Origin of the sequence: Micrococcus sp., assembly GCF_030523875.1 — a bacterium.
Taxonomy (GTDB): Bacteria; Actinomycetota; Actinomycetes; order Actinomycetales; family Micrococcaceae; genus Micrococcus.
Genome location: NZ_JAUNHR010000008.1, coordinates 1 through 44959 on the forward strand (window position 1 = coordinate 1; position 44959 = coordinate 44959).

55 protein-coding genes are annotated in these 44959 nt (G+C 74.6%); 23 read left to right on the plus strand and 32 right to left on the minus strand.

The window, feature by feature from the left end:
* Window positions 1-4: 4 nt before the first annotated feature.
* Window positions 5-451 (minus strand): type II 3-dehydroquinate dehydratase, encoded by a 447-nt coding sequence (aroQ, locus tag Q4D18_RS02050; RefSeq protein ID WP_303125279.1) that lies wholly within the window; start codon window positions 449-451, stop codon window positions 5-7.
* A gap of 140 nt (window positions 452-591) precedes the next feature.
* On the opposite strand from aroQ, the gene trxA reads away from it, so the two are divergent.
* Window positions 592-1005, plus strand: coding sequence for a thioredoxin (trxA, locus tag Q4D18_RS02055; RefSeq protein ID WP_303125281.1), 414 nt, complete (start codon window positions 592-594; stop codon window positions 1003-1005).
* An 87-nt stretch (window positions 1006-1092) separates the two neighbouring features.
* On the opposite strand, the gene idi is transcribed toward trxA, so the two are convergent.
* Complete coding sequence (gene idi, locus Q4D18_RS02060) at window positions 1093-1668, minus strand: isopentenyl-diphosphate Delta-isomerase (protein WP_303125282.1); 576 nt, start codon at window positions 1666-1668, stop codon at window positions 1093-1095.
* A 116-nt stretch (window positions 1669-1784) separates the two neighbouring features.
* On the opposite strand from idi, the gene Q4D18_RS02065 reads away from it, so the two are divergent.
* Genes Q4D18_RS02065 through Q4D18_RS02115 form a run of 11 tightly spaced genes read left to right on the plus strand, consistent with a single transcriptional unit; the run spans window position 1785 to window position 9679 of the window.
* Window positions 1785-2273: a MarR family winged helix-turn-helix transcriptional regulator gene (locus tag Q4D18_RS02065; RefSeq protein ID WP_303125285.1), complete on the plus strand. Its 489-nt coding sequence runs from the start codon at window positions 1785-1787 to the stop codon at window positions 2271-2273.
* The gene (locus Q4D18_RS02070) at window positions 2270-3361 is read left to right on the plus strand and encodes a polyprenyl synthetase family protein (RefSeq protein ID WP_303125287.1); all 1092 of its coding nucleotides are present in this window, start codon (window positions 2270-2272) and stop codon (window positions 3359-3361) included. The genes Q4D18_RS02065 and Q4D18_RS02070 overlap by 4 nt, the downstream gene beginning before the upstream one ends.
* A gap of 2 nt (window positions 3362-3363) precedes the next feature.
* Window positions 3364-4380: a squalene/phytoene synthase family protein gene (locus Q4D18_RS02075; protein WP_303125289.1), complete on the plus strand. Its 1017-nt coding sequence runs from the start codon at window positions 3364-3366 to the stop codon at window positions 4378-4380.
* Window positions 4377-6101 carry a phytoene desaturase family protein gene (gene crtI / locus Q4D18_RS02080; RefSeq protein WP_303125290.1) on the plus strand — a complete coding sequence of 575 codons (1725 nt, stop codon included), beginning with the start codon at window positions 4377-4379 and terminating at the stop codon, window positions 6099-6101. Before Q4D18_RS02075 ends, crtI begins: the two co-directional genes overlap by 4 nt.
* Window positions 6101-6436, plus strand: coding sequence for a lycopene cyclase domain-containing protein (locus tag Q4D18_RS02085; RefSeq protein ID WP_303125293.1), 336 nt, complete (start codon window positions 6101-6103; stop codon window positions 6434-6436). The genes crtI and Q4D18_RS02085 overlap by 1 nt, the downstream gene beginning before the upstream one ends.
* Window positions 6433-6789, plus strand: a complete 357-nt coding sequence (locus Q4D18_RS02090; protein ID WP_303125297.1) for a lycopene cyclase domain-containing protein — start codon at window positions 6433-6435, stop codon at window positions 6787-6789. The genes Q4D18_RS02085 and Q4D18_RS02090 overlap by 4 nt, the downstream gene beginning before the upstream one ends.
* Window positions 6786-7670 (plus strand): prenyltransferase, encoded by an 885-nt coding sequence (locus Q4D18_RS02095; protein ID WP_303125299.1) that lies wholly within the window; start codon window positions 6786-6788, stop codon window positions 7668-7670. The genes Q4D18_RS02090 and Q4D18_RS02095 overlap by 4 nt, the downstream gene beginning before the upstream one ends.
* Window positions 7667-7993, plus strand: coding sequence for a lycopene cyclase domain-containing protein (locus Q4D18_RS02100; protein ID WP_303125301.1), 327 nt, complete (start codon window positions 7667-7669; stop codon window positions 7991-7993). The genes Q4D18_RS02095 and Q4D18_RS02100 overlap by 4 nt, the downstream gene beginning before the upstream one ends.
* Complete coding sequence (locus Q4D18_RS02105; protein WP_303125303.1) at window positions 7990-8316, plus strand: lycopene cyclase domain-containing protein; 327 nt, start codon at window positions 7990-7992, stop codon at window positions 8314-8316. Before Q4D18_RS02100 ends, Q4D18_RS02105 begins: the two co-directional genes overlap by 4 nt.
* On the plus strand, window positions 8316-8888 hold the full coding sequence (locus Q4D18_RS02110) for a hypothetical protein (RefSeq protein ID WP_303125305.1): 573 nt from the start codon (window positions 8316-8318) through the stop codon (window positions 8886-8888). The genes Q4D18_RS02105 and Q4D18_RS02110 overlap by 1 nt, the downstream gene beginning before the upstream one ends.
* On the plus strand, window positions 8885-9679 hold the full coding sequence (locus Q4D18_RS02115) for a glycosyltransferase family 2 protein (protein ID WP_303125307.1): 795 nt from the start codon (window positions 8885-8887) through the stop codon (window positions 9677-9679). Before Q4D18_RS02110 ends, Q4D18_RS02115 begins: the two co-directional genes overlap by 4 nt.
* Before the next feature lie 66 nt (window positions 9680-9745).
* Here Q4D18_RS02115 and Q4D18_RS02120 read toward each other — a convergent pair whose 3' ends face one another.
* On the minus strand, window positions 9746-11491 hold the full coding sequence (locus Q4D18_RS02120) for an SDR family oxidoreductase (protein ID WP_303125309.1): 1746 nt from the start codon (window positions 11489-11491) through the stop codon (window positions 9746-9748).
* An 80-nt stretch (window positions 11492-11571) separates the two neighbouring features.
* On the opposite strand from Q4D18_RS02120, the gene Q4D18_RS02125 reads away from it, so the two are divergent.
* Together Q4D18_RS02125 and Q4D18_RS02130 are read left to right on the plus strand one after the other, a co-directional pair.
* Window positions 11572-15036, plus strand: coding sequence for a DEAD/DEAH box helicase (locus Q4D18_RS02125; RefSeq protein ID WP_303125312.1), 3465 nt, complete (start codon window positions 11572-11574; stop codon window positions 15034-15036).
* A 129-nt stretch (window positions 15037-15165) separates the two neighbouring features.
* Complete coding sequence (locus tag Q4D18_RS02130; protein ID WP_303125314.1) at window positions 15166-15789, plus strand: hypothetical protein; 624 nt, start codon at window positions 15166-15168, stop codon at window positions 15787-15789.
* Window positions 15790-15880: 91 nt separating this feature from the next.
* Here the strand turns inward: Q4D18_RS02130 and Q4D18_RS02135 are convergent, their stop codons facing one another.
* Window positions 15881-16495 (minus strand): DUF421 domain-containing protein, encoded by a 615-nt coding sequence (locus tag Q4D18_RS02135; protein ID WP_303125316.1) that lies wholly within the window; start codon window positions 16493-16495, stop codon window positions 15881-15883.
* Window positions 16496-16780: 285 nt separating this feature from the next.
* On the opposite strand from Q4D18_RS02135, the gene Q4D18_RS02140 reads away from it, so the two are divergent.
* Complete coding sequence (locus Q4D18_RS02140) at window positions 16781-18355, plus strand: hypothetical protein (protein WP_303125318.1); 1575 nt, start codon at window positions 16781-16783, stop codon at window positions 18353-18355.
* Window positions 18356-18622: 267 nt separating this feature from the next.
* On the opposite strand, the gene Q4D18_RS02145 is transcribed toward Q4D18_RS02140, so the two are convergent.
* From Q4D18_RS02145 to Q4D18_RS02155, 3 genes are read right to left on the minus strand one after another with little or no spacing between them, the layout of a single operon-like run.
* A complete protein-coding gene (locus Q4D18_RS02145; protein ID WP_303125319.1) occupies window positions 18623-19291 on the minus strand; it encodes an SGNH/GDSL hydrolase family protein in 669 nt (222 codons plus the stop codon).
* A 10-nt stretch (window positions 19292-19301) separates the two neighbouring features.
* Window positions 19302-20186 carry a DMT family transporter gene (locus Q4D18_RS02150; protein ID WP_303125320.1) on the minus strand — a complete coding sequence of 295 codons (885 nt, stop codon included), beginning with the start codon at window positions 20184-20186 and terminating at the stop codon, window positions 19302-19304.
* Complete coding sequence (locus tag Q4D18_RS02155) at window positions 20138-20698, minus strand: hypothetical protein (protein WP_303125321.1); 561 nt, start codon at window positions 20696-20698, stop codon at window positions 20138-20140. The genes Q4D18_RS02150 and Q4D18_RS02155 overlap by 49 nt, the downstream gene beginning before the upstream one ends.
* 76 nt (window positions 20699-20774) lie before the next feature.
* Here Q4D18_RS02155 and Q4D18_RS02160 point away from each other — a divergent pair, with 76 nt between their 5' ends.
* Window positions 20775-21251: a luciferase family protein gene (locus tag Q4D18_RS02160; protein WP_303125322.1), complete on the plus strand. Its 477-nt coding sequence runs from the start codon at window positions 20775-20777 to the stop codon at window positions 21249-21251.
* Window positions 21252-21257: 6 nt separating this feature from the next.
* Here the strand turns inward: Q4D18_RS02160 and Q4D18_RS02165 are convergent, their stop codons facing one another.
* From Q4D18_RS02165 to Q4D18_RS02190, 6 genes are all read right to left on the minus strand, one after another.
* Window positions 21258-22304 carry a hypothetical protein gene (locus Q4D18_RS02165; protein ID WP_303125323.1) on the minus strand — a complete coding sequence of 349 codons (1047 nt, stop codon included), beginning with the start codon at window positions 22302-22304 and terminating at the stop codon, window positions 21258-21260.
* Between the two features lie 128 nt (window positions 22305-22432).
* Window positions 22433-22846, minus strand: coding sequence for a VOC family protein (locus Q4D18_RS02170; protein WP_303125325.1), 414 nt, complete (start codon window positions 22844-22846; stop codon window positions 22433-22435).
* 53 nt (window positions 22847-22899) lie between these two features.
* Window positions 22900-23739, minus strand: a complete 840-nt coding sequence (locus tag Q4D18_RS02175; protein WP_303125327.1) for a cytochrome c oxidase assembly protein — start codon at window positions 23737-23739, stop codon at window positions 22900-22902.
* Window positions 23732-24268: a DUF2243 domain-containing protein gene (locus tag Q4D18_RS02180; protein ID WP_303125328.1), complete on the minus strand. Its 537-nt coding sequence runs from the start codon at window positions 24266-24268 to the stop codon at window positions 23732-23734. The genes Q4D18_RS02175 and Q4D18_RS02180 overlap by 8 nt, the downstream gene beginning before the upstream one ends.
* Before the next feature lie 38 nt (window positions 24269-24306).
* Window positions 24307-24888 (minus strand): NADPH-dependent FMN reductase, encoded by a 582-nt coding sequence (locus Q4D18_RS02185; protein ID WP_303125329.1) that lies wholly within the window; start codon window positions 24886-24888, stop codon window positions 24307-24309.
* Between the two features lie 100 nt (window positions 24889-24988).
* A complete protein-coding gene (locus Q4D18_RS02190; RefSeq protein WP_303125331.1) occupies window positions 24989-25900 on the minus strand; it encodes a dihydrodipicolinate synthase family protein in 912 nt (303 codons plus the stop codon).
* A 60-nt stretch (window positions 25901-25960) separates the two neighbouring features.
* On the opposite strand from Q4D18_RS02190, the gene Q4D18_RS02195 reads away from it, so the two are divergent.
* From Q4D18_RS02195 to Q4D18_RS02205, 3 genes are read left to right on the plus strand one after another with little or no spacing between them, the layout of a single operon-like run.
* Window positions 25961-26422, plus strand: coding sequence for a nuclear transport factor 2 family protein (locus Q4D18_RS02195; RefSeq protein WP_303125334.1), 462 nt, complete (start codon window positions 25961-25963; stop codon window positions 26420-26422).
* Window positions 26419-27807 carry a cytosine permease gene (locus Q4D18_RS02200; protein ID WP_303125336.1) on the plus strand — a complete coding sequence of 463 codons (1389 nt, stop codon included), beginning with the start codon at window positions 26419-26421 and terminating at the stop codon, window positions 27805-27807. Before Q4D18_RS02195 ends, Q4D18_RS02200 begins: the two co-directional genes overlap by 4 nt.
* Window positions 27800-28489 (plus strand): cyclase family protein, encoded by a 690-nt coding sequence (locus Q4D18_RS02205; protein WP_303125338.1) that lies wholly within the window; start codon window positions 27800-27802, stop codon window positions 28487-28489. Before Q4D18_RS02200 ends, Q4D18_RS02205 begins: the two co-directional genes overlap by 8 nt.
* A 12-nt stretch (window positions 28490-28501) precedes the next feature.
* Here Q4D18_RS02205 and Q4D18_RS02210 read toward each other — a convergent pair whose 3' ends face one another.
* From Q4D18_RS02210 to Q4D18_RS02220, 3 genes are all read right to left on the minus strand, one after another.
* Window positions 28502-29455 (minus strand): hypothetical protein, encoded by a 954-nt coding sequence (locus Q4D18_RS02210; protein WP_303125340.1) that lies wholly within the window; start codon window positions 29453-29455, stop codon window positions 28502-28504.
* A 3-nt stretch (window positions 29456-29458) separates the two neighbouring features.
* On the minus strand, window positions 29459-29851 hold the full coding sequence (locus Q4D18_RS02215) for a hypothetical protein (RefSeq protein WP_303125342.1): 393 nt from the start codon (window positions 29849-29851) through the stop codon (window positions 29459-29461).
* Between the two features lie 116 nt (window positions 29852-29967).
* On the minus strand, window positions 29968-30567 hold the full coding sequence (locus Q4D18_RS02220; protein WP_303125344.1) for a hypothetical protein: 600 nt from the start codon (window positions 30565-30567) through the stop codon (window positions 29968-29970).
* A 59-nt stretch (window positions 30568-30626) separates the two neighbouring features.
* Between Q4D18_RS02220 and Q4D18_RS02225 the strand changes: the two genes are divergently transcribed.
* The 3 genes from Q4D18_RS02225 to Q4D18_RS02235 all read left to right on the plus strand — a co-directional run bounded on the left by Q4D18_RS02225 (window position 30627) and on the right by Q4D18_RS02235 (window position 32417).
* Complete coding sequence (locus Q4D18_RS02225) at window positions 30627-31196, plus strand: adenylate kinase (RefSeq protein ID WP_303125346.1); 570 nt, start codon at window positions 30627-30629, stop codon at window positions 31194-31196.
* 124 nt (window positions 31197-31320) lie between these two features.
* Window positions 31321-31761: a hypothetical protein gene (locus tag Q4D18_RS02230; RefSeq protein ID WP_303125349.1), complete on the plus strand. Its 441-nt coding sequence runs from the start codon at window positions 31321-31323 to the stop codon at window positions 31759-31761.
* A 140-nt stretch (window positions 31762-31901) separates the two neighbouring features.
* Entirely contained in the window at window positions 31902-32417 is a 516-nt protein-coding gene (locus Q4D18_RS02235; RefSeq protein WP_303125350.1) for a GNAT family N-acetyltransferase, read from the plus strand.
* Between the two features lie 52 nt (window positions 32418-32469).
* Here the strand turns inward: Q4D18_RS02235 and Q4D18_RS02240 are convergent, their stop codons facing one another.
* The 16 genes from Q4D18_RS02240 to Q4D18_RS02315 all read right to left on the minus strand — a co-directional run bounded on the left by Q4D18_RS02240 (window position 32470) and on the right by Q4D18_RS02315 (window position 44133).
* Entirely contained in the window at window positions 32470-33021 is a 552-nt protein-coding gene (locus tag Q4D18_RS02240; protein WP_303125353.1) for a hypothetical protein, read from the minus strand.
* Complete coding sequence (locus Q4D18_RS02245; protein ID WP_303125354.1) at window positions 33018-33215, minus strand: hypothetical protein; 198 nt, start codon at window positions 33213-33215, stop codon at window positions 33018-33020. Before Q4D18_RS02245 ends, Q4D18_RS02240 begins: the two co-directional genes overlap by 4 nt.
* Window positions 33216-33285: 70 nt before the next feature.
* The gene (locus tag Q4D18_RS02250; protein ID WP_303125356.1) at window positions 33286-33816 is read right to left on the minus strand and encodes a DUF2812 domain-containing protein; all 531 of its coding nucleotides are present in this window, start codon (window positions 33814-33816) and stop codon (window positions 33286-33288) included.
* 360 nt (window positions 33817-34176) lie between these two features.
* Window positions 34177-34338 (minus strand): hypothetical protein, encoded by a 162-nt coding sequence (locus Q4D18_RS02255; protein WP_153239435.1) that lies wholly within the window; start codon window positions 34336-34338, stop codon window positions 34177-34179.
* A gap of 150 nt (window positions 34339-34488) precedes the next feature.
* On the minus strand, window positions 34489-35598 hold the full coding sequence (locus tag Q4D18_RS02260) for an NAD(P)H-binding protein (RefSeq protein WP_303125362.1): 1110 nt from the start codon (window positions 35596-35598) through the stop codon (window positions 34489-34491).
* 281 nt (window positions 35599-35879) lie between these two features.
* Window positions 35880-36962: a GNAT family N-acetyltransferase gene (locus Q4D18_RS02265; RefSeq protein WP_303125364.1), complete on the minus strand. Its 1083-nt coding sequence runs from the start codon at window positions 36960-36962 to the stop codon at window positions 35880-35882.
* A 346-nt stretch (window positions 36963-37308) separates the two neighbouring features.
* Window positions 37309-37773, minus strand: a complete 465-nt coding sequence (locus Q4D18_RS02270; RefSeq protein WP_303125366.1) for a bifunctional 2-polyprenyl-6-hydroxyphenol methylase/3-demethylubiquinol 3-O-methyltransferase UbiG — start codon at window positions 37771-37773, stop codon at window positions 37309-37311.
* Complete coding sequence (locus Q4D18_RS02275) at window positions 37770-38303, minus strand: GNAT family N-acetyltransferase (protein ID WP_303125367.1); 534 nt, start codon at window positions 38301-38303, stop codon at window positions 37770-37772. Before Q4D18_RS02275 ends, Q4D18_RS02270 begins: the two co-directional genes overlap by 4 nt.
* Window positions 38300-38674 carry a GNAT family N-acetyltransferase gene (locus tag Q4D18_RS02280; protein ID WP_303125369.1) on the minus strand — a complete coding sequence of 125 codons (375 nt, stop codon included), beginning with the start codon at window positions 38672-38674 and terminating at the stop codon, window positions 38300-38302. The genes Q4D18_RS02275 and Q4D18_RS02280 overlap by 4 nt, the downstream gene beginning before the upstream one ends.
* Before the next feature lie 118 nt (window positions 38675-38792).
* Window positions 38793-39503: a GNAT family N-acetyltransferase gene (locus Q4D18_RS02285; RefSeq protein WP_303125372.1), complete on the minus strand. Its 711-nt coding sequence runs from the start codon at window positions 39501-39503 to the stop codon at window positions 38793-38795.
* Window positions 39504-39508: 5 nt separating this feature from the next.
* Complete coding sequence (locus Q4D18_RS02290; RefSeq protein ID WP_303125374.1) at window positions 39509-40606, minus strand: GNAT family N-acetyltransferase; 1098 nt, start codon at window positions 40604-40606, stop codon at window positions 39509-39511.
* 346 nt (window positions 40607-40952) lie between these two features.
* Entirely contained in the window at window positions 40953-41417 is a 465-nt protein-coding gene (locus Q4D18_RS02295) for a bifunctional 2-polyprenyl-6-hydroxyphenol methylase/3-demethylubiquinol 3-O-methyltransferase UbiG (protein ID WP_303125366.1), read from the minus strand.
* Entirely contained in the window at window positions 41414-41947 is a 534-nt protein-coding gene (locus Q4D18_RS02300; RefSeq protein ID WP_303125367.1) for a GNAT family N-acetyltransferase, read from the minus strand. The genes Q4D18_RS02295 and Q4D18_RS02300 overlap by 4 nt, the downstream gene beginning before the upstream one ends.
* The gene (locus Q4D18_RS02305) at window positions 41944-42318 is read right to left on the minus strand and encodes a GNAT family N-acetyltransferase (protein WP_303125369.1); all 375 of its coding nucleotides are present in this window, start codon (window positions 42316-42318) and stop codon (window positions 41944-41946) included. Before Q4D18_RS02305 ends, Q4D18_RS02300 begins: the two co-directional genes overlap by 4 nt.
* A 118-nt stretch (window positions 42319-42436) precedes the next feature.
* Window positions 42437-43147, minus strand: a complete 711-nt coding sequence (locus Q4D18_RS02310) for a GNAT family N-acetyltransferase (protein ID WP_303125372.1) — start codon at window positions 43145-43147, stop codon at window positions 42437-42439.
* A gap of 5 nt (window positions 43148-43152) precedes the next feature.
* Window positions 43153-44133 carry a GNAT family N-acetyltransferase gene (locus Q4D18_RS02315; protein ID WP_303125376.1) on the minus strand — a complete coding sequence of 327 codons (981 nt, stop codon included), beginning with the start codon at window positions 44131-44133 and terminating at the stop codon, window positions 43153-43155.
* Between the two features lie 436 nt (window positions 44134-44569).
* Between Q4D18_RS02315 and Q4D18_RS02320 the strand changes: the two genes are divergently transcribed.
* Window positions 44570-44926, plus strand: a complete 357-nt coding sequence (locus tag Q4D18_RS02320) for a hypothetical protein (protein ID WP_303125379.1) — start codon at window positions 44570-44572, stop codon at window positions 44924-44926.
* Window positions 44927-44959 lie beyond the last annotated feature (33 nt).

Here is a 44959-nt window from a genome sequence, read left to right on the forward strand (position 1 = left end):
CGGCTCAGCCCCGCAGGCGGCGGGCCAGCCACTCCACGCCGAGGGCGTAGCCGTCCACGCCCGCCCCGGCGATCACCGCGTCCGCCACGGCGGAGACGTGCGAGTGGTGGCGGAAGGCCTCCCGGCGGTGGACGTTGCTGATGTGCACCTCCACGATCGGCACGTCCACCGCGGCGAGCGCGTCGCGGATCGCCACGGAGGTGTGGCTGTAGGCGGCCGGGTTGATGAGGATCCCGGCGTGCGCCGTGCGGGCCTCCTGGATCCAGTCCACGAGCTCGCCCTCGTGGTTGGACTGGCGGAAGTCCACCGTCATCCCGTGCTCGGCGGCGCGCTCCTCGGTGAGCGCGCGGACGTCGTCGAGGGTCTGCGTGCCGTACGTCTCCGGCTCGCGCGTGCCCAGGAGGTTGAGGTTGGGGCCGTTGAGGACCAGCAGGGGCAGGGGGGTGCTCATGCGCGCCAGCCTACGCACGCCCCGGAACGGGCGCTCCGGCGGCACGGAATAGGTCCCCGGTCGGCGTCGTTGGCCCGGGGGAACGACGCCGCCCCGCGTCCGCGGGGCACGGCGCACCCGATCCCGAAGGAGCCGCCCCCATGGCCACCACCGATCTCACGCTCGAGCAGTTCGGCACCACCGTCGCCGAGAACGACACCGTCCTCGTGGACTTCTGGGCCGGCTGGTGCGGCCCCTGCAAGCAGTTCGCCCCCGTGTTCGAGGCCGCCTCGGACAAGCACGAGGACGTGGTCTTCGCGAAGGTGGACACCGAGGACCAGCAGCAGCTGGCCGCGATGGCCGGCATCACCTCCATCCCCACGCTGATGGCGTTCCGCGGCGGCGTGCTGGTGTTCTCCCAGGCCGGCGCCCTGCCGGGCCAGGCGCTCGACCAGCTCCTGGACCAGGTCAAGGGCCTGGACATCGCCGAGGTCCGCCGCATGGCCGAGGAGCAGGCCGCCGGCGAGCAGCAGCCGGGCGACGCCGCTCCGCAGGACGACGCTGACGCCCGCTGAGCCGGACCCCCGCACCTCGGGCCCGACGCCCCGACGGGGGCCGCCGCATCGCGCGGCGGCCCCCGTCGTCGTCTCCGGGCGGGGGCGTCAGGGCCGGTCGAACGCGCCCTGCTCCCACTGCTGCACCAGCCACGGGCTGAACGCGCGGGGCACGGCCGCCAGGGCGGCGGTCAGCTCGGCGGGCGCCACCCAGCACCACTCGGCCACCTCGTCGGCCACCGGGTCCGGGGCCGTGTCCGCCACGGCACGGAACACGGGGCACACCTCGTGCTCCTCCACGCCGCCGGCGTCCGCGGCCCGGTAGCGGAAGTCCGGCAGCAGCGGGGCCACGTCCCGCACGGTGATCCCCAGCTCCTGGGGGGCGCGGCGCACGACGGCGGCGGCCGGGTCCTCGTCCGGCCCGGGGTGACCGCAGAACCCGTTGGTCCACACCCCGGCGAACGCCTTCTTGCCCAGGGCGCGGCGGGTGAGCAGGAACCGGCCGTCCGGGGCGTAGACGTGGCAGGAGAACGCGAGGTGCAGGGGGGTGCCGCCGTCGTCCGTGCGCCGGTGCACCGTGGCCTTCGGCGCGGTGCCGGCCGGTCGGCCGTCCGGGTCCAGCAGGACCACGAGCTCGGCGGGCGGGACGGCCTCGGCGGCGTCGGCGGGGGTCGGTCGGTCCACGGGGGCCTCCGGATCTGCGTCCCCGCGCGGGCATTCGGGGGACGGATGGCGGTGTACGGTTCGACCGCCATACTATTAGAAAGCCGAGAGACACAGCAGGGGCGGAGGAGAGGCGCATGGCGGAGGAGCCATCAGCGGTCATCGGGGTGACCGACCACGCCCGCGCGCTGCGACGGATCGTCCGCCTCAACGGCGAGGTTCGCACGCAGATGCGCCGCCTCATGGATCTGAACGACACGGCCTACGCCGCGCTCGCGCTGCTGATGCGCGGACCGATGGGGCCCACCGAGCTGGCCCGCGCCCTGCACCTGAGCACCGCCTCCGCCACCGCGGTGGTGGACCGCCTGGTGGCCACCGGCCACGCCGTCCGCGAGCCGCACCCGGAGGACCGCCGCCGCACCGTGGTGCGCGCCGTGGAGTCCTCGCGGGAGCAGGCCATGACGGAGGTCCAGCGCATGGTGGACCTCGTGGGGGAGGTCCTCGCGGGCATCCCCGAGGAGGAGGCCGCCGCGGTGCTGCGGTTCCTCGAGCGCACCGCCGCGCACATGGAGTCCTGGCGGGACGACCTCGCCGCCCGCGCCGACCTCCGGGAGACCGCCGCATGAGCCCCCGCCACGACGCCGTGGACGCCGTCCGCGCCGAGCTCGCCGAGGTCTTCGAGCGCCGCCCGCTGGGGGAGGACGCGCCCGCCTCCTTCCACGTGCTGTGGGAGCGGCTGCGCGAGCAGACCGACGGCGGCAAGCTGGTCCGCCCGCGCCTGGTGGACCTCGGCTACCGCACCGCCGCCGCGGTCCCGGACGCCCCCCGCCCGCGGCCGGTGGCCCGCCTCGGCGCGGCCTTCGAGCTGCTGCACGCCGCGCTGATCGTCCACGACGACGTGATCGACCGGGACATGGTGCGCCGTGGCCGCCCCACCGTGGCCGAGCTCTACCGCCGGGAGGCGGCCGAGGCGGGGGCGCCCGCGGGGGAGGACGCCCACCTGGGCCGCTCCGCCGGGGTGATCGCCGGGGACGTCCTGCTGACCGAGGCGTTCCGCCTGGCCGTCACGTGCGCGGAGGACCCGGACCGCGGGGCGGCGGCGGCCGCCTCGGTGTTCCGTGCCGCCACGGCCGCGGCCGCCGGCGAGCTCGAGGACGTCCTGTTCGCGCTCCAGCGCCACGCCGGGGAGCACCCGCCCACCGAGCGCATCCTCACGATGGAGCGGCTCAAGACCGCCGGCTACACCTTCGAGGAGCCGCTGCGCGCCGGGGCCCTGCTGGCCGGCGCCGCGCCCGCCCACGCGGACGCCCTCGCGGAGGCCGGCGCGCTGCTGGGCATCGCCTACCAGGTGATCGACGACGTCCTCGGCACCACGGGCGACCCCGAGCGCACCGGCAAGGCGGACGACGCCGACCTGCGCGAGGGCAAGGCCACGCTCATCACCGCCCACGGCCGGCGCGACCCCCGCGTGCGGGCGGCGCTCGAGCGCGTCACCCGCGCCGAGCGCGAGGGCGCGGACCTACGGGAGCTGGCCGAGGCGGTGCACGCGGCGCGTGAGGCGCTCGTGGCCGCCGGCTCCGTGGCCCACGCCACCGACGTCGCCGCGGACCTCGTGGACCGCGCCCGCGTCCTGCTGGACGGGCTCCCGCTGGGGCCCGCCGAGCGGGCCGAGTTCGTGGCCACGTGCCACCACATCCTGCACCGGAAGGCCTGAGCATGTTCCGCACGCCCCGACCGGGCACCCCCGTGCGTCCCGGCGAGCCCGCCGAGGCCGAGGCCCTCCCGCCCGGCCGGGACGCCTCCCGGGAGACGGACCTGGGCCTGTACACGGCCGTGGCCCTGGACGCCGCGTCCCGGGTGATCGGGCGCTACTCCACGTCCTTCTCCTGGGCCTGCCGCACGCTGCCCGCCCCCCAGCGCCGGGACATCGCGGCGATCTACGCGATGGTCCGGGTGGCGGACGAGATCGTGGACGGCACCGCGGCCGAGGCCGGGGTCCCCGGGCCCCGCGTGGCCGCCGCGCTGGACGCCTACGAGGCCGCGTGTGAGGACGCGATGGCCACTGGGTTCGCCACGGACCTGGTGCTGCACGCGTTCGCGGACGTGGCCCGCCGCCACGGCATCACCCCCGAGCTCACCCGGCCGTTCTTCGCCTCGATGCGCGCGGACCTCACGGTGGTCGAGCACGGCGCCCGCTCCCTCGAGGAGTACATCCACGGCTCCGCCGAGGTGGTGGGGCTGATGTGCCTGCAGGTGTTCCTCTCCCTGCCCGGCACCCGCGCCCGCACCGACGCCGAGCGGGACCGGCTGCGCGCGTGCGCCTCCCGCCTCGGGGCGGCCTTCCAGAAGGTCAACTTCCTGCGCGACCTCGCCGCGGACCACGACTCGCTGGGCCGCACCTACTTCGAGGGCGCCACCCCCGAGGCCCTCACCGAGGAGCGCAAGGCCGCCCTGCTGGCGGACCTGGACGCGGACCTCGACGCCGCCCTGCCGGGCATCCTCGCGCTCGACCCCCGCGTGGGCCGGGCCGTCCTGCTGGCCCACGGGCTGTTCGCCGAGCTGGCCCGCCGGATCGAGGCCACCCCCGCCGCCGAGCTCGCCCGCCGCCGCGTGCGCGTGCCCGACCCCGTCAAGGCCGCGATCGCCGCCCGCGTGCTCGCCGCCTCCCCCGTGGGGGTGGGCCGCCGCGGCCGTCCCCTGCCGCCCGAGACCGTCAGGAGCACCCCCGCATGAGCACCTCCCCCCGCCCGGACGCCCCCGGCCGCCCCGCGCAGGCGCGCCGCGTCGTCGTGGTCGGCGGCGGCTTCGCCGGCCTGGCCACCGCCGGGCTGCTGGCCCGCGACGGCCACCGCGTCACCCTGCTGGAGCGCAACGCGCAGCTCGGCGGCCGCTCCGGCCGCTGGTCCGCCGAGGGCTTCACGTTCGACACGGGCCCGTCCTGGTACCTCATGCCCGAGGTGATCGACCGCTGGTTCCGCCTCATGGGCTCCTCCGCCGCCGAGGCCCTGGACCTGCGCCGCCTCGAGCCGGGCTACCGCGTGTACTTCGAGGGCCACCTGGACGAGGACCCCGTGGACGTGGTCTCGGACCGCGAGTCCGCCGCGGCCCTGGCCGAGCGCCTCGAGCCCGGCGCCGGCGCCCGCCTGCGCGCCTACCTCGACTCCGCCCAGGACGTGTACGCCCTGGCCAAGCGACGCTTCCTCTACACGGACTTCCGCGACCTCACCGAGCTGGTCCGCCCGGACGTGCTGCGCGCGCTCCCGGCCCTGGTCCCCGGCCTGCTGGGGAACCTGCGGGACCACGTGGCCGCCCGCTTCGAGGACGTGCGCCTGCGCCAGGTGCTCGGCTACCCCGCCGTGTTCCTGGGCACCTCCCCGGGCCGGGCGCCCTCGATGTACCACCTCATGTCCCACCTGGACCTCGAGGACGGCGTGCAGTACCCGATGGGCGGGTTCGCCGCCCTCGTGGACGCCATGGCGGACCTGTGCCGGGACGCCGGCGTGGAGATCGTCACCGAGGCCGAGGTCACCGCCGTCGAGGTGCAGGACGCCCCCGCCCCGCGCGGCCGGGTGGCCCGCGCCCTCGAGCGCCTGCCGCGCCCGTGGGAGCCGCGCACCCCGCGCGGCGCCCGCCGCCGGGCCGGTGCCGTGCGCGCCGTCGCATGGACGGACGGGACCGGGGCGCGCCGGCGGAGCGAGGCGGACGTCGTCGTCGCCGCTGCGGACCTGCACCACGTGCAGACCGCGCTGCTGCCGCACCACCAGCGCGTCACCGAGGCCGCGTGGGAGTCCCGCGACCCGGGTCCCTCCGCCGTGCTCGTGTGCGTGGGCGTGCGCGGGCGGCTGCCGCGGCTGCTGCACCACACGCTGCTGTTCACGCAGGACTGGGAGGACAACTTCCGCCGGATCGAGGAGGGGGAGGACCTCACCGAGGAGACCTCGATCTACGTGTCCATGACCTCCGCCACGGATCCGTCCACCGCCCCCGAGGGGGACGAGGCCCTGTTCCTGCTGGTGCCCGCCCCCGCCCAGACCGGCTGGGGCCGCGGCGGCGTCCGCGCCCCCGGCGTGGACGAGCCCGGCGACCCGAAGGTCGAGGCCGTCGCCGACCGCGCGCTCGCCCAGCTGGCCCGCTGGACGGGCGTGGAGGACCTGGCCGAGCGGATCGTGGTGCGCCGCACGTGGGGCCCGGCGGACTTCGCCGCGGACGTCCACGCGTGGCGCGGCTCCCTGCTGGGCCCGGGGCACACCCTGCGGCAGTCCGCGATGTTCCGGCCGCCGGTGCGCGACCCTCGCGTCGAGGGGCTGGTCTACGCCGGCTCCTCGGTGCGCCCGGGCATCGGGGTGCCGATGTGCCTGATCTCCGCGGAGATCGCCCGCGAGCAGGTCTCCGGGGTGCCCGCCGGCTCCGAGGTGGCGCTGCACGCGGGGACCCGGCCCGCCGCCGGGGCCTGATGTACCTCGCCGCCCTGCTGCTGGTCAGCGGCTGCTTCCTGCTGATCGACGCCCGCTGGCGCCTGGTCCTGTTCTCCGGGACCCCGCGCCGGGCCGTGGCGGTCCTGGCCGCGGGGGTGGCGTTCTTCCTGGCGTGGGACCTGGTGGGGATCGCCGCGGACGTGTTCCGCCACGGCGCCAACGAGGTCTCCGTGGGCCTCTTCCTGGCCCCGGAGCTGCCGGTGGAGGAGGTCCTCTTCCTGTGGCTGCTGTGCCACCAGACGCTCGTCTACGTGGAGGCCGCCCCCCGGGTGCTGGCGTGGGCGAGGCGCACGCGGGACGGAGTAGGGTCGTGACATACCTGCTGATCAGCCTGCCGTTCCTGGCCGTGGCCGGCCTCGTGCTGGCCGCCGCGGGGCTCCGGGGCCGCCTGACCCGGCGGGTGCGCCTCGGCGTCGCGACGGCCCTGGCCCTCCTGGTGCCGCTGACGGGCGTCTTCGACTCCGTCATCATCGGGCTGGGGATCGTGGACTACACCGGGGCGAACATCGCCGGCGCCCGCATCGGGCTCGCCCCGGTGGAGGACTTCCTCTACCCGATCGCCGGCACGGCCCTGCTGGCCGGGCTCTGGACCCTCGTCCGGGACCCGCGGGCACATGACGACGAGACCGGTCGGGGGACGCCGGAGGAGCTGGAGGACATCGCGTGATCCGCACCCTGTTCTGGGCGTCCCGGCCGCTGAGCTGGGTCAACACCGCCTACCCGTTCGCCGCGGCCGCGCTGCTGACCGGCGGTCTGCCGTGGTGGCTCGTGGCCCTGGGGACGGTGTTCTTCCTGGTGCCCTACAACCTGGCGATGTACGGCATCAACGACGTCTTCGACTTCGAGTCCGACCTGCGCAACCCGCGCAAGGGCGGCGTGGAGGGCTCCGTGCTGGCCGACCCCGCGGTGCGCCGCCGGGTGCTGGTCTGGTCCTGTCTGGTGTCCGCCCCGTTCGCGGCCGTGCTGGCCGGCTGGTCGATCCTGCGGGGGGAGTGGGCCGCCGTCGGCGTGCTGGCGGTGTCCCTGTTCGCGGTGGCCGCGTACTCGTGGGCGGGGCTGCGGTTCAAGGAGCGTCCGTTCCTCGACGCCGTCACCTCCGCCACGCACTTCGTCTCGCCCGCCGTGTACGCCCTGGTGCTCGCCGGAGCGGAGTTCACCGGCGCCCTGTGGGCGCTGCTGGGCGGCTTCTTCCTGTGGGGCATGGCCTCCCAGATGTTCGGCGCGGTGCAGGACGTGGTCCCGGACCGCGAGGGAGGCCTGTCCTCGGTGGCCACCGTGCTCGGCGCCCGGCCCACCGTGTGGGCCGCCGCCGCGCTCTACGCCGGGGCGGGCCTGCTGCTGCTGGGCACGCAGTGGCCCGGCCCGCTGGCCGCCCTGCTCGCGCTGCCGTACCTGGCCAGCACCCTGCGCTTCGCCAGGATCACGGACGCCACCTCCGGGCAGGCGAACCGCGGCTGGCGCACCTTCCTGTGGCTCAACTACCTGACGGGGTTCCTCGTGACCATGCTGCTGATCTGGTGGGCGTTCGAGCGGGGGATCCTCGGATGACGTACCTGCTCGTGCTCGTGGCCCTGATCGGCTGCATGGCCCTGACGGACGCCCGCTGGCGGCTGTTCCTGTGGCGCCGCCCCGTGGCCGGGGCCGTGGTCCTGGCCGTGGGCCTGGCCTACTTCCTCTGGTGGGACGTGTGGGCGATCGCCGAGGGCATCTTCCTGCACCGCGACTCCCCGCTGATGACCGGGATCATGCTGGCCCACCAGCTGCCGCTCGAGGAGGCGTTCTTCCTCCTGTTCCTCAGCTACCTGACCATGGTGCTGTTCACCGGCGCCCTGCGAGTGCTGGAGCACCGCGCCGAGAGGAGGGCCCCGTGACCTTCTGGGAGCTCAACGCCGTGTTCCTCGGCCTGGCGCTGGGGGTGCTGCTCGCGGCGGCGCTGGCCGGCCGGGTCCGCGCCCGCCACGTCGGGGCGATCCTGCTGGCCACCGCCGCCCTCTGGGTGCTCACCGCCGTGTTCGACAACGTGATGATCGCCTCCGGGCTGTTCGACTACGGCGGCCACGCCCTGGCCGGCGTGCACGTGGGCCTCGCGCCCATCGAGGACTTCGCCTACCCGCTCGGGTCCGCCCTGCTGCTGCCCGGGCTGTGGTTGCTGCTGACGGGGACCCGGCGCCGTCGTCGCCGGGACGCGCCCTGATGCCCGCCCCGATCCCCGCGGACGTGCTGCGCCTGGTCGGCCTGGCCCTCGTCCCCGCGGCCGGGGCGGTGGCCGGCTGGCCCAGCGCCGCCGCCATGTTCCTGGTGTTCGGCGGCCAGTGGCTCCTGCGCTGGCTCGCCGGCGGGCGCCTGCTGGACTGGGCCGGGCAGGTCGTCCTGCTCGCCGCCGGCTGGGCCAGCGTGATCGGCCTCTACCACCGCGCCGAGGGCCTGGACCTGGTCATGCACGCCGCCGCCACCGCCGTGGTCACGGGGCTGGTCGCCGTCGTGGTGCGCTCCGCCCTGCGCCGGCGCGGACGGGACGGCGGCCCGGTGACGCCGGCCGAGGCGGTGCGCGTGCTCGGCCCCGTGCTCTCCGTGCTCGCGCTGGCCTCGGCGGGCGTGGCGCTCGGCGTGGTGTGGGAGATCGCCGAGTGGTGGGGCCACCACCAGGTCACGGAGGAGATCGGCGTGGGCTACGACGACACCCTCGGCGACCTCACCGCCGACCTCGTCGGCGCGGTGGTCGCGGCCGTGGTCGCGGTGCGCGCGGCGCGGCGGGACGGCCGGTGAACGGTCCCGCGGCGGACGCCGCTCACCCCGGGCCCGTCCCGACGGCGGCGCCCACGGTCTCCGTGGTGGTGCCCGTCCTCGACGACGCCGCGCACCTGCGCGCCTGCCTCGCCCTGCTGGCGCGGCAGACCCGCCGGCCGGACGAGGTGGTGGTGGTGGACAACGGCAGCACGGACGACTCCGCGGCCGTGGCGCGCGCCGCCGGGGCCCGCGTGGTGCACGAGCCGCGCCGCGGCATCCCCTCCGCCGCGGCCGCCGGGTACGACGCCGCCCGCGGGGACCTGATCCTGCGCTGCGATGCGGACACCCGCGTGCCCCCGGACTGGACCGAGCGGATCGCCGCGCGCTTCGCCGCCGAGCCGGCCCTGCTCGGGCTCACCGGCCCGGGGCGGTTCTACGACCAGCCCCGCCTGCTGGGGCGGGTGCGCTCCGCCGCCTACACCGCCGCCTACCGGTGGGCCGGCGGCGCCGCGCTGGCGGGCACCCCGCTGTGGGGCTCGAACTGCGCCCTGCGGGCCGAGGCGTGGCGCGCCGTCCGGCACCGGGTGCACCGCCACCGCGCGGACGTGCACGACGACCTCGACCTCAGCTTCCACCTGCTCCGCCACGCCCCCGCGTCCACCCGCTTCGACCCCGGACTGCGGGTGGGCGCGGCCGGGCGCCTGTTCGGCTCCCTCGACGCGCGGGTGCGCCAGGGACGGATGGCCGTCACCACCCTGCGCCTGAACTGGGCGGAGCTGTCCCCGGGCATGCGCTGGGTGCGCCGGGTGCAGGCCGCCGCCCGCCCCTGAGGAGCAGGGGCGGGCGGCGGCGTCGGAGGCTGGACCGTGCGGCGGGGCCGCGCGACGGCGTCGGGCTCAGGCGTCCTTCGGCTCGCCCTGCTCCTCGTCCCGGTTGCGGCGCAGCGGGTTCCTGCGCAGCGGCAGGCGGTCGAGCAGCCCGGCCACGCCGGGGCGGCGTGAGGGCTTGTCCGCACCGGTGTGCCGACGCTCGGCCTCGGCGAGGATGTTCGCGGCCATCTCCGGGAACACGAGCGCGTGGAACGGGAGGATCGCCGTCCAGTACGCGCGGCCCAGGGCGCCGTCGGGCATGAAGATCGCCCGCTGGCGGTAGCGCGAGCCGGTGTCCGTGGCCTCGGTGCTCAGCTGCAGCCACGCCCGGCCGCCCGCGCGCATCTCCGCGCGCAGCGTCAGGCGCCGCCCCGGCTCCACCTCCTCCACGCGCCACCAGTCCACGTAGTCGCCCGCGCGCACGTGCTCGGCGTCGCGTCGGCCGCGCGCCAGGCCCGGCCCGCCCACGATCTTGTCCATCAGCCCGCGCACCTTCCACAGCAGCGGGGTGGAGTAGTAGCCGTTGCGCCCGCCGATCGACTCGATCACCGGCCACACCGCCTCCGGCGGCAGGTCGGACTCGCGCTCGCGGTCGTCCGTGTAGACGGTCTTCCCGGCCCAGTCCGGGTCCGAGGGCAGCGGCGCGGCAGGGTCCTTGGAGGCGTAGAGGTCCGCGTCGAAGGTGACCTCCAGCGGGCCCTGCTCCTCGTGCTTGAGGGCGCGGCGCACGGCCTCCTGGTAGGAGGTGAGCCCGCCCGGCGGGTCGGGGATGATCCGCTCGACGTCGTGGTCCTCCGTCACCGCGTCCTCCGCGAGGGAGGCGGCCAGGGGCATGGCCACGCCCATGGGGATGGGGGTGACCAGGCCGATCCAGAAGCCGGAGAGCCGCTGCGCCGGGATGGGCAGGGTGAACACGCGGCGCCGGGACAGCCCCGCGGCCTCCGCGTAGTCCGTGAGCATCTCCTTGAACGGCTGGGCGCGGCCGCAGCCGATCTGCGCGCGGGCCTGCACCGGCTCCGTCAGCGCGCACGCGTGCACGAGGTAGTAGAGGACGTCGCGGATGGCGATCGGCTCCACCCGGTTGTCCAGCCAGCTGGGGCCGGGCATCACGGGCAGGCGGTCGGAGAGGTGGCGGATCATCTCGAAGGAGGTGGACCCCGAGCCGATCACGACGCCGGCCTCGAAGGTCAGCACGGGCGTCTCGGCGTCCTCGAGGCGCTGGGCCACGAGGGCGCGGGAGCGCATGTGGTCCGAGAGCTCCTCCACGGGCTTGCCGTCCGGGTGGAGGCCGGAGAGGTACACCAGCTGGGTGACCCCGGCCCGGTCCGCGGCGGTGGCCACGATGTCCGCGATCTGCTGCTCGCGCTCCACGAAGTCGCCCCTGCCGCCCATCGAGTGCACCAGGTAGAGGGCGGTGTGCACGCCCTCCATGGCGGCCCGGACCTGCTCGGCCTCGGAGAGGTCGCACTCCACGACCTCCACGTCCTCCGACCACGGGCGGCCGTCGAGGTCGTGCGGGTTGCGGGCTGCGGCGCGCACCTGGAACCCGGCCGCGACCAGCTCGGGGATCACGCGTCCGCCCACGTAGCCGGTGGCGCCCGTGACGAGCACGCGGCGGCCGCGCCCCTCCGGCAGGGAGAGGCCGAGGGGGGAGGCGTGCTCCGCGGGGGCGGCGGGGGACTGGTGGTCGGCCACGTGCGCGCCGTCGAGGGGCTCGGAGGTGGGGGAGGGGCTGCCGCCCCGGGGCGGATGGCCCGTCTCGTTCTCAGTCATGCCCCCAGCCTAGGGAGCGGCACCCGTGAGGGGCATGCCTGGGCGGCGCGGGGCGGCCGGTCCGTGAAAGACTGACCCCTATGGCATCTGGCGTTCCCGGCGACCCCCTCCCGCACCTGCGGACCGAGGCCATCCGCGCCCTCGTGGGCCCCACCAGCGCGGACCGCGGCTTCGAGATCGCGGCCGCCGGGGACGTGGTCCGCGTCACCTACGACGCCGCCCGGCTGCGCCTGACCTCGGCCGTGCGGGGCACGGCGCCGCAGCCCTACCGCCAGGCCGTGCGCCTGCAGGAGTCCGGGGAGAGCGCCGAGGACGGCACGCCCCTGCTCGAGCCCACCGCCGGCCGCTGCCAGTGCCCCGTGGGCGAGGACTGCAAGCACGTGGCCGCCGCCCTCTACGAGATCACCCGTCGCCACGCGGACGCGGCCCGGGAGGCCGCCCGCGACGAGCTCGCCCGCATGGTCACCACCGCGGACCGGATCGCCGCGCCCGACGCCGGCGCCGCCCGTGCCGGGGCGGAGGCCGCCGTCGCCGTCGACGCCGACCCCGCGCACACCGAGGGCGCCGCCCTGCCGTGGCGGGGCGTCCTGGAGCCCCTGGCCGGGCTCGACGGCGGGCCGCGCCGGCTGGCCCCGCCGCCGGACCTGGCGATCGGCGTCGAGCTGGTGGCCGAGTCCTCCCACAACGTGTACCAGCAGTGGGGCCCGGCCCCGGCGGGCGAGGAGCACCTGCGTGAGGACCGCCCGCTGTACGTGATCCTGCGCCCGCTCAAGCGCGGGGCGAAGGGCACGTGGATCAAGGGCGGGCTGACGTGGAAGGCGTTCCAGTTCCCGCGCGCCGAGTACGCCCCCGCGCAGGAGCGCGCCCTGCGTCTGGTGTGGCGTCAGCTGCAGGCGGAGGACTCCTACCCCACGGACGCCTGGTTCGGGCTGCACGCGTTCGACTCCGGGCGCATCTGGCAGCTGCTCGCCGAGGCCCAGGAGGCCGGCGTGCCGCTCGTGGCGCAGGGCGTGCTGGCGGACGTGGTCCTGGACGCGCCGGTGGAGGTCGGCCTGGACGTGGCCGCCGCCCCGGAGGGCGGGCTCGAGGTCTCGCCCTCGCTGGTCCCGGCCCGCCGCCGCCCCGCCGCGGACGACGCCGCCGCCCCGCCCCGGCCCGAGCCGCTGCGGGGGGTGCGGGCGGTCGGCTCGATCGGCTTCTACCGCCCGGTCGAGGAGGAGGACGGCACCTGGACGCTGCACCTGATCCCCGCCCGGCGGCCCGTGCCGGAGCCCGTGCAGCGCATGGTCCTGGCGGGCCGCCCCGTGCACGTGCCCGCCGCGGACCGGGAGGAGTTCCTGGGACGGATCTACCCGCGCCTGCGAGCGGCCCTCGACGTGGACAGCCGCGACGCCTCCGTGGAGCTGCCCGAATTCGAGCCGCCCGTGCTGCGCCTGCAGGCGGACTTCCGCCCGGACCACCGGCTCGTGCTGCGCTGGTCCTGGCTGTACTTCGACCCGCCGCGGGAGCTCGACCTCGGCGCCGAGGGCCTGCGGGACCCCCGCCACGAGGAGGCCGTGGTGCGGGCCGCCGTCGAGGTGTGGCCGCGCGCCGCGCGCACCGAGGAGCAGGAGCTCGAGGGCGTGGGCGCGGCCCGGTTCTCCGAGACCGTGCTGCCCCTGCTGCAGCGGCTGGACCACGTGCGCGTGGACGTCACCGGGGACCGCCCCGACTACCGGGAGCTGACCGCGGCGCCGCGCATCGAGGTCTCCACGAGGGCCGCCCGGCACGACTGGTTCGACCTGGGCGTGCAGGTGTCCGTGGACGGGCACATGCTGCCGTTCGTGGAGCTGTTCACCGCGCTCGTGCAGGGCAGGACCACCCTGATGCTGCGGGACGGGACCTGGCTGGGCCTGGACCACCCCGCGTTCGACCGGCTGCGCGCCCTGCTCTCCGAGGCGGCCACCCTGCAGGAGTGGACGCCGGAGAGCACCGCCGTCTCCCGCCACCAGGTGGGCTTCTGGGAGGACCTCAAGGAGATCGCGGACGAGGTGCACGAGGACCCGGAGTGGACCGCCGCCGTCGGGCGCCTGGCCTCCGTGGACCGCCTGCCCGAGGCCCCCGAGGTGCCGGGGCTGGAGGCGGACCTGCGCCCGTACCAGGAGGACGGCCTGCGCTGGCTGCGCTTCCTGCACGACCAGGACCTCGGGGGGATCCTGGCGGACGACATGGGCCTGGGCAAGACCGTCCAGACCCTGGCGCTGATGGCCCACGCCCGCGCCGAGCACCCGGACCGGGCGCCGTTCCTGGTGGTGGCCCCGTCCTCCGTGGTGTCCGTGTGGGCCTCCGAGGCCGCACGCTTCACCCCGGGCCTGGACGTGCGCGTCCTGGACACCACCACCCGCCGGCGCGGCACGGACGTCGCGGCGGAGGCGGCGGGCGCCGACGTCGTCGTCACCTCCTACACGCTGCTGCGGATCGACGCGGCCGGCTACAGCGGCACGACGTGGGGCGGCGTGGTGCTGGACGAGGCGCAGTTCCTCAAGAACAAGGCCTCCAAGGTGCACCAGGTGGCCCGGGACCTCGACGCCCCGTTCCGGCTGGCCATCACCGGCACGCCCATGGAGAACTCGCTCACGGACCTCTGGGCGCTGCTGGAGGTGGTGGTCCCGGGGCTGTTCCCCAGCCATCGCCGGTTCCGCGAGGCCTATGTGACGCCGATCGAGTCCGGCGAGCACCCCGAGCGCATGGCCGCGCTGCGCCGGCGGGTGCGCCCGTTCATGCTGCGCCGCTCCAAGGAGCTGGTGGCCAAGGACCTGCCGCCCAAGCAGGAGCAGGTGCTCTCCGTGGAGCTCGAGGCCGCGCACCGCAAGGTGTACGACCGCGTGCTGGCGCGCGAGCGGCGCAAGGTCCTCGGCCTGCTCGGGGACATGGACGGCAACCGGTTCACCATCTTCAAGTCGCTCACGCTGCTGCGCATGCTCGCCCTGGCCCCGCAGATCGTGGACGACGAGTACGCGGCCGTGCCGTCCTCCAAGCTCGAGCGGTTCCTCGCGGACCTCGAGGAGGTCCTGGCCGAGGGGCACCGCGTGATCGTGTTCAGCCAGTTCACCTCCTTCCTGCGCGTGGTGGCCGAGGAGCTGGACGCGATGGGCGTGGAGCACGCCTACCTGGACGGCTCCACCCGGAACCGCGCGGACGTCATCCAGGGCTTCCGCGACGGGCAGGCGCCCGTGTTCCTCATCTCGCTGAAGGCGGGCGGGTTCGGACTGACCCTGACCGAGGCGGACTACGTGTTCCTCATGGACCCGTGGTGGAACCCCGCCGCGGAGAACCAGGCCGTGGACCGCGCGCACCGGATCGGCCAGGACCGCACCGTGATGGTCTACCGCATGGTCTCCGAGGGGACCATCGAGGAGAAGGTGCTCGAGCTGCAGCAGCGCAAGGCCGAGCTGTTCGGCGCACTCATGGACGAGTCCGACGACTCCGCCTCCGGCGCCTTCACCGAGTCCCTCACCGCCGACGACATCCGCGAGCTGCTCTCCCTCGACGACCCGGACGCCTGACCCCCCTCCTGCGTTTTCGCTCGCGCAACACGCGTCCCGTCGGCGTTTTCGCTCGCGCAACACGCGTGGCCGGCCCGTCGTCGCTGACGCGCCCGTCGACCCCGCCCGCCCTGCCCCACAATGGAGCCCATGATCCGCGTCGAGCAGGCCCCCGCCGCCCACGAGCGCGACTGGCGCTGGCTGGACGAGCCGACCCCCGCCGTCGCCGTGGGGCTGGCGCTGACCGCGCTGCACCTGACCAGCGGCGCGGGCGGCGGGCTGCTGACCGCGGTGCCCGGGGCGACGACGGCGGCCGGGCTCCTGGCGCTGCTGGCGGTGCTGCTGGTGGTCGAGTCGGCGGGGCGGGACCGCCCGTCCGGGCCCACGTTGCCCCGGCGGTCCCTGCTGTGGCTCGCGGCGGTGCCCGGGGTGGCGCTCGCGGGGGCGCTGCTGGCGCCCAACCCCTCCCTGACCCCGCTGCTGGCGCTGCCCGCCGCGGTGCTGGGGGCCGGCGTCGCGGACCGGCTGGGGACCCGCTGGCCGCTGGTGCTGGCCACGCTGGCCGGCGCGGCCGCCCAGCCCACGCTCCTGCAGGCGGTGGACCCCGTGCCCGCCGGGGTGCTGGTGCTCAACGGGCTGATCATGTCCGTGCTCGTGCTGATCCTGCTCACCGTGCTCACGTGGCTGCGTGCACGCTCGCCCGGGGGGCGGCTGCACCGCCCGGGGGAGTTCGAGGGTGAGCACGACGACGACGTCGGTCCCGGCCCGGCCTGAGGCCTCCCGCTCCGTCAGCGGAAGTGCCGGAGAGCCCCCTGTTGCGCGAGCGAAGACGTCGGGGAGTCCCTCGTTCTGCGAGCGGAAGCGTTCAGGCGTCGTCGTGGAGCTGGTCGGCGCCGATCGCGTCCCCGAGGAGGTCGAGGTCGATCGGCTCCCCGGCGCGGATGACGCTGAGCCGCCCGCTGGCCTCGAGGATCACCGCCTGCACCTCCCCGAGGTGGCGCACCCCGGCCGCGCGCAGGGCCGTGTTGAGGTGGCCGCGGGTGACGCGACCGCGCCGGGCCTGGTCGGCGAGGATCCGACCGCGGGCCACGATCACGCGGGCCCGGCCGCCCATCGTCCGGGCGCCGCGCACCGTGCCGGTGATCGCGCCGAACACGGTCTCCAGGAGTGCGAGCGTGGTCAGGCCGACCACCCCGGCCGCGAGCGTGGGCGGGTGGCCGAGGATCACGCGGCCCGCCACGCCGCCGAACATCAGCGCCACCACGGTGTCGAACACGGACAGCCCCGTGATCAGCCGCGCGCCGAACACCCTCAGCAGCAGCAGCGCCGTGACGTAGATCCCCACCGCGCTGAGCACCACCACGGGGATCCGCCACAGCTCCATCCCCAGGTGCTCCGTCAGCGCCGCGGGCCACCCCTGCGGCGGGGCCCAGCCCAGCACGGGGAGGGCGACGGCGACGGCGGCTTCCGAGGGGGACATGCCCTCATTCTCCACCGGCAGTTCCGCCACCCGCCCCGTCCCCGCCCCCGCCCTGGCCGACCCGGAGCGACGTCACCGCCGTTCCGCCGCGCTGTGATGTCGCAGGGGTTCGGCCGGGCGCGGGCGGCAGCGACAACGAGTCCTCGGCGCGTGTTGCGTCAGCGAAAGACTGAGCCGTGGGCGTGTTGCGTCGGCGAAAACGGGAGGGGGAAGTTGAGAACTGTTCGCAGAAGTGTTTATTGTGAACCAGTCGCAATTGTTCACACCCATCCGACTGGAGACCCCATGACCCCGCGCCCCCAGCGCCGCTCCCGCCTTGCCGCCTCCTCCTTCACCGCCACCCTCGCCGCCGCGGCCATCGCCCTCACGGCGTGCTCCGGCGGGACCGCCGGGCAGGGCAGCTCCTCCGCTCCGGCCTCCTCCGGCCCGACGACGGCGGCCGGGTCCGCCTCGTCCGCCGCCGGCTCGGCCGGGGCCTCGGACCAGGCCGCGGCGAGCGATCCGGCGGAGGCGGGGGCGTCGTCGTCGGCGTCCGGTGAGGTGCAGGCCGCGTCCTCCGTGCCCGAGTCCGACTGGGTGGACCCGACGAAGGCCACCGAGGTGGCCACCGTGACCCCCCGCGTGCTGCTCTCCCACGAGGACGGCCTGACCCTGCTGGACGCGGAGACCGGCGAGGTCGTGAAGGACCAGCCCGCCCCCGGCTTCAAGCGCCTGTCCAACGCCGGCAACGGCAAGGACGTCATGGTGATCACGGGCAACGGCTGGGAGGTCTTCAACGCCGGCATCCAGGCCAAGGCGCACGGGGACCACTTCCACAACTACGAGTCCGAGCCGGGCATGACCGGCGTGACCTTCCCCGGCGACCACGCCGGACACGTGGTGACCCACAACGGGCAGACCACCCTCTTCGCCGACGGCACCGGCGCCATCCAGACCTTCGACTCCGCCCACCTGGACAAGGCCACGCGGGACCTCATGCCGGTCATGGAGGAGAACACCACCGACGACCCGCACCACGGCGTGGCCCTCGAGCTGGCGGACGGCACCCTGTTCACGACACAGGGCACCGAGGAGTCCCGGAACGTCGTCCAGGTGGTCGACCGTGAGACGGGCGAGGTCAAGGCCGAGACCGACGACTGCCCCGGCTCCCACGGCGAGGCGGCGGCCCAGCCGAACGCGTCCGGCGACGTCGTGGTGATGGGCTGCGAGAACGGGCCGATCGTGTACCGGGACGGCGAGTTCCACAAGGTGGATGTCGAGCCGGAGTGGCAGCGCTCGGGCAACCTGTTCGGCCTGCACGACTCGCCGATCGTCCTGGGCGACTACAAGGTCGAGGAGGAGCCGGAGGAGGCCGTCGAGCGGCCCACGAAGGTGGCGCTGATCGACTCCCGCACGGACGAGCTGACCACCGTGGAGCTGGGCTCCTCGTACTGGTTCCGCTCCCTCGGCCGCGCGGCGGACGGCTCCGGCGTGGTGCTCACCTACGACGGCGAGCTCAACGTGATCGACGAGGAGACCGGCGAGATCACCGCCGAGCACCCCGTGATCCAGCCCTGGAAGGAGAAGGACGAGTGGCAGGAGCCCGGTCCGATCCTGAAGGTCGCCGGGAACACCGCCTACGTGACCGACGCCGAGAACAAGAAGCTCGTGGCCGTGGACCTGGAGACCGGTGAGAAGGTCCTCGAGGAGGACCTGGAGTTCGCGCCCGTCGAGATGGCCGTGGTCACCGGCGAGCCCGAGTCCGTGAAGCCCGAGGAGGGCGACGACCACGCCGACCACGAGGACCATGAGGGCGAGGCGCACGACGACGACGGCCACGAGGGCGAGTCCTCGGACGAGCACGAGGGCCACGACCACTGATCGTGTGACGAGACTCCGGCCGTTCCGCGCTCGTGGGGAGCGCAGGACGGCCGGTGCCGGGGATGTCGTGGGGACGTCCCGGGCGGGCGCCCGAGGGTGCCGCAGGCGGGGGCCGTGTCGTGGGGACGCGGCCCCCGCCGTCGTGCGTGCGGGGGGCCCGCGTCCGCCAACTCCCATCGGGTCGACGTCCCTTCGCAGGGTCGCCCTGGGTCAGGGCGATCCTGCGAATCCACGTCGACCGGACGCGGCGCGTCGCCGGCGCATGCCTCAGCGGAGCGCCCGGCCCCCCACCTGCCGGAGCACCTCGGGGGTGATCGCTGCGGCCCAGTCCTCGTAGCCGGCGCCGTTGGGGTGGAACAGGTCGCGCGCGAGGCGGCTCACCTGGTGCTTCAGGTTCCGCCGCCGGGTGGCCGTGTGAACGTCCGCGACGCCGAGCCCGTGCCGCGCCGCCACCCGCCGCACCACCGTGTTCGCCCGGCGCACGCGGGCCTCGAACGGCGGGATGCGGAACGTCGGGACCAGGCCCAGCGTGGCGCCGGCGGGCAGGGCGCGGGCGATCGCCTCGAGCGGCTCCTCGAACGCGGCCTCGCGGAACCGCCAAGCCCAGGTGACGTCGTTGCCGCCGACGACGCACGTCACCGCGTCCACCCCGCTCGCCGGCATGAGGGGCAGCTGGTCGGCGAGCACGTCCTTCGCCATGGCCCCGGACACGGCGAGGTTCACCACGCGCACGGGCCGGCCGGTCTCGGCGGCCACCCGCTCGGCCACCTGGGCCACGTACGTGCGCTCCACGCTCTCGGCCCCGATTCCGACGGCGGCCGAGTCGCCGAGAACCACCCACGTGAGGGCGTCGGGGTCCTCGTGCGCGGCGAGGGCGTGCCAGTGGGCGCGGTAGTCGGCGTCGTGCTGGGCCTGCCAGCCGGTGGGGGAGGGCATGCGCGCCAGGCTACCGGCCGCCACCGGCGCGGGGGGCTCGGCCGGAGATCCACACCAGCAGCGCCCCGGCCACGGACACCAGCACGATCCCGGCCCACGCGCTGAGCGAGATGACCTCGCCCATCACCACGGCGCCCACGAGCGAGCCCATCACCGGGTCGATGCTGAACAGGGTGCCCACCACGCGCGCCGAGGAGATCGCCGCGGCCACCGTGTCCACGGTGTAGGCCAGCACCACGCCGATCAGCGCGGAGAACGTGAGCATGCCCCATTGCGGCGCCGTGACGTCCGGCAGCCGCGGCAGGCCGAACGGCAGGGAGGCCACCGCGGCCACGGTGACGGACAGCGCCAGGCCGGCCAGGCCGTCGTCGTCCTTGCCGACCTTCTCCGCGAACACCGTGTACAGCGCGAAGAAGAACGCCGCGGAGAGGCCGAACGCGTAGCCGATCAGGTCGAAATAGCCGGACGGGCCCGCGATCAGGACGACCCCGCCGAGCGCCAGCAGCGCGCACAGTCCCTCCTGGAGATGGCGCGAGGCCAGCAGGGCGACGGCGCACGGGCCCAGGAAGTCCAGGGTCACGGCCACGCCGAGGGGCAGCCGCTCGATCGCGGCGTAGAGGCTGAGGTTCATGGCGGCCATCGCCACGCCGTAGACCACCACGCCCAGCCAGGACTGCCGGGTCCGCCCACGCAGGCGCGGCCGGAACATCACCAGCAGCACGACGGCGGCGATCACCATGCGCAGCGAGCTCACTGCGGCGGGGCCCAGGGCGTCGAACATCCCGGCCGACGCCGCGGAGCTGAGCTGGATGCCCAGGGACCCGACCAGGATGAGCCCGGCCGCCTTCAGGACGGCAGAACGGGAGAGCGCGGGCGGTGCGGCGGAGGCGGGCATGGGGGAGAGTCTCCGGGACACGGAAGGGGGGGCGGGCGTGTGACTGATTGCGGCGGGCCCCCAGCACACGTCGAGGCGCCGCCACCGATCGCGCCGGTCATCGCGCCCGGCCCGTCCGCGCCGACCACGAGGTCCGCCTCCAGGACGGTGTCCCGGCCCGCCTCGTCGGTGAGGGTGAGACGGCCGCCCTCGGCGTCCGCCGCGGTGACGTGAACGCCGGTGTGCACCACGTCCCCGGGCAGGGGTGCTTGGAGGATCTCGTGGAGCTCTGCGCGGGTGAGGAAGAGGGTGCCCGAGGCCACTTCGGGCGGGGTGCGGGTGAGCCAGCGGCGGCGGGGATCTCGCTGGCCGCTCTCGACAGCGGGCTGGCGGCGCAGCAGCGGACCCACGGCCGGCCCGTAGCCGAGGCTCTCCAGGGCGGTCACGGCGTTCGGGGCGAGGGAGATCCCCGCGCCGACGACGGCGACGCGCAGCCGGGCGGGCAGGGCGGCACGATCGCGGGGTGAGGACATGGGGAGACTGAACGCGGATCCAGGGCCGATGTCAACGACGCCGGGGTGAGTCACGGTGGGTGGATACGCTGGCTCGATGACGTACTCCGCAGTGCACGACGACGGCCTCGCGCCGCGGCCCGGTGTCCGGCCCACCACCTCCTCCGAAGGACCGCACCGTCAGCTGGATCAGCAGTCCGCGCCTGAGCTGTGGGGCAGACTCGTGGCGGAGGTCTTCGCGTTGGACGGTGTCGAGGAGGGCCACAGCGCTGTCTCGCCGGCGCCCTCCCGCGCCGTCCACCTCCGGGATGTGGGTGAGGAGCGCTCACCGGAGACGAACCTTGCACCGGGCCGCCGACTCGAACCCGTGCACCTGCACGGCGTCACCGACACCTCGATCCATCTGGTGCTGCCGCCCGACCGGGGGGTGCGGCTCACTGAGCTCGGGTGGGCCGAACCGCACGGGTACGCAGATTCCGGGACGGAGTGGATGGTCTACGGGCCGCGGGATGAAGCGGAACTGGAGGTCGCCGTCGGGATCATCCGCGAGGCGCTCGCCTTCGCGCGGGGGTGAGGCACCTCAGCCGGCGTCGAACTCGAGCCGAGTCACCGAGAGGTACCAGTCGCCGAAGGGGGGAGGCGGAAGCCGCCGTTCGCGCAGTCGGCGGCGCGCCTCGGTGAGCCAGCGGGGGCGCAGGTGGCGGCCGGAGACGAACACGGTCAGCGCCTGATCGGTGAGTGCGGCGATGCTTGGACCGTAGACCCCGGCCCCCCGCCAGGCGGGGGCGGTCTCGTCGTGGGTCAGCAGCGGGCGCAGATTCGCGTGCCACTGGGTGCGGTCCCCAGGGTCGGAGGACCACGAGAGCCAGAGCCCCTGCGGTGCCGCCTCCGCGTGCGGGTCACCCGCGAGGACCATGAGCCAGCCGTCCCGCCACGGCCGCACGTCCGCGTCGAAGAAGTCGTGCCGCGCGTCGAAGAGCTCCAGCGGATCGCTCCACCCCGTCAGGCCGTCCTCGCTCCATGTATACCGGATGCGGTAGTCCGGCGCCTGCCCCCGGGGCGGGTCCGCCACGAAGGAGAGGAACCACAGGTGCCAGCGCCCGTCCGCGTATCGGACGCAGGGCTCCAGGACGCTCGGCCGCTCTGCGTCGCCGCGCAGCACCGGCGTACCACGCCGCCACCACCCGCCGTCCGGCGTCTCCTCCAGGACCCCGACGGCGTAGGTGCGCGGGGTGCGCACGAGTCGGTCCAGGCCGGTGTAGTAGACACGCCGCACCGGCTCTCCGCCCGCTCCCACGCCCTCCGTCAGACAGGGGGATCCCATGCCGGCGGAGTCGAACGCCCAGCGCGGGGGGCGGGCCAGCGGCACCGCGGTGCCCCAGGGGCCACGGGTGCGCACGCGCCACGGGGCCTCGTGGGCATCGCGCCCGGGTGGGAGGTCTGCCTGCACCAGCCGTACGCGGAAGCGGTTCTCGAACGCGCCGAGGAGCATGGTCCACCGCTCGTCCGTGCAGGACACCTCCGGATCCGTGACGGCCAGGAGGTTCCAGGCCCCTACGCCCGGCGCGCGCAGGTTGTCGAAAAGGACGGTCTCTCGGGCGGGGCCGGCGGCCCAGGGGAGCGGCATGGCACAGGCCCCTCCATTCCGGCTGCGGGGGACAGGATCGCAGGCCGCCGACCACCCGGCGGTCCGCGGGGTCGAGGGTCGACGGTCCCCGGCGGCCCCCGCACTCCGCGGCCGGGCGGGATCCCCACTCACGCCACGAAGATGCAGAACGGGTGGCCGGCCGGGTCGGCGTACACGTAGAGCCGCTCCTCGGGGTCCTCGGACTCGTCCCGCAGGAGCCGCGCCCCGAGCCCGAGAGCCAGGGTGTGCGCGGCGCGCAGGGACTCCACGTCCGGGACGGTGAGGTCCAGGTGGGCCTGCATCGGGATCTCGGGAGAGGGCCATGTGGTGGGGGTCAGCTCGTCCGTCTGCTGGAAGGCCAGGACCCGGCGGCCCTCGTGGTCCAGCAGGACGAGCCAGTCGCCGTCGTCGGGGGTGCCGTCGGCGGGCGGCTGGTCGCCCTTGCGGTAGCGCAGGTCCAGGAGCCGACGGTAGAACTCGGCGAGCGGGCGGATGTCGGTGGCGTCGAGGACGACCTGCTGCAGCACTGGACCGGTGACCATGCCCGCACGCTAGCAGGGGGCCACGGTGAAGGGCAGGGGTCAGGATCGGCCCGTCAGGCCGCCCGCGCGCCGGCCACTCCGCGCCCCGCCCGCCCGGACCGCACCGGCGCGGTGCGGCGGTACCAGTCCAGGCAGAAGAGGGCGATCAGCACCAGGTCGATGTAGTCGCCCCCGTAGTACATGAGCTGGGCGCCGGCCTGGGCCTCCGCCGCGCCCACACCCGCCGGCGGGTGCGCGTAGACGTGCTTGGACAGGATCGCGTGCAGCGCGAGGAACGCCACGAGCACGCCCGCCCGCAGCGGGTGACCGCGGGGGTGCGGCGCCGGGTCCGCCTGCAGGATTGCGGCCGTGAACACCCATCCGGCCAGCAGCACGTGCAGGTGCACCACCAGATGCCCCACCGCGGAGGCGTGCATCCAGGCGTGCACGGGGGTGGTGTAGAGCAGCCACAGCCCGCCGATGTTCAGGATCGCCGCCACCACCGGGTGCGACACCACCCGCACGTACGGCGTGGACAGCACCCGGGACAGCCGCCGCGCCCACGCCACGGGCAGGCCCCGCAGGGCCACGGTCACCGGCGCGGAGAGCACCAGCAGCAGCGGGGCGAGCATGCCCAGCAGCAGGTGCCCCCACATGTGGGCCGTGAAGTCGTGGTGGCCGAGCACTCCCAGCGGGCCCACCGCCACGACGCCGGCCACCACCCCCGCCGCCGCGCTCAGGGTGCGCGCGTCGGACCAGGCGCGGCCCCGGCGTCGTCCGGCGCGGACCAGCAGCACGTACAGAACCAGGAAGAGGAGCAGTCCGCCGCCGAGGACGACGCCGGCCAGCGGGAACGGGGCGCTCGTCGCCTGGGCGCCGAGCTCCGCGCCGAGCCCGCCGGAGTGCTCATGCACGGGCGGCCGCCCGGCGGGAGCCGCGCCGCCACGCGAGGGTGCCGATCACGAGGAAGGCGATCGCGATCGCCATCCACACGAGGTCGTACACGAGGATGTTCTCCACCGGCGGGTACGGGCCGGTGCCGCGCAGCTCGGTGGGGATCACCTCGTACCGGATCTGGTGGATCCGCAGGAGCTTGTGCTGCACCGTCCCGTCCCAGGCCTGGAAGGCGCCCGCGCCGATCAGCACCGCCGGCCACCAGCGGCCCACCCCGGGACCGCCCCGGCGCCGCACGTCCGCGAAGAGGAACAGCCCGGCCACCGCGGCGAACCAGCCGAAGGCGTGGAAGAGCCCGTCCGAGACGAGCCCGACGGCCGTGGTGGAGCGGTCGTAGAAGTGGTGCCAGTGCAGGAGCTGGTGCAGCACGGTCTCGTCGACGAAGGCGGCCACGCCCACGCCGAAGAGGATCCCGGAGAGCAGCAGGCGGCGGTGCAGGTCGGGGGCGGCCGTGTCGAGGGGGCGCGTGGCGGCGGGGGCGGTCGACATGGTGCCCACGGTAGCCGCCTCTCCGACAAGAGGGCAGGTCAGAGGCCGGACTCCAGCGCGGTCACGGCCGCGTCCAGCTCGTCCTGGTGGGCGCCGACGAGCCCGGCCGGGTCGGCGAGGCGGCCGTCGTCGTCGCGGGGGGCCTCCAGGATGGCGATGTGCACCATCGGCTCGACGACGTCCATCTTCAGCCGGGGCAGAACGTCCGCGAGGTGCTGCGCCGCCGTCTTCCCGCCGTAGCTGCCGTAGGAGACGATGACCGCGGGCTTGCCGTTCCACTCGCCCCACACGGTGTCCAGCGCGTTCTTCAGCACGCCCGGGACGCTCGCGTTGTACTCGGGGGTGACGATGACGAACCCCGCGAACGAGTCCACGCGCGCGGCCCAGGCCTTCGTGGACTCCAGCTCGTACGCGCCCTGCTTGGGCGGGCGGGGGTCGCTGAGGAAGGGCAGGTCGACCTCGCGGAGGTCGATGAGCTCCACCTCCGCGGTGAGGCGCTCGGCGACCGCCGCGCGCACGGCTTCGGCGAGGTCCCCGCCGACGCGGTGCGGGCGCGTGGCGCCGACGAGGACGCCGACCTGCTGCGGGGAGAGCTGGGCCTGCGGGGTGTCCTGGGTCATCGGGGTCCTCTCGGGGATCTGCTCGGACGGCGCCCACCGCGGGCGCGCCGTCCCAGGGTGCCGCACGGGACGGGCCCCGGTCCACCGTCGCCGCGGCGCCTCAGGCCCCGTCGCCCAGCAGACGGCCGACGACGTCGGCCACCTCCGCCCGGTCCGCGGCACCCAGACCGAGCAGCGGTCGGGGCAGGCACCCGGGCGCGGCGAGACCGAGGTGCTCGGCGGCCGCGGCCGTCACCCGGAGGCTCCCGTGCCGGGCGAACAGATCCCACAGCGGTGCCAGCCGCTCCGACTCGGCGAGGGCGTCCTCGTGCCGTCCCTCCCGCACGGCGTGCGTGATCCGCAGCGCGGGCTCGGGCAGGGTCCCGGCGATCACGGAGTACCAGGTGTCGCAGCCGGCGATCAGCCCCGCGGCGCCGCCCGCGTCCCCCGAGACGCCCACGCTCACGCGCGCCGGCACCGCGGCGCGGATCTCGGCGACCCGCGCCCGTGCCTCGGACGGGTCCGCGGACACGCCTGGGATCTTGAGGGAGACGACGTCGGGCAGCGCCGCCACGCGCCCGTACAGGGCGGTGCTGAACGTGAAGCGCGTGGTGGTCGGGTTGTCGTAGACGGTCACCGGCAGCTCCGTGGCGGCGGTGACGTCCGCGTAGAGGCCGGCGACGTCGTCGTCGGTGAGGGGCTGGTAGGACTGCGGCGCCAGGAGCAGCCCCCGCGCGCCGGCCGCCGCGGCGTCCTCGGCGAAGGCGAGGGCGTGCGCCGTGCGGAGCGCGCTGACCCCGGCGTGCACGGGGACGTCCCCGGCGGCGTCGACGGCGAGGCGCACCACCCGCTGTCGCTCCGCGCGGTCCAGGTAGGCGCCGGCGCCGGTGGAGCCGAGGACGGTGATCGCGTCGACGCCGGCGGCGGCGAGGCGCCGGATGATCCGGACGAGGGCGGCCTCGTCCAGGCGGTCGTCCCGCAGGGGAGCGAGGGGGAAGGCGTTGAGGGCCGCGCGTGCGGGGGCTGGGAGCATGGGGGCAGGGTAGCGGGGGCGGGTCGGATCGTTGACGGACGCAGGCGGAAGGGGTGGACTGTGCCCCACATCCCCGTGTGCCCAGGAGGCCCCCTGTCAGATCAGCTCCAGCAGGAGATCACGGACGCCGCGGCGGCGATCGTGGACGCGTTCCGGTCCAACGACGAGGAACGGTACTTCTCCGGGTTCGCCCCGGAGTGCAGCTTCGCCTTCCACACGGACCGGGAGGTGCTGCTCGGCCGGGATGCCTGGCGTTCGGCGTGGCGGGAGCTGCACGAGTCGGGCTGGCGCGTCGTCGACTGCCACTCCCTCACCACCCACGTGCAGCCGATCGGCCGGGACGGCGGGGTCTTCCTGCACGAGCTGGAGACCACCGCCGAGCAGGACGGTCGCTGTGAGACGTACCGCGAGCGCGAGACGATCGTCTTCGAGCGCCGGGACGGACGCCTGAGCGCCGTGCACGAGCACCTCTCTCCGGTGCCCGCCGAGGCCGAGGCGACCAACGAGGAGGCCGTCCGATGAGCAGCGCCGCAGGCGCGACCGGCGCCGTCCCCTCGGCCGACGCGATGGCCGACCCGCCCGTGCGGGGCACCCTGGGCGGTCTGCGCATCGGACTGATCTGGCTGGCGGCCAACCTGGTGGTCACCACCCTGCTGACCGGCACGCTCTTCGTGCCGGGGGTGCCGTTCGCCGAGGCCCTGGGGTGGATCGTCCTCGGCACGATCCTGGGTGCGATCGTCCTCACCCTGGTGGCGGTCATGGGCGTCCGCACCGGGCTGCCCACCATGGCCCTGACCCGCGGGTCCTTCGGCCTGCGCGGCTCGATCGTCCCCGCCGTGGCCAACGTAGTCATCCTGATGGGGTGGTCCTGGGTGCAGGCCATGCTGGCCGGCATCTCCCTGAACGCGCTCGTGGAGCAGTGGACCGGGTTCTCCAACCCGGCGCTCTTCTCCGCGCTCTGCCAGGCGCTGGTAGTGGGTCTCGCGATCTTCGGGCATGAGGGGATCGCGAAGGTGGAGCCGCTGTTCGCCGTGGTCATCCTCGGGATCATGGCGTGGATCTTCATCACCGCCTTCGGCTCCCACGCGCCCGCAGAGTACGTGGCCATCCCCGCCGACCCGGCCGGGTACGACGGCATCACCGTGTTCGACATCGTCTTCGCCACGGCCATCTCCTGGACCGTGCTCTCCGCCGATCTGACACGGTCCGCCCGCACCCAGGCCGGTGGCGCGGTCGGCGCCGGAGTGGGCTACACGGTGTCCACCGTCGTCTCGATGACCCTCGGCCTGACGGCGGCGTCGTTCGTCCTCCTCGAGGGCGGCGAGGTGCTGCCCTTCGACCCGACCCTGCTCATCGGCTCGTTCGGGGCGCCGGTGGCGATCGCCATGTTCCTCTCGGTGATGGCCACCAACACCATGGTCATGTACGGGATGACGGAGTCCGTGCGCCACGCGCTGCCGCGCACCCGGCCGCTGCCGTTCGTGCCGACCGCGCTGGTCCTGGGCGCGGTGGGCGTGATCGGCGCGACCTGGCTGGGCCTGCTGGAGCGGTTCACCGCCTTCCTCTCCCTGATCGGGGCCCTCTTCATCCCCGTGTTCGCCGTGATGATCGTGGACTACTACGTGGCGCGCCGGCGGGTCTACCGGGCGGACATCCTGCGACACTCCGGGGGCGCCTACTGGTTCCGCGGCGGGTGGAACCTCGGGGCGCTGCTGGTCTGGATCCTGGGTGCGGTGGCCTACCTGCTGTTCTACTTCGTGATCTCGACCCCGGCGGGCGCGGCCCTGCCGACGTTCGCCGTGGCCGCGCTCCTGTACTGGGCGTGGACGCGGGTCGCCGGCATCCGGGAGGCCCCGGACGTGCGTTCGCTGCACCTGGCGGACGCGGTGGAGCACGAGCGTGCGTGAGGAGGGCGCGCGGCGGGTGGACCTCAGCCACCGGCTGGCCACCGGCGGGACGGTGTTCCCAGGGGACCCGGAGATCCTGCTCGAGACGGCCGCGCAGATCGAGGTCGAGGGGTTCGCCGTCACCGCCGTCGCGATGGGGTCCCATTCGGGCACGCACGTGGACGCGCCCAGGCACACGGTCGCCGACGGACGGACGATGGACGACGTCGACGTGGCCCGCCTGATCGGCCGGGCGCACCTGCTGCGCGTGCCGGATGCGGCCCCCCGGGAGCGGATCGGCCCGGCGCGGCTGGCGGGCCAGCTGGCGGCCTTGCCCGACGGCGCCCGGATCGTCCTCCTCGTCACCGGCTGGGACCGGTTCTGGGGCGAGGACGCCTATCTCGAGCACCCGTTCCTCGATGGCGCCGTGGGGGAGCACCTGCGGGACCGCGGGGTGGACGTGCTGGGCGTGGACACCCTCAGCCCGGACGAGACCGCCCCCGACGGGTCCGCGCCGCTGCCGGTGCACGAGGCGCTGCTCGGGGCCGACCGGCTGATCATCGAGAACCTCCGTGGCCTCGCCGCCCTGCCGGCGTCGGTCACGAGCCTGGAGTTCACCGCCCTGCCGCTCCCGCTCGCCGGCGCGGACGGTGCGCCGGTGCGGGCGATCGCCACGATCCCCGCGGAGGCGTTGGCGGACTGAGCCGGTCCCTGACTAGGAGCGACTGGTGCTCGAGGGCTTGCGCGACGACGAGCTCGCCTCGGACACGGCTGTCGGGGTCGGAGGCTGGTCGGGATGGGCGCCGTCGGCGGCCGCCCGCTCCGCCGCCCAGGCGGCCTTCTGCCGTTCCGAGCGCCGATGGTTGCGCACCGCGACGACGCCGAGCACCAGGCCGAGGAGCACGGGCTTCCAGACCTCGTCGTACTCCAGCACCGTCCGCAGCCAGCCGGGCAGCGGGGGGACGTCGATCTCCCACGCGGGGAGCCGGGGCACCGGCAGGTGGATCTGCGGCATGGTCGGCACGGGCAGGTGGATCCGGGGGAGGCGGAACTCCGGCAGGTTCACCTGCCAGTCCGGCAGCAGCTTCGCCAGGAGGGGGAAGAGCACCAGGACGAGGATGGCCCCGCCTGCCTTCCCGAGTCCGCCCATCAGCGGATAGAAGATCCGCTTCACGCTGCTGGACTCCATGGCGGCCTGCCGGCGGGCGCCCCGCGAACCGGGCGGCGGGTCGAACTCCACCACGGACGATCCCTCGCGGAACTGCACGGAGAGGATGTCGCCCAGGGCGTTCGACTGGACCCTCAGGCGCCGCAGGCTCGATGCGGGGTGCGACTCCAGCGTGGAGAAGCCGTCCTCTTCCGTCTTCGGGTTCTTCAATCGGACCTCTCCCACGCCGGTGCGCGGGTAGCGGCCGGTGACCTCGCCGTCGATGCGCACCTGCAGCCGCAGCGGCGGGTTCTTCACTCGGGCCCGCACGCGGTCACGGAGCGGAGCGTCCAGGGGAGGCCGCTCGCCGGCGCGTGCAGGGGCCGACTCGGCGGACCCGTCGACGGCGTCGTCCGCCTCCGGCTGCGGCCAGCCCGGGTCGCCGGCGAGGAACTCGGCGTCGAACCCCTGCCGCAGCTCGAGCCGGCCGTGCTGTGGGTGGTCGAGGGTCCAGATCTCCACGGCTCAGCGCCTCCGCCGGAGTCGGCCGCCGAGCGCGCCGCCGAGGCGGCTCAGTGCCAGCACGCCGAGCGCGTAGATCCACGTGCCGTCGCTGGTGTACATGGCCAGTCCGAGCAGGGCGAGGATCGCCGTGAGCACGGGGAACGCCCACGTGCTGCGGAAGACGACGCCGTCGATCGCCCCGAGCGTCAGCGCGCCCGCGGTCAGCAGGCCGAGCAGGGCCGTTGTGGCTGTCTCGGCCGGCAGTACGGCGCCGAGGGCGAACGGGGCCGCCAGGTAGGCGGCCGCAGCGAGGGCGTAGGGCCACGCCTGCGCAGCGGTGCGGTCCGGCGGACCACTCGCGGCGGAGCCGGGCCTCGGCTCCGTGGGGGCCGGTGCGGGGGTGGTCTCGGTCATGAGGGGAGGCTAGATGCTGCACAGGGAAGCCGAGGACCCTCGGAAGTTGGGGTCTGCGCAGGCCGATCAGCGACTTTCGGTGGAGGCGGGGCTGGCAAGCCGTCAGCCTCGAAACGCTAGCGGCCGGGCGCCCCCTGCCGCAGGGCCTGCCCCGCCACGATCAGCAGCATCGCCGCGCCGGCCGCCGCGGCCCCGGCCGGTCCCGCGGCGGGCGCGCCGAGCATCGCCGCCAGGGCGCCGACCAGGCCCAGGACCAGCATCGACCCGCCGATCCACCGGAACACCGGCGCGCCGAACGCGCGCGCGAACGGCAGGAAGTGCGCGCCCACCACGGCCGCCCCCAGGGCGATCTGCGCCGTCGGCGCGTCTGCGGCCCGGGCCACCAGACGGGTCACCGGGAACAGCAGCAGCATCACGACGACGGCGGCCCCGTACACCCGCAGCGCCCCGGGCGCCGGGGGCGGCAGGGCGGGCAGGGTCCGGCGGCGGAGCAGGACCGCCGCGAGGGCGAAGGCGGCGAGGGCGACCGCCGCACTGCGGAGCATGCTCTGAGCGTCGCCGGGCAGCCCGGCGATCCCGGCGAGCAGGAAGGCCGTGCCGCCGACCACCCCGATCAGCCCGCCGAAGACCACCGGATGACCCGCCCGGCTGATCCCGCGGACGCGCTGGCCGTCCACGATCTGCCTGTGAGCGTTGCCTGTGTGCACCTGAGTCATCGTTCCCCTCCTGCTGTGTGCGACCGGGGCCATCGTGTCACGGCCGTTAGCCTCCTCCCATGCCCTCCGCCTCGATCGACCACGTGCGGCAGGCCCGTTGCGTCCTGTTCCACGGGGTCACGGGGGCCGGGAAGTCCACCGCGGCCGTGCGGCTCGGCGCTGTGCTCGGCCTGCCGGTCACCCTCGTGGACGAGGAGTTCGGCTGGCTGCCGGGCTGGGTCCCGCGGCCGGAGGCCGAGCAGACCGCCCTGGCGGACTCGGTCACGGCGGGGGAGGCCTGGGTGCTGGACTCCGCCTACGGCTTCTACCGGCCGATGGTCATGGAGCGGGCCGACGTCGTCATCGCCCTGGACTACTCGCGGGCCCGGACCTTCACGCGCCTGGTGCGGCGCACGATCCGCCGGGTGGTGGGGCAGGGGGAGATGTGCAACGGCAACCGCGAGTCCTGGCGTCGGGTGCTCGGGGAGGAGTCGATCCTGCGCTGGCACGCCGCCACGTTCGACCGCAAGCGGGCATGGGCCCGGGAGCGGGAGGCCGCGGCGGAGGGGGCGCCGGTGCTGCGCCTGAGCACGCCGCGGCAGTGGGAGCGGGTGCTGGCCCGGCTGGAGGGCAGGCGGCAGGCTCCCTGAAGCACGCTGCTCCTCCGGACCTCACGTCGTGCTCAGGACCGCGTCCTCAGGACACGGTCCTGAGCAGAAGGGGAGGTCCTGCGGCCGCCTCGCCCTTCGTCCCGCGCTCTGACAGGGTGGTGCCATGGACGGGATGGAGCGGGAGAAGGTCTGGCACGTGCGGATCGCCGTCGCGGCGGCGCTCGTGGGATGCGCCGGCGTCGTGTCCGGACTGCGGCACGAGCTGGGGCTGGGATGGGCGGTCGGGCTGCTGACGGCGTGCCTCCTGGGCGTGGTCCTCGCCCTGCGCGACGTGCACCACCGGGTGGACCAGGAGGAGGCGGGGCGTCAGGTGTTCTACGCCGGCCGGGGGAGTACGGCGTGGTTCGCGGTGGTGATGGTGGGGGTCGCGATCGTGCCGGGCATGGTGATCCCCCTGCTCGCGGACGGGGCCGCCACGGCGCTGGCTGTGGGACTCTTCGCCGCCGTGCTGACCGCGGCGGCACACGGCGTGCTCGCGGCCACCACCACCGGGGAGCCGCAGCCCGAGCCGGTCCCGGTGCCGTTGCGCCGCGAGGACGGCTGAGAATCCGCTGCGGAAGTGACCCTTCTGAGGGCGGTGGCGGTCGCCAGAAGGGTCAGTTCCGCAGTGGATTCGGCGACGCCGGAGCACTCAGGAGCACGTCGGGCGCCGGGCGTCGGACGCTCCCGTGGCACCATCGGCTCATGCCCGAGCGCCCCGCCCCCACGCCGCCCGCCGCCACACCCGGCCCCGCCCCTGCCGTCCATGCCGCGGGCTTCGACGAGCTCGACCGGACGACGGCCTACCGCCTCTGGCAGCTGCGGTCGCTGGTGTTCGTCGTCGAGCAGGACTGCCCCTACCTGGACCTGGACGGCCGCGACCTCGAGCCGGCCACCGTCCACCTGTGGGTCGAGGACGAGGCGGGCACGCCCGTCGCCACGCTGCGGTTGCTGGATGACGGCGACGTCGCCCGGATCGGCCGCGTCGTCACCCACCCCGACGCGCGGGGCCGCGCCCTGGCCGGCGCGCTGCTGGACGAGGCGATCGCCCGGATCGGCGGGCGGGACAGCGTGCTCGACGCCCAGGCCCACCTGGCGCACTGGTACGCCCGCTGGGGCTACGCGCCGGACGGGCCGGAGTTCCTCGAGGACGGGATCCCGCACGTGCCGATGCGGCGGGCGGGAACGGGTGCGACGGACGGGCGTCGCGCGCACACCTGAGAATCGACTGCGGAAGTGACCCTTCTGGGGGTGTCAGCGGGCGTCAGAGGGGTCACTTCTGCAGTCGATTCCGGACGCCGCCGCCCGACGTCGCCTGGACCACCGTCGTCTGCAGCTCCGCGGCGGTGCTCGTGTCCGGGGTCACCACGGTGAACCGCTGTCCGTCGTGGGTGGTGAGGACCAGCCCGGCGGGGCCGCCGAGGTCCAGGCGCACGCCGCGGCGGGAGCGGGCCCGCCCCGTCACCGGCCAGTTGATGTAGGCGACACCCGGGCCGACGTCGTCCTGGACCTCCACCGTGGCCAGTGAGTCCAGGGGCAGCTCGCGGGAGTACAGCGGGGCCCGGAGGCGGAGCACGCCGGTGGCGGGGTCCGCCTCGAGCTCGATGCGGGCGCGCAAGAACGCCACCTGGCTCAGCCACACGACCAGCCCGAGGCTCGCGGCGCCGGTCGCGAGGTAGCCCGGCGACCGCAGTTCCGGCTCCAGCAGGGGGAGCAGGATCAACGGGAGTGCCGTGACGAACACCAGCGCCCACCCCAGCACCCGGTAGCCGGCCGGTGGGTCGACGACGGCGGTGTGCTCCGCCTCGGCGGGTGCGGTGGTCATCGGCGCCCGATTCGGGCCGTCGTCCTGCCCAGTCCCGCTCCGACGATGAGCAGGACCAGTCCGAGAAGCTGGAGCCCCCAGCCGAGGAGGCCGCGCCATTCGAGGTCCGTGAAGGAGAGGACGTAGAGGCCCGCGACGGTGGCGAGCACCGCCATGACCACGAGGAACGCCCGTCTCGACCCTGTGTCAGCCATGTAGGGAACGTAGCATGTGCGCATCGGGGGGGTGGCCAGGGGTGCGGCCCGCGAGCGGTGGGGCGGGGTGTCATGAGACCGCGGACAGGCGACGCAGCTGCTGCACCTGGCGGTGGTAGCCGACGAGCGGAAAGCTCGTGTACACCAGGGCCACGGCACTCAGCGTCGCGGCCGCCATCTCCACTGCGCGAGGCCAGTCGGCGGCCGTCATCACCAGCACGACCAGGAGCACGGCGGCGAGCGTCACTGCGGTGTACCGCAGGAACAGGGAGCGGTTGTCGAGTGCCTCCTCGAGCCGTGACTCCGTGCCGGTGTGGACGGGGGCGGAGCCCGGGGCGGCCTTGAAGAAGTGGATGTGGCCGTAGGTCAGCATGGGCGTCCATCCGGCGGCCCGGAAGAGGTCGAAGTAGTCGTCGTCGGGGTCGGTCTCGTAGGCCATGTCGAAGACGACGTCCTCGGGCTCGGCGTCCTCGAATCGCCAACCGTGGGCGGCCAGGGAGAATCCGGCCAGCCGCTGGCCGCGGCGGGCCATGTCCTCGAACATCGCGAGGTCCTTTTCCGGGGTGAAGGCCAGCCCGCTGCTCATGCGTGTGGTGCTCATGTCGTCTCCATGATCTGGTCGGCCATCGCCAGGAGGCGGCGTCGGCGTTCGATGTCGCTCATCAGGACGCCGCGTCCCCGGGGGTGAGGCGATGGACGCGTCGGGCGTCGTCGCCGTCGAACTCCTCGATGACCCCGGCATCCCTGAGCTTCTTCAACGTGGTGTGGAGATGCGGATCATCGGGGTCCCGCCACTCCCCGAGAATCATTGAGGGATATATCTCTGAGTGACACTCAGTCATCGACTGCCGGCGGGCGCAAGGGCGTGGGGCAGCGGAGGCCGACCTTGACGCCCCCGGGCGCGACGACGCCCCGGATGCGCGCGGCACCCGGGGCGTCGTCGGTGGGACAAGGTGGTCGGTCAGTGGCCGTAGCCGCCCTCGTCGTTCTCCTCGGTCTCCTTCTCGGACTGCTCGGCCTTGGCCGCGAGGCCGTCGACCTCGGCGGGCGCCTGCTGCGCGGCCTGGTCCTGGTCGCCGGGGGCGTCGGAGTTCTTCGTCTCTGGGATCTGCTGATCAGCCATGGGTGCCCTCCTCAGGCGTGGTGGGAGGGGCGCCGGGTGAGCGCCCCCTGTCCGACGGCGCCCGGGGTGGGGTGGGCCGACGTCGTCGCAAGTCAACCAAGGGTCAGGCCGACACGCCCACCCCTGGCCCTCCGGCCGGAGGCCCCCCGGTCAGTCCCTGCCCGGCAGCAGGCCGCGGGCGGCGTCGGCGGCGCGCTGGAGCAGGGAGTCGTCCCCGCCGCCGGCCCAGGAGGGGTCGTGGGGCATCGGGCCCATCGGATCGGCCGCGTCCGGGTCCGCGGGCTCCGTCTCCCGCGGGTCCGCCAGGGACCGGCGGATCGACTCGTCCAGGCCCATCAGCTCGTGCCCCTGCGGCAGCAGGTCCCGCACGAAGTCCTGCTCCCGGCAGACCATGTCGTGGTGCAGGCTGTCCAGCAGGGCCTCCACCACGGGGGCCGGCACGTCCGTCAGCCGCCCGGCGAGGACGCTCACCAGCTGGGTCGGCAGGAGCGGCACGTCCACCTGGGGCCGGGTGAGGCCGGCCAGCTCGGCGTAGCGGGAGAGCAGCTCGGGGTAGCGCAGCCGCTCAGGGCCGCCGATGTCGTAGCTGCGGGTGGGCGAGCCGACGACGGCGCACGCCACCAGCGCCTCGAGGGCGTCCACGATCGCGATCGGCTGGACGAGGTGGTCCATCCAGGTGGGCACGGTCTGCAGGGGCATGCGCTCGCTGATCTGGCGGATGACCTCGAAGGAGGTCGAGCCGCTGCCCATCAGCACCGCCGCGCGCAGGGTGATCACGCTGGCCTCGGCCTGGCTGAGGATCTCCTCCACCTCCAGGCGGGAGGCCAGGTGGTCGGAGAGCTCCTCGCGGGGCGCCTCCTCGGGGATCAGGCCGGAGAGGTACACGATGCGCTCGACGCCGGCCTCGTCCGCGGCGTCCCGCATGATCCGGGCCGCGTCGCGGTCCTTCTCGACGAAGTCCTTCCCGCCCATGCCGTGCACGAGGTAATAGACGACGTCCACGCCCTCGCAGGCCGCCCGGACCTGGTCGGCGTCGTTCACGTCCATGGTGACCGTCTCGACCCGGTCGGACCACCAGGGCTGGTCCTTGGACTCGTCGCGACGGGTGGTGCGGACGCGGTGGCCGGCGTCGAGCAGCTTCGGGACCAGGCGGCCGCCGACGTACCCGCTGGCGCCGGTCACCAGGATGAGTCGGGAGTCGCCGTCCGGGGCGGTGTCACGGGACGCGGCGGCGGGGGAGGGGGATGCTGAGATGGTCATGTCGTCCTCATCGGAGGCCCTTCGGCGGGGTGGGGCCGGAAGGGGAGGCGGAAGGGTGAGGGCAGTCCACCAAGCGGGGCGGGCCGGGGCAAGAGCACCGGTCCCGGCAGGCGGGTGTGAGAGGCGGCACCCTCGGGCGCGGCCGCGGGCGCGCCCGAGAGTGCCGGGTCAGGTGGCGGTCTCCCGGCAGCCGGTCTTCTCGCTGATCTGACGGGCGGCGGTGCTGTCCTCCCACGCGGAGGAGGCGACGACGTCGGGACCGTTCGTGGCCTGGATGCCGATCATCCGGCCGTTCTGGAGCGCCGCAGCGGGCCCCTCGCCTCCATCGCGGCCTCCACCAGGACCGGCCGGAACCCGAGCGCCTCGTTGACGTCCAGCATGGGCCGGTTCTCCTCGGCGTTCCAGGTGATGATCGCCCGGGCCTCGGGCAGGGCCCGGCGCAGGGCGAGCAGGTTCGCCGCCTTCACGCGCATGCCCAGCCGATGGCCGCGGTGCTCGGGCAGCACGATGGTGTCCCACTGGTCGATCAGGCCGTCCGCGCGGGAGCGCGGCGCCACGAGCTCGTTCAGCCCGACGATCCGTCCGGTGCCGCGGTGGCGCGCCACCGCGCGGAAGAACCGCCCGGTCAGGAGGATCTGCTCGTCCTTGCGGCGCACCCGCTCCGCGTCCCACGTCTGCTCGGCGACGGTCAGGTCCCCGGCGGGCACGTCCGTGGACATGCGCGCCTTGAGGACGGCGAGGTCGGCCCGCAGGGACTCCTCGGCCGGCCCCTCCCAGGTGTGGACCTCGTAGTCCGCCGAGAAGCGCTCGGCCTCCGCCAGGGCCTCGGCGGGGTCGACGGCCGGGGCGGCGACGTCGTACCGGCTCACCCGCTCGATCTGGCCGACCGTGAAGCCGTAGGAGAGGGCCAGCCGCACCCCGGGATGCCCGGCCGGGATCGCGCCGGCCCCGCTCGACGGGGTGAGCACGTCCTCTCCGGGGGCGGGCGGCGGCGCCATCGGCCACGTCTCGAAGCGGGCGAAGCCGGCGGTGTCCTGGACGAGGCGTTCGGCCAGGGCCCGCCCGTGCCCGCGGCCGCGGTGGCCGGGGTGGACGTAGACGTTCAGGGCGGCCGCGTCGGGCTCGTCCACGTGGTTGACCAGGACCCGGGCGTACCCGACGGGCGCGTCGTCGTCATAGGCGAGGTAGCGGCGCAGGGTGTGGTCGGTCTCGGCGACGGCCTGCACGAGCGCGTCCTCGGGGGACTCGTCCCACTCGGTGGTGCCGATCAGCTCGTGGTTGTACTCGTGGTTGAGGTGGCAGTAGGCCTGCCAGCGCGGATCGTCGGCGGAGGCGGGCAGGGCGATCTCGAGGATCTCAGGCATGGGTGATGTCTCTCTTCAGCAGGGCAGGGGTGGAGGCCGTGCGTCGTCGAGCGGGGCTCCAGACGGACGACGGCGGGGGAGGCCCGCACACGAGGCGTGGGGCGGCCTGGGTCACTGCTGCTGCATCATGCTGTGAAGCGTGTCACAGGTGGGGTGGGGGCGGCAAGGTGGTGCCGGGGCGGTCCTGGCCGGTTGAGGCGTGGGCCGCCTCGATCCACCCATGGCGGCGCGCCCCGGGGTCCTGCCGAGTGCCGCCGTCGCTCACGGCGAATCCTTCCGCCGTCAGCAGGCGCATGAGCTCTGTCGGCGGCCAGGACCATGCCGTGGTGACGGCATGCGCGAAGGGTTAGAGCCGGTCCCCCGAGAAGAAGCCGAGCAGCAGCGAGCCGCCGGGGCGCAGCGCCCGGTGGGCGTGCCGGAGGAGGAGCGGCACCTCGGGCGGGGGCGTGTGGATGATCGAGTACCAGGCCAGGATCCCGTCGAAGGCGGCCGCGGGCAGGGTCTGGAAGGAGCCCGGCTCGACACGGACCTGAGGGTGGACCCGGTGCGCGTGGGCCACGAACTCCTGCACCGGCTCGATGCCGGTCGCGTCATGGCCCAGGGAGTGCAGGTGGGCGGTCCAGTGGCCGGGTCCGCAGCCGACATCCCCCAGGGACCCGCCCACCCGGTGGGCCCACGTCTCGACCAGCAGCCTGTCCTCGTCGGCGACGGTGGCCATGGTCCCGAACAGCTCGGCGTACTCAGCCGCCCTCGCGCCGTAGGCGTTTCGGCTGGCGGGGTGGCCGCCCTGGGCGCCGTCGGCGGCGTTCACCGCGGGGCCTGCGCGGGCGCGAGGACCTGCCACAGCTCGTGGTCCTGCCAGCGGCCGGCGATCCTCAGGTACTGCGGCGCCAGCCCGTACCGCTGGAACCCGTGACGTTCCAGCACCCGGCGGGAGGCGTGGTTGTGGGGCAGGATCTCGGCCTGCACCCGGTGGAGGCCGAGCTCGCCGAAGGCGATCCCCAGGGCCTGCCCGACGGCGGCGGTCGCCACGCCGCGCCCCGTCGCCTCCTGCGCCACCCAGTAGCCGAGCGAGCAGAACTGTCCGGCGCCGCGGACCACGCTGGCCAGGGTGAGGCGTCCGAGGAGGCGCCCGGCGTCGTCGGTGATGAGGAAGGCGTACGAACGGTCGGCGGCGCGGTCCGTCTTGGCCTGGTCGAGGGCCTCGCGCTGGCCGGCCTCGGTGAACCAGTGGGCGGGGCGCTCCGGCTCCCACGGGGCCAGGTGCTCGTGCTGTGCGAGGACCAGCGCTGAGAGGGCTGGGGCGTCGTCGGGGGCGGCGGGGCGCAGGCGGACGGTCATGGGCCGAGCGTAGGGCGGGCCAGCAGCACTCCGAGGCCGCCGTCGAACTCGATGCCGGCGAAGCATGGACCCGTCTCGACGAACTCGAAGCCAAGGGACGTGTGCAGGGCGAGGGACGGCGCGTTGCGGGCGTTCACCACACTGTGCAGAGTCCGACCCTCGAGGCCGGCCACGGCCTCGATGACCGCCTCCAGCAGGCGGTGACCGATGCCTCGGCGGCGGAACTCGGGAACCACCGTGAGGCCGGCAGTGAGCCACTGTTCCGGTCCGCCGGAATGCAGGGCGGTCCGCGTGGCGCCGGACCAGCCGACCACCTCGAGCCCCTCGGGCCGGGTGGTCTCGGCCAGCACCAGCACCGGTGCCTGCTCCACCAGACGACGCGCGGCAGGCAGGTGATCCGCGGTCCTCCACCGCGCACCGGCATCACCGCGGCCAAGGCGGCTGTGTCCTGCGAGCCCGCCGGGCGGATCAACACGGTGGGTTCCGTGGTCACGACCGGTCCAGCCCCAGGAACCGCCGGAGCTCCTCCGCGCCCGTGATCCGCACCGGCTCGTCCCCGCGCACGATCTCCTCGGGCCGCAGCTCGAAGTACACCTCGCCGGTCGGGACGCCGCGGCGCTCTGCCTCGCCGCGCCCGGTCTCCCGGTAGCCGACCTTCTCGCTGACCCGGCGGGAGGCGGTGTTGTCCATCCAGGCGGAGGAGGTGACGGCGTCGAGCCCCAGGCCGTCGAAGGCGAGGGCGCACACCATGCGCCGCATCCGGGTGCCCAGCCCCTGCCCCTGGAACGGCAGGCCGAGCCAGGAGCCGGTCTCCAGGCGGCGGGTGCGGGCGACGTCGGGACCGTTCAGGCCCTGCATCCCGACCACCCGGCCGTTCCGCCGCACCACGAGCTCGAGGCTCACGCCGCCGTCCACGGTGCGGGTGAGCGTGGAGGCGAAGAACCGCACGTAGTTCGCGGGCATCTCCTCCGCGGGCGCGTCGGTCCACGGGAACAGGAAGGGCGTCCAGGCGGGGTCGTGGATCCCGCCGGCGACGACGTCGAGCACCTCCGGCACGTCGGCCTCCCGGAGCGCGGTCATCCGCAGGTCGCCGGACTCGACGACGAGCCCGTAGGGCGGCCAGATCTGCTCGAGGGTGCGCGTCGGCGCCGGGGAATCCCCTGCGGAAGTGACCCTTCTGGGGTCCGATGAGGGCGTCATAGGGGTCATTTCTGCAGTCGATTCGCGGGGGTGGCCGCGCGTCGCAGCGGCGCCGTCGCCTCCATCGCCGCCTCCACGAGGATCGGCCGGAAGCCGAGGGCCTCGTTGACGTCCAGCATGGGCCGGTTCTCCTCGGCGTTCCAGGTGATGATCGCCCGGGCCTCGGGCAGGGCCCGGCGCAGGGCGAGCAGGTTCGCCGCCTTCACGCGCATGCCCAGCCGATGGCCGCGGTGCTCGGGCAGCACGATGGTGTCCCACTGGTCGATCAGGCCGTCCGCGCGGGAGCGCGGCGCCACGAGCTCGTTCAGCCCGACGATCCGTCCGGTGCCGCGGTGGCGCGCCACCGCGCGGAAGAACCGCCCGGTCAGGAGGATCTGCTCGTCCTTGCGGCGCACCCGCTCCGCGTCCCACGTCTGCTCGGCGACGGTCAGGTCCCCGGCGGGCACGTCCGTGGACATGCGCGCCTTGAGGACGGCGAGGTCGGCCCGCAGGGACTCCTCGGCCGGCCCCTCCCAGGTGTGGACCTCGTAGTCCGCCGAGAAGCGCTCGGCCTCCGCCAGGGCCTCGGCGGGGTCGACGGCCGGGGCGGCGACGTCGTACCGGCTCACCCGCTCGATCTGGCCGACCGTGAAGCCGTAGGAGAGGGCCAGCCGCACCCCGGGATGCCCGGCCGGGATCGCGCCGGCCCCGCTCGACGGGGTGAGCACGTCCTCTCCGGGGGCGGGCGGCGGCGCCATCGGCCACGTCTCGAAGCGGGCGAAGCCGGCGGTGTCCTGGACGAGGCGTTCGGCCAGGGCCCGCCCGTGCCCGCGGCCGCGGTGGCCGGGGTGGACGTAGACGTTCAGGGCGGCCGCGTCGGGCTCGTCCACGTGGTTGACCAGGACCCGGGCGTACCCGACGGGCGCGTCGTCGTCATAGGCGAGGTAGCGGCGCAGGGTGTGGTCGGTCTCGGCGACGGCCTGCACGAGCGCGTCCTCGGGGGACTCGTCCCACTCGGTGGTGCCGATCAGCTCGTGGTTGTACTCGTGGTTGAGGTGGCAGTAGGCCTGCCAGCGCGGATCGTCGGCGGAGGCGGGCAGGGCGATCTCGAGGATCTCAGGCATGGGTGATGTCTCTCTTCAGCAGGGCAGGGGTGGAGGCCGTGCGTCGTCGAGCGGGGCTCCAGACGGACGACGGCGGGGGAGGCCCGCACACGAGGCGTGGGGCGGCCTGGGTCACTGCTGCTGCATCATGCTGTGAAGCGTGTCACAGGTGGGGTGGGGGCGGCAAGGTGGTGCCGGGGCGGTCCTGGCCGGTTGAGGCGTGGGCCGCCTCGATCCACCCATGGCGGCGCGCCCCGGGGTCCTGCCGAGTGCCGCCGTCGCTCACGGCGAATCCTTCCGCCGTCAGCAGGCGCATGAGCTCTGTCGGCGGCCAGGACCATGCCGTGGTGACGGCATGCGCGAAGGGTTAGAGCCGGTCCCCCGAGAAGAAGCCGAGCAGCAGCGAGCCGCCGGGGCGCAGCGCCCGGTGGGCGTGCCGGAGGAGGAGCGGCACCTCGGGCGGGGGCGTGTGGATGATCGAGTACCAGGCCAGGATCCCGTCGAAGGCGGCCGCGGGCAGGGTCTGGAAGGAGCCCGGCTCGACACGGACCTGAGGGTGGACCCGGTGCGCGTGGGCCACGAACTCCTGCACCGGCTCGATGCCGGTCGCGTCATGGCCCAGGGAGTGCAGGTGGGCGGTCCAGTGGCCGGGTCCGCAGCCGACATCCCCCAGGGACCCGCCCACCCGGTGGGCCCACGTCTCGACCAGCAGCCTGTCCTCGTCGGCGACGGTGGCCATGGTCCCGAACAGCTCGGCGTACTCAGCCGCCCTCGCGCCGTAGGCGTTTCGGCTGGCGGGGTGGCCGCCCTGGGCGCCGTCGGCGGCGTTCACCGCGGGGCCTGCGCGGGCGCGAGGACCTGCCACAGCTCGTGGTCCTGCCAGCGGCCGGCGATCCTCAGGTACTGCGGCGCCAGCCCGTACCGCTGGAACCCGTGACGTTCCAGCACCCGGCGGGAGGCGTGGTTGTGGGGCAGGATCTCGGCCTGCACCCGGTGGAGGCCGAGCTCGCCGAAGGCGATCCCCAGGGCCTGCCCGACGGCGGCGGTCGCCACGCCGCGCCCCGTCGCCTCCTGCGCCACCCAGTAGCCGAGCGAGCAGAACTGTCCGGCGCCGCGGACCACGCTGGCCAGGGTGAGGCGTCCGAGGAGGCGCCCGGCGTCGTCGGTGATGAGGAAGGCGTACGAACGGTCGGCGGCGCGGTCCGTCTTGGCCTGGTCGAGGGCCTCGCGCTGGCCGGCCTCGGTGAACCAGTGGGCGGGGCGCTCCGGCTCCCACGGGGCCAGGTGCTCGTGCTGTGCGAGGACCAGCGCTGAGAGGGCTGGGGCGTCGTCGGGGGCGGCGGGGCGCAGGCGGACGGTCATGGGCCGAGCGTAGGGCGGGCCAGCAGCACTCCGAGGCCGCCGTCGAACTCGATGCCGGCGAAGCATGGACCCGTCTCGACGAACTCGAAGCCAAGGGACGTGTGCAGGGCGAGGGACGGCGCGTTGCGGGCGTTCACCACACTGTGCAGAGTCCGACCCTCGAGGCCGGCCACGGCCTCGATGACCGCCTCCAGCAGGCGGTGACCGATGCCTCGGCGGCGGAACTCGGGAACCACCGTGAGGCCGGCAGTGAGCCACTGTTCCGGTCCGCCGGAATGCAGGGCGGTCCGCGTGGCGCCGGACCAGCCGACCACCTCGAGCCCCTCGGGCCGGGTGGTCTCGGCCAGCACCAGCACCGGTGCCTGCTCCACCAGACGACGCGCGGCAGGCAGGTGATCCGCGGTCCTCCACCGCGCACCGGCATCACCGCGGCCAAGGCGGCTGTGTCCTGCGAGCCCGCCGGGCGGATCAACACGGTGGGTTCCGTGGTCACGACCGGTCCAGCCCCAGGAACCGCCGGAGCTCCTCCGCGCCCGTGATCCGCACCGGCTCGTCCCCGCGCACGATCTCCTCGGGCCGCAGCTCGAAGTACACCTCGCCGGTCGGGACGCCGCGGCGCTCTGCCTCGCCGCGCCCGGTCTCCCGGTAGCCGACCTTCTCGCTGACCCGGCGGGAGGCGGTGTTGTCCATCCAGGCGGAGGAGGTGACGGCGTCGAGCCCCAGGCCGTCGAAGGCGAGGGCGCACACCATGCGCCGCATCCGGGTGCCCAGCCCCTGCCCCTGGAACGGCAGGCCGAGCCAGGAGCCGGTCTCCAGGCGGCGGGTGCGGGCGACGTCGGGACCGTTCAGGCCCTGCATCCCGACCACCCGGCCGTTCCGCCGCACCACGAGCTCGAGGCTCACGCCGCCGTCCACGGTGCGGGTGAGCGTGGAGGCGAAGAACCGCACGTAGTTCGCGGGCATCTCCTCCGCGGGCGCGTCGGTCCACGGGAACAGGAAGGGCGTCCAGGCGGGGTCGTGGATCCCGCCGGCGACGACGTCGAGCACCTCCGGCACGTCGGCCTCCCGGAGCGCGGTCATCCGCAGGTCGCCGGACTCGACGACGAGCCCGTAGGGCGGCCAGATCTGCTCGAGGGTGCGCGTCGGCGCCGGGGAATCCCCTGCGGAAGTGACCCTTCTGGGGTCCGATGAGGGCGTCATAGGGGTCATTTCTGCAGTCGATTCTCGGGGGTGGCCGCGCGGGCCTCGGGCATGGCCTCGCGCAGCGCGACCACGTTCGCGGCCTTCACGCGCATGCCCAGCCGGTGGCCGCGGTGCTCGGGCAGCACGATGGTGTCCCACTGGTCGACGACGCCGCTCGTCCGCGAGCGCGGCGCCACCAGCTCGTTCAGACCCACGATCCGGCCGGTGCCGCGGTGCCGCGCCACTGCTCGGAAGAGGCGCCCGGTGCCGGCGACGTGCTGGTCGTTGCGCAGCACGCGGGCGGCGTCCCAGGTCTGCTCCGCCACGGTCCTGTCTCCGGCGGGCACGTCAGTGGCCATGCGGGCCTTGAGAACGGCCACGCCGGGGCGCACCTCGGGCGTGGCGACGCCCTCATGCACCTCGACGTCGTAGTCCGGCGACGCCGCGGCGGCCTCCGCCAGCGCCGTGGCCGGGTCGACAGCGGGCGCGGCGAGGTCATATCGGCTGATGCGCTCGACCTGCGCCACGGTGAGGCCGTGGGCGAGGGCGAACAGCACACCCGGATGGTCGGCGGGGACCGCGCCCGCGCCGCTCGAGGAGGTCACCGTGCGCTCCCCGGGAGAGGGGGGCGGCGTCGTGGGCCAGGTCTCGAAGCGACGCATGCCGGCCGTGTCCTCGATGAGCCGGTCGGCGAGGGCGCGACCGTGACCCCGGCCGCGGTGCCCCGGGTGGACGTAGACGGAGAGCGCGGCGGAGTGGGGGTCGTCGACGGTGTTGACGAGGGAGCGGGCGTGGCCGACCGGGGTGCCGGCGTCGTAGGCGAGGTAGCGACGGACCGACCAGTCCGGCTGGCTGCGCGCGGAGGTGAGGGCGTCCTCGGGGGACTCGTCCCACTCGGTGGTGCCGAGCAGCTCGTGGTTGTGCTCTCGGCCGAGACGGCAGTAGTCCTGCCAGCGCGGGTCGTCGGCCGAGGTGGGCAGGGGGATCTCGATGATGTCCGGCATGGTGACTGCTTTCCACAGGAGGAGGGCGCCGAGGAACACCGAGCGGGGCTCGGGCGCCGGGGCGCGGGAGGGGGCCTGGTGGCGGGGGCCGGGAACGCCCCCCGGGCGTAAGTGGTGCTGCACATTGCTGTGAAGCGTGTCACTGGTGGGGGGGGGGCGGCAAGGTGGTGCCGATGGGGAGGGCCGGCGTCGCGCGCGCGTGGATCTACAGGCGCCCGGAGGGCTCCGTGGCATCCTCCTGGGCAATGGCACAGCATGGCCGTAGTCTGACCAGACAACCCAGAGGGGGCTCGATGGAACTACCCAGAGGGGGCTCGATGGAACTGCGGCGAGACATGCTGATGGGCCTCGCTGGGGCGTCGTCCGCCGCGCTGTTCGTGGGAGAGGCCCTGCGTGGCGCATGGTGCGCGCGGGTCCGGCCCGCGGAGAGGTCTTCATGAGGCGGCGGACCTGGATTCTCCTGGCGGTCCCGTCGGTCTTCCACGGGCTGTTCTTCGCCCTGATCCTGGGCGAGGCGATCCTTCCCTACCCGGTGATCCTCACGGGCGCCGTCCTCGCGTTGCTTGCTCCGGTCATCGCCGTGCCCCTGCTCTCTCGGCTCGGGGCCGCGACGGGCGTCGTCGCCGTGACCGCGGTCGTCTCCGTGGTGCGATGGGCGGTCTTCCTTGCCAGCGTGAACGACCCCTACGGCTACTACGCGTGGCCGGTGGACGTGGTGCTGAGCATCGGCCTGCTGCTGATCGCCCTGCGAGTGCGTCGCGGCGCTCTCGAGCGGGGTGCGACGCGCGGCTGAGGGCGCGGCCTGCGCAGGCTCAGTCCCGCGGCT

What these genes read in the sequence shown, in the direction of transcription:
- Q4D18_RS02225 (WP_303125346.1), top strand. Translation starts at nt 30,627, where the DNA reads ATGCCCTCCGCCTCGATCGACCACGTGCGGCAGGCCCGTTGCGTCCTG.
- Q4D18_RS02285 (WP_303125372.1), bottom strand. Translation starts at nt 39,503, where the DNA reads ATGACGCCCTCATCGGACCCCAGAAGGGTCACTTCCGCAGGGGATTCC.
- Q4D18_RS02220 (WP_303125344.1), bottom strand. Translation starts at nt 30,567, where the DNA reads ATGACTCAGGTGCACACAGGCAACGCTCACAGGCAGATCGTGGACGGC.
- Q4D18_RS02140 (WP_303125318.1), top strand. Translation starts at nt 16,781, where the DNA reads ATGACCCCGCGCCCCCAGCGCCGCTCCCGCCTTGCCGCCTCCTCCTTC.
- Q4D18_RS02180 (WP_303125328.1), bottom strand. Translation starts at nt 24,268, where the DNA reads ATGTCGACCGCCCCCGCCGCCACGCGCCCCCTCGACACGGCCGCCCCC.
- Q4D18_RS02300 (WP_303125367.1), bottom strand. Translation starts at nt 41,947, where the DNA reads ATGACCGTCCGCCTGCGCCCCGCCGCCCCCGACGACGCCCCAGCCCTC.
- Q4D18_RS02165 (WP_303125323.1), bottom strand. Translation starts at nt 22,304, where the DNA reads ATGCCGCTCCCCTGGGCCGCCGGCCCCGCCCGAGAGACCGTCCTTTTC.
- Q4D18_RS02235 (WP_303125350.1), top strand. Translation starts at nt 31,902, where the DNA reads ATGCCCGAGCGCCCCGCCCCCACGCCGCCCGCCGCCACACCCGGCCCC.
- Q4D18_RS02170 (WP_303125325.1), bottom strand. Translation starts at nt 22,846, where the DNA reads ATGGTCACCGGTCCAGTGCTGCAGCAGGTCGTCCTCGACGCCACCGAC.
- Q4D18_RS02265 (WP_303125364.1), bottom strand. Translation starts at nt 36,962, where the DNA reads ATGCCTGAGATCCTCGAGATCGCCCTGCCCGCCTCCGCCGACGATCCG.
- Q4D18_RS02100 (WP_303125301.1), top strand. Translation starts at nt 7,667, where the DNA reads ATGACGTACCTGCTCGTGCTCGTGGCCCTGATCGGCTGCATGGCCCTG.
- Q4D18_RS02155 (WP_303125321.1), bottom strand. Translation starts at nt 20,698, where the DNA reads ATGTCCTCACCCCGCGATCGTGCCGCCCTGCCCGCCCGGCTGCGCGTC.
- trxA (WP_303125281.1), top strand. Translation starts at nt 592, where the DNA reads ATGGCCACCACCGATCTCACGCTCGAGCAGTTCGGCACCACCGTCGCC.
- Q4D18_RS02190 (WP_303125331.1), bottom strand. Translation starts at nt 25,900, where the DNA reads ATGCTCCCAGCCCCCGCACGCGCGGCCCTCAACGCCTTCCCCCTCGCT.
- Q4D18_RS02075 (WP_303125289.1), top strand. Translation starts at nt 3,364, where the DNA reads ATGTTCCGCACGCCCCGACCGGGCACCCCCGTGCGTCCCGGCGAGCCC.
- Q4D18_RS02120 (WP_303125309.1), bottom strand. Translation starts at nt 11,491, where the DNA reads ATGACTGAGAACGAGACGGGCCATCCGCCCCGGGGCGGCAGCCCCTCC.
- Q4D18_RS02315 (WP_303125376.1), bottom strand. Translation starts at nt 44,133, where the DNA reads ATGCCGGACATCATCGAGATCCCCCTGCCCACCTCGGCCGACGACCCG.
- Q4D18_RS02200 (WP_303125336.1), top strand. Translation starts at nt 26,419, where the DNA reads ATGAGCAGCGCCGCAGGCGCGACCGGCGCCGTCCCCTCGGCCGACGCG.
- Q4D18_RS02250 (WP_303125356.1), bottom strand. Translation starts at nt 33,816, where the DNA reads ATGAGCACCACACGCATGAGCAGCGGGCTGGCCTTCACCCCGGAAAAG.
- Q4D18_RS02125 (WP_303125312.1), top strand. Translation starts at nt 11,572, where the DNA reads ATGGCATCTGGCGTTCCCGGCGACCCCCTCCCGCACCTGCGGACCGAG.
- Q4D18_RS02185 (WP_303125329.1), bottom strand. Translation starts at nt 24,888, where the DNA reads ATGACCCAGGACACCCCGCAGGCCCAGCTCTCCCCGCAGCAGGTCGGC.
- Q4D18_RS02070 (WP_303125287.1), top strand. Translation starts at nt 2,270, where the DNA reads ATGAGCCCCCGCCACGACGCCGTGGACGCCGTCCGCGCCGAGCTCGCC.
- Q4D18_RS02290 (WP_303125374.1), bottom strand. Translation starts at nt 40,606, where the DNA reads ATGCCTGAGATCCTCGAGATCGCCCTGCCCGCCTCCGCCGACGATCCG.
- Q4D18_RS02130 (WP_303125314.1), top strand. Translation starts at nt 15,166, where the DNA reads ATGATCCGCGTCGAGCAGGCCCCCGCCGCCCACGAGCGCGACTGGCGC.
- Q4D18_RS02260 (WP_303125362.1), bottom strand. Translation starts at nt 35,598, where the DNA reads ATGACCATCTCAGCATCCCCCTCCCCCGCCGCCGCGTCCCGTGACACC.
- aroQ (WP_303125279.1), bottom strand. Translation starts at nt 451, where the DNA reads ATGAGCACCCCCCTGCCCCTGCTGGTCCTCAACGGCCCCAACCTCAAC.
- Q4D18_RS02135 (WP_303125316.1), bottom strand. Translation starts at nt 16,495, where the DNA reads ATGTCCCCCTCGGAAGCCGCCGTCGCCGTCGCCCTCCCCGTGCTGGGC.
- Q4D18_RS02150 (WP_303125320.1), bottom strand. Translation starts at nt 20,186, where the DNA reads ATGCCCGCCTCCGCCGCACCGCCCGCGCTCTCCCGTTCTGCCGTCCTG.
- Q4D18_RS02275 (WP_303125367.1), bottom strand. Translation starts at nt 38,303, where the DNA reads ATGACCGTCCGCCTGCGCCCCGCCGCCCCCGACGACGCCCCAGCCCTC.
- Q4D18_RS02065 (WP_303125285.1), top strand. Translation starts at nt 1,785, where the DNA reads ATGGCGGAGGAGCCATCAGCGGTCATCGGGGTGACCGACCACGCCCGC.
- Q4D18_RS02085 (WP_303125293.1), top strand. Translation starts at nt 6,101, where the DNA reads ATGTACCTCGCCGCCCTGCTGCTGGTCAGCGGCTGCTTCCTGCTGATC.
- Q4D18_RS02110 (WP_303125305.1), top strand. Translation starts at nt 8,316, where the DNA reads ATGCCCGCCCCGATCCCCGCGGACGTGCTGCGCCTGGTCGGCCTGGCC.
- Q4D18_RS02160 (WP_303125322.1), top strand. Translation starts at nt 20,775, where the DNA reads ATGACGTACTCCGCAGTGCACGACGACGGCCTCGCGCCGCGGCCCGGT.
- Q4D18_RS02230 (WP_303125349.1), top strand. Translation starts at nt 31,321, where the DNA reads ATGGACGGGATGGAGCGGGAGAAGGTCTGGCACGTGCGGATCGCCGTC.
- Q4D18_RS02245 (WP_303125354.1), bottom strand. Translation starts at nt 33,215, where the DNA reads ATGGCTGACACAGGGTCGAGACGGGCGTTCCTCGTGGTCATGGCGGTG.
- Q4D18_RS02145 (WP_303125319.1), bottom strand. Translation starts at nt 19,291, where the DNA reads ATGCCCTCCCCCACCGGCTGGCAGGCCCAGCACGACGCCGACTACCGC.
- crtI (WP_303125290.1), top strand. Translation starts at nt 4,377, where the DNA reads ATGAGCACCTCCCCCCGCCCGGACGCCCCCGGCCGCCCCGCGCAGGCG.
- Q4D18_RS02255 (WP_153239435.1), bottom strand. Translation starts at nt 34,338, where the DNA reads ATGGCTGATCAGCAGATCCCAGAGACGAAGAACTCCGACGCCCCCGGC.
- Q4D18_RS02240 (WP_303125353.1), bottom strand. Translation starts at nt 33,021, where the DNA reads ATGACCACCGCACCCGCCGAGGCGGAGCACACCGCCGTCGTCGACCCA.
- Q4D18_RS02215 (WP_303125342.1), bottom strand. Translation starts at nt 29,851, where the DNA reads ATGACCGAGACCACCCCCGCACCGGCCCCCACGGAGCCGAGGCCCGGC.
- Q4D18_RS02310 (WP_303125372.1), bottom strand. Translation starts at nt 43,147, where the DNA reads ATGACGCCCTCATCGGACCCCAGAAGGGTCACTTCCGCAGGGGATTCC.
- Q4D18_RS02320 (WP_303125379.1), top strand. Translation starts at nt 44,570, where the DNA reads ATGAGGCGGCGGACCTGGATTCTCCTGGCGGTCCCGTCGGTCTTCCAC.